Annotated in this window: 52 protein-coding genes and 1 tRNA gene (1 of these 53 running past the window's edge); 38 read left to right on the forward strand and 15 right to left on the reverse strand. The window is 57.7% G+C overall.

The genetic code is table 11. From position 1 onward, the window contains the following. Window position 1: 1 nt before the first annotated feature. Together VMN77_11820 and VMN77_11825 are read right to left on the reverse strand one after the other, a co-directional pair. Window positions 2-77 (reverse strand) — tRNA-Phe (locus VMN77_11820). Window positions 78-144: 67 nt separating this feature from the next. After that, window positions 145-420 carry a hypothetical protein gene (locus VMN77_11825; protein HTN44473.1) on the reverse strand — a complete coding sequence of 92 codons (276 nt, stop codon included), beginning with the start codon at window positions 418-420 and terminating at the stop codon, window positions 145-147. 313 nt (window positions 421-733) lie between these two features. On the opposite strand from VMN77_11825, the gene VMN77_11830 reads away from it, so the two are divergent. From VMN77_11830 to VMN77_11860, 7 genes are all read left to right on the forward strand, one after another. Next, entirely contained in the window at window positions 734-2,239 is a 1,506-nt protein-coding gene (locus tag VMN77_11830) for a DegQ family serine endoprotease (protein HTN44474.1), read from the forward strand. Window positions 2,240-2,323: 84 nt separating this feature from the next. Next, the gene (locus tag VMN77_11835) at window positions 2,324-3,121 is read left to right on the forward strand and encodes a patatin-like phospholipase family protein (GenBank protein HTN44475.1); all 798 of its coding nucleotides are present in this window, start codon (window positions 2,324-2,326) and stop codon (window positions 3,119-3,121) included. Window positions 3,122-3,223: 102 nt separating this feature from the next. Beyond that, window positions 3,224-4,264, forward strand: a complete 1,041-nt coding sequence (locus VMN77_11840; protein HTN44476.1) for a PIN domain-containing protein — start codon at window positions 3,224-3,226, stop codon at window positions 4,262-4,264. 33 nt (window positions 4,265-4,297) lie between these two features. After that, window positions 4,298-5,017, forward strand: coding sequence for a 2-C-methyl-D-erythritol 4-phosphate cytidylyltransferase (ispD, locus tag VMN77_11845; GenBank protein HTN44477.1), 720 nt, complete (start codon window positions 4,298-4,300; stop codon window positions 5,015-5,017). Then, window positions 5,014-5,502, forward strand: coding sequence for a 2-C-methyl-D-erythritol 2,4-cyclodiphosphate synthase (gene ispF, locus VMN77_11850; GenBank protein ID HTN44478.1), 489 nt, complete (start codon window positions 5,014-5,016; stop codon window positions 5,500-5,502). The genes ispD and ispF overlap by 4 nt, the downstream gene beginning before the upstream one ends. 2 nt (window positions 5,503-5,504) lie before the next feature. Continuing rightward, complete coding sequence (gene cysE, locus VMN77_11855) at window positions 5,505-6,176, forward strand: serine O-acetyltransferase (GenBank protein HTN44479.1); 672 nt, start codon at window positions 5,505-5,507, stop codon at window positions 6,174-6,176. Next, window positions 6,173-6,565 (forward strand): response regulator, encoded by a 393-nt coding sequence (locus VMN77_11860; GenBank protein HTN44480.1) that lies wholly within the window; start codon window positions 6,173-6,175, stop codon window positions 6,563-6,565. Before cysE ends, VMN77_11860 begins: the two co-directional genes overlap by 4 nt. Here VMN77_11860 and truA read toward each other — a convergent pair whose 3' ends face one another. Together truA and VMN77_11870 are read right to left on the reverse strand one after the other, a co-directional pair. After that, a complete protein-coding gene (truA, locus tag VMN77_11865; protein HTN44481.1) occupies window positions 6,566-7,324 on the reverse strand; it encodes a tRNA pseudouridine(38-40) synthase TruA in 759 nt (252 codons plus the stop codon). Window positions 7,325-7,327: 3 nt separating this feature from the next. Next, a complete protein-coding gene (locus tag VMN77_11870) occupies window positions 7,328-8,908 on the reverse strand; it encodes an N-acetylmuramoyl-L-alanine amidase (GenBank protein HTN44482.1) in 1,581 nt (526 codons plus the stop codon). Between the two features lie 83 nt (window positions 8,909-8,991). Here VMN77_11870 and VMN77_11875 point away from each other — a divergent pair, with 83 nt between their 5' ends. Beyond that, window positions 8,992-9,501 carry an NYN domain-containing protein gene (locus VMN77_11875; protein ID HTN44483.1) on the forward strand — a complete coding sequence of 170 codons (510 nt, stop codon included), beginning with the start codon at window positions 8,992-8,994 and terminating at the stop codon, window positions 9,499-9,501. Further along, on the forward strand, window positions 9,498-9,851 hold the full coding sequence (locus tag VMN77_11880; protein ID HTN44484.1) for an FHA domain-containing protein: 354 nt from the start codon (window positions 9,498-9,500) through the stop codon (window positions 9,849-9,851). The genes VMN77_11875 and VMN77_11880 overlap by 4 nt, the downstream gene beginning before the upstream one ends. A gap of 3 nt (window positions 9,852-9,854) precedes the next feature. Here the strand turns inward: VMN77_11880 and VMN77_11885 are convergent, their stop codons facing one another. The 5 genes from VMN77_11885 to VMN77_11905 all read right to left on the reverse strand — a co-directional run bounded on the left by VMN77_11885 (window position 9,855) and on the right by VMN77_11905 (window position 15,243). Beyond that, window positions 9,855-10,943 (reverse strand): hypothetical protein, encoded by a 1,089-nt coding sequence (locus tag VMN77_11885; GenBank protein HTN44485.1) that lies wholly within the window; start codon window positions 10,941-10,943, stop codon window positions 9,855-9,857. 1 nt (window position 10,944) lies between these two features. Beyond that, window positions 10,945-11,784 carry an SUMF1/EgtB/PvdO family nonheme iron enzyme gene (locus VMN77_11890; GenBank protein ID HTN44486.1) on the reverse strand — a complete coding sequence of 280 codons (840 nt, stop codon included), beginning with the start codon at window positions 11,782-11,784 and terminating at the stop codon, window positions 10,945-10,947. Between the two features lie 22 nt (window positions 11,785-11,806). Then, a complete protein-coding gene (locus tag VMN77_11895; protein ID HTN44487.1) occupies window positions 11,807-12,376 on the reverse strand; it encodes an FHA domain-containing protein in 570 nt (189 codons plus the stop codon). A gap of 20 nt (window positions 12,377-12,396) precedes the next feature. Further along, on the reverse strand, window positions 12,397-14,340 hold the full coding sequence (locus tag VMN77_11900) for a serine/threonine-protein kinase (protein HTN44488.1): 1,944 nt from the start codon (window positions 14,338-14,340) through the stop codon (window positions 12,397-12,399). A gap of 108 nt (window positions 14,341-14,448) precedes the next feature. Further along, complete coding sequence (locus VMN77_11905) at window positions 14,449-15,243, reverse strand: TatD family hydrolase (GenBank protein HTN44489.1); 795 nt, start codon at window positions 15,241-15,243, stop codon at window positions 14,449-14,451. Window positions 15,244-15,377: 134 nt separating this feature from the next. On the opposite strand from VMN77_11905, the gene VMN77_11910 reads away from it, so the two are divergent. Next, entirely contained in the window at window positions 15,378-15,983 is a 606-nt protein-coding gene (locus VMN77_11910; GenBank protein ID HTN44490.1) for a tetratricopeptide repeat protein, read from the forward strand. A 3-nt stretch (window positions 15,984-15,986) separates the two neighbouring features. Beyond that, the gene (locus VMN77_11915; protein HTN44491.1) at window positions 15,987-16,937 is read left to right on the forward strand and encodes a carboxypeptidase-like regulatory domain-containing protein; all 951 of its coding nucleotides are present in this window, start codon (window positions 15,987-15,989) and stop codon (window positions 16,935-16,937) included. A gap of 125 nt (window positions 16,938-17,062) precedes the next feature. Here VMN77_11915 and msrB read toward each other — a convergent pair whose 3' ends face one another. The 6 genes from msrB to VMN77_11945 form a co-directional block, all read right to left on the reverse strand. Next, entirely contained in the window at window positions 17,063-17,521 is a 459-nt protein-coding gene (msrB, locus tag VMN77_11920) for a peptide-methionine (R)-S-oxide reductase MsrB (protein HTN44492.1), read from the reverse strand. 121 nt (window positions 17,522-17,642) lie between these two features. Beyond that, the gene (locus tag VMN77_11925; protein ID HTN44493.1) at window positions 17,643-17,819 is read right to left on the reverse strand and encodes a hypothetical protein; all 177 of its coding nucleotides are present in this window, start codon (window positions 17,817-17,819) and stop codon (window positions 17,643-17,645) included. Window positions 17,820-17,949: 130 nt separating this feature from the next. Beyond that, window positions 17,950-19,932, reverse strand: a complete 1,983-nt coding sequence (metG, locus tag VMN77_11930; GenBank protein HTN44494.1) for a methionine--tRNA ligase — start codon at window positions 19,930-19,932, stop codon at window positions 17,950-17,952. Continuing rightward, window positions 19,929-21,011, reverse strand: coding sequence for a DNA polymerase III subunit delta' (holB, locus tag VMN77_11935; GenBank protein HTN44495.1), 1,083 nt, complete (start codon window positions 21,009-21,011; stop codon window positions 19,929-19,931). Before holB ends, metG begins: the two co-directional genes overlap by 4 nt. Then, window positions 21,008-21,649 (reverse strand): dTMP kinase, encoded by a 642-nt coding sequence (gene tmk / locus VMN77_11940; GenBank protein ID HTN44496.1) that lies wholly within the window; start codon window positions 21,647-21,649, stop codon window positions 21,008-21,010. Before tmk ends, holB begins: the two co-directional genes overlap by 4 nt. A gap of 88 nt (window positions 21,650-21,737) precedes the next feature. Continuing rightward, window positions 21,738-23,678, reverse strand: a complete 1,941-nt coding sequence (locus VMN77_11945; protein ID HTN44497.1) for a hypothetical protein — start codon at window positions 23,676-23,678, stop codon at window positions 21,738-21,740. A 200-nt stretch (window positions 23,679-23,878) separates the two neighbouring features. Between VMN77_11945 and glmU the strand changes: the two genes are divergently transcribed. The 27 genes from glmU to VMN77_12080 all read left to right on the forward strand — a co-directional run. Further along, window positions 23,879-25,294, forward strand: coding sequence for a bifunctional UDP-N-acetylglucosamine diphosphorylase/glucosamine-1-phosphate N-acetyltransferase GlmU (glmU, locus tag VMN77_11950; protein ID HTN44498.1), 1,416 nt, complete (start codon window positions 23,879-23,881; stop codon window positions 25,292-25,294). Between the two features lie 9 nt (window positions 25,295-25,303). Continuing rightward, the gene (glmS, locus tag VMN77_11955) at window positions 25,304-27,133 is read left to right on the forward strand and encodes a glutamine--fructose-6-phosphate transaminase (isomerizing) (protein ID HTN44499.1); all 1,830 of its coding nucleotides are present in this window, start codon (window positions 25,304-25,306) and stop codon (window positions 27,131-27,133) included. A 19-nt stretch (window positions 27,134-27,152) separates the two neighbouring features. Next, on the forward strand, window positions 27,153-27,449 hold the full coding sequence (gene gatC / locus VMN77_11960) for an Asp-tRNA(Asn)/Glu-tRNA(Gln) amidotransferase subunit GatC (protein ID HTN44500.1): 297 nt from the start codon (window positions 27,153-27,155) through the stop codon (window positions 27,447-27,449). A gap of 2 nt (window positions 27,450-27,451) precedes the next feature. After that, window positions 27,452-27,808 carry an aspartate 1-decarboxylase gene (panD, locus tag VMN77_11965; protein ID HTN44501.1) on the forward strand — a complete coding sequence of 119 codons (357 nt, stop codon included), beginning with the start codon at window positions 27,452-27,454 and terminating at the stop codon, window positions 27,806-27,808. Between the two features lie 8 nt (window positions 27,809-27,816). Further along, window positions 27,817-29,277, forward strand: a complete 1,461-nt coding sequence (gatA, locus tag VMN77_11970) for an Asp-tRNA(Asn)/Glu-tRNA(Gln) amidotransferase subunit GatA (GenBank protein HTN44502.1) — start codon at window positions 27,817-27,819, stop codon at window positions 29,275-29,277. A 54-nt stretch (window positions 29,278-29,331) separates the two neighbouring features. Next, entirely contained in the window at window positions 29,332-30,765 is a 1,434-nt protein-coding gene (gatB, locus tag VMN77_11975; protein ID HTN44503.1) for an Asp-tRNA(Asn)/Glu-tRNA(Gln) amidotransferase subunit GatB, read from the forward strand. A 68-nt stretch (window positions 30,766-30,833) separates the two neighbouring features. Continuing rightward, the gene (gene eno, locus VMN77_11980) at window positions 30,834-32,129 is read left to right on the forward strand and encodes a phosphopyruvate hydratase (GenBank protein HTN44504.1); all 1,296 of its coding nucleotides are present in this window, start codon (window positions 30,834-30,836) and stop codon (window positions 32,127-32,129) included. A 201-nt stretch (window positions 32,130-32,330) separates the two neighbouring features. Next, complete coding sequence (locus tag VMN77_11985; protein HTN44505.1) at window positions 32,331-32,693, forward strand: septum formation initiator family protein; 363 nt, start codon at window positions 32,331-32,333, stop codon at window positions 32,691-32,693. 7 nt (window positions 32,694-32,700) lie between these two features. After that, the gene (gene era / locus VMN77_11990) at window positions 32,701-33,618 is read left to right on the forward strand and encodes a GTPase Era (GenBank protein HTN44506.1); all 918 of its coding nucleotides are present in this window, start codon (window positions 32,701-32,703) and stop codon (window positions 33,616-33,618) included. A gap of 29 nt (window positions 33,619-33,647) precedes the next feature. After that, window positions 33,648-34,373, forward strand: a complete 726-nt coding sequence (recO, locus tag VMN77_11995; GenBank protein ID HTN44507.1) for a DNA repair protein RecO — start codon at window positions 33,648-33,650, stop codon at window positions 34,371-34,373. Window positions 34,374-34,668: 295 nt separating this feature from the next. Continuing rightward, window positions 34,669-36,465, forward strand: coding sequence for a translation elongation factor 4 (gene lepA / locus VMN77_12000; protein ID HTN44508.1), 1,797 nt, complete (start codon window positions 34,669-34,671; stop codon window positions 36,463-36,465). 2 nt (window positions 36,466-36,467) lie between these two features. Beyond that, a complete protein-coding gene (gene lepB / locus VMN77_12005) occupies window positions 36,468-37,097 on the forward strand; it encodes a signal peptidase I (protein HTN44509.1) in 630 nt (209 codons plus the stop codon). Next, window positions 37,094-38,113 carry a D-glycero-beta-D-manno-heptose-7-phosphate kinase gene (gene rfaE1 / locus VMN77_12010; GenBank protein HTN44510.1) on the forward strand — a complete coding sequence of 340 codons (1,020 nt, stop codon included), beginning with the start codon at window positions 37,094-37,096 and terminating at the stop codon, window positions 38,111-38,113. The genes lepB and rfaE1 overlap by 4 nt, the downstream gene beginning before the upstream one ends. Then, window positions 38,110-38,895, forward strand: coding sequence for a 3-deoxy-manno-octulosonate cytidylyltransferase (kdsB, locus tag VMN77_12015; protein HTN44511.1), 786 nt, complete (start codon window positions 38,110-38,112; stop codon window positions 38,893-38,895). Before rfaE1 ends, kdsB begins: the two co-directional genes overlap by 4 nt. After that, window positions 38,892-40,517 (forward strand): CTP synthase, encoded by a 1,626-nt coding sequence (locus tag VMN77_12020; GenBank protein HTN44512.1) that lies wholly within the window; start codon window positions 38,892-38,894, stop codon window positions 40,515-40,517. Before kdsB ends, VMN77_12020 begins: the two co-directional genes overlap by 4 nt. Then, a complete protein-coding gene (gene kdsA / locus VMN77_12025) occupies window positions 40,514-41,338 on the forward strand; it encodes a 3-deoxy-8-phosphooctulonate synthase (protein ID HTN44513.1) in 825 nt (274 codons plus the stop codon). The genes VMN77_12020 and kdsA overlap by 4 nt, the downstream gene beginning before the upstream one ends. A gap of 28 nt (window positions 41,339-41,366) precedes the next feature. After that, complete coding sequence (locus VMN77_12030; protein ID HTN44514.1) at window positions 41,367-42,326, forward strand: KpsF/GutQ family sugar-phosphate isomerase; 960 nt, start codon at window positions 41,367-41,369, stop codon at window positions 42,324-42,326. Between the two features lie 24 nt (window positions 42,327-42,350). Continuing rightward, complete coding sequence (locus VMN77_12035) at window positions 42,351-42,866, forward strand: HAD-IIIA family hydrolase (GenBank protein ID HTN44515.1); 516 nt, start codon at window positions 42,351-42,353, stop codon at window positions 42,864-42,866. Window positions 42,867-42,917: 51 nt separating this feature from the next. After that, window positions 42,918-43,862, forward strand: a complete 945-nt coding sequence (locus VMN77_12040; GenBank protein HTN44516.1) for a lysophospholipid acyltransferase family protein — start codon at window positions 42,918-42,920, stop codon at window positions 43,860-43,862. 4 nt (window positions 43,863-43,866) lie between these two features. Then, window positions 43,867-44,415, forward strand: a complete 549-nt coding sequence (gene pgsA, locus VMN77_12045) for a CDP-diacylglycerol--glycerol-3-phosphate 3-phosphatidyltransferase (protein HTN44517.1) — start codon at window positions 43,867-43,869, stop codon at window positions 44,413-44,415. After that, window positions 44,412-45,011, forward strand: a complete 600-nt coding sequence (gene plsY, locus VMN77_12050; GenBank protein ID HTN44518.1) for a glycerol-3-phosphate 1-O-acyltransferase PlsY — start codon at window positions 44,412-44,414, stop codon at window positions 45,009-45,011. The genes pgsA and plsY overlap by 4 nt, the downstream gene beginning before the upstream one ends. Then, the gene (locus VMN77_12055) at window positions 45,008-46,882 is read left to right on the forward strand and encodes a tetratricopeptide repeat protein (GenBank protein ID HTN44519.1); all 1,875 of its coding nucleotides are present in this window, start codon (window positions 45,008-45,010) and stop codon (window positions 46,880-46,882) included. Before plsY ends, VMN77_12055 begins: the two co-directional genes overlap by 4 nt. 15 nt (window positions 46,883-46,897) lie before the next feature. After that, window positions 46,898-48,070 carry a DUF4388 domain-containing protein gene (locus VMN77_12060; GenBank protein HTN44520.1) on the forward strand — a complete coding sequence of 391 codons (1,173 nt, stop codon included), beginning with the start codon at window positions 46,898-46,900 and terminating at the stop codon, window positions 48,068-48,070. 60 nt (window positions 48,071-48,130) lie between these two features. Beyond that, entirely contained in the window at window positions 48,131-48,703 is a 573-nt protein-coding gene (locus VMN77_12065) for a hypothetical protein (GenBank protein ID HTN44521.1), read from the forward strand. Continuing rightward, window positions 48,703-49,278, forward strand: a complete 576-nt coding sequence (locus tag VMN77_12070) for a TrkA C-terminal domain-containing protein (protein ID HTN44522.1) — start codon at window positions 48,703-48,705, stop codon at window positions 49,276-49,278. Before VMN77_12065 ends, VMN77_12070 begins: the two co-directional genes overlap by 1 nt. 289 nt (window positions 49,279-49,567) lie before the next feature. Then, window positions 49,568-50,968 (forward strand): DegQ family serine endoprotease, encoded by a 1,401-nt coding sequence (locus tag VMN77_12075; protein HTN44523.1) that lies wholly within the window; start codon window positions 49,568-49,570, stop codon window positions 50,966-50,968. Between the two features lie 170 nt (window positions 50,969-51,138). Continuing rightward, window positions 51,139-57,671: the 5' portion of an acyl-CoA dehydrogenase family protein gene (locus VMN77_12080; GenBank protein ID HTN44524.1), read on the forward strand. The gene runs 1,537 nt beyond the window's last position; only the first 6,533 of its 8,070 coding nucleotides appear in the window; its start codon is at window positions 51,139-51,141; its stop codon lies beyond the right edge, outside the window.

Consider the following 57,671-nt stretch of genomic DNA (forward strand, 5'->3'; position numbering starts at 1 on the left):
TTGGTGCCGAGGGGCAGAATCGAACTGCCGACACAAGGCTTTTCAGGCCTCTGCTCTACCGACTGAGCTACCTCGGCACGGGGGCTTAAAATAACAGAGGGGGCGAGAAGTTGTCAATGGCTTTTTCGATGGGCCGGAGGGATATCAGGAATTGGACAGGCTGTCCCAGCAAATTCGATGGGCCTTGAGGAACTTTTTATCGGATTCCGTCGGTTCGAATGCGATCTTTTCAGGGGTATTCTCGTCGTTCTTCTTGAGGATGCGGGTCATGGAGGCTAGGATTAGATCCACCCGGTATCCCTTTTCCTCGATGCCTTGAATGGCCGAACGCAGTTCAGGGCTCTGGACCAGCACGGCATTGATGAGCTGAGCCAATTCCTGAATCAACAACCTGAGCTTTTCTTTTTCGTGGGTGTCCATGTTTAAAAGGGGCTTGCGTCGCCCCCTCCACCGGCAAAGCCGGATGGCGCGACTCGACTGAACTCGTCGAAGTCCTCCCCCCTCTCGCTTGCGTTGCTCGCTGGATAAATTCCGTTTTGGGGGCCTACGTTTTTAATAGGGGCTTGCGTCGCCCGCGATCAATCGTTCACAGTTTCAGTATAAGAGATGGTTTCTTCGCTTGTCAACAGAACTTTACTTTGGAGTTTGGGATTTATTATAATTGATTTATAAACCGAGACACGAAATCATACGGTTCAAACGAAAAGGGAGAGGGATCATAATGATGAAGTGGATGGATCGAAAATATTTTTTAATTGGATTGAGCGCCGGTATTTTTTTAAGTCTGGGCATTATCGTCGGATTGATCCTCGCGGCCAACGAAGGTCGCCTCACCTTGGGACCGTCCGGCTCTTCTGCCCCGCCCCGCATGGCGGAGACCCTCGCCGCACCCCCGCTGGATCAGGGTTTTGTCCCCGTGGCCAAAGCCACGACGCCGGCCATCGTCAACATATCGACCACGCGCGTGATCAAGGGGCCTTCGGGGGCACCGATGACCCCTTTCTTCCAGGATCCTTTTTTTCGACAGTTTTTCGGGGACGAATTCTACCGCCAGTTCGAGGTTCCACGGGAACGGCGGGAGCAGAGCCTGGGATCGGGCGTGATCGTCGATCCCAACGGCCTGATCGTGACGAATAATCATGTTGTGGCCAAGGCGGATGAGATCAAAGTCCTGTTGGGCGACAATCGGGAATTCAAGGGAAAGGTGGTCGGAACCGATCCCAAGACCGACGTGGCCGTGGTCAAGATCAATGCCAAGGACCTCCCCACCATTCCTTGGGGTGATTCCGACAAGTTGCAGGTAGGCGAGTACGTTCTGGCCATAGGAAATCCCTTCGGCCTGAACCAAACGGTGACCATGGGGATCGTCAGCGCCGTCGGACGCGCGAACGTCGGCATTGCCGAGTACGAGGATTTTATCCAGACCGATGCCGCCATCAATCCCGGGAATTCGGGCGGAGCCCTGGTCAATATCCGGGGTGAATTGATCGGGATCAACACGGCCATCTTCAGTCAAAGCGGCGGGTACATGGGCGTCGGGTTCGCGGTTCCAAGCAACATGGCCAAGTCGGTCATGGACAGCCTGGTGAAGAGCGGCAAGGTGATCCGTGGATGGCTGGGAGTCTCCATCCAGGACGTGACACCGGAATTGGCCAAGCAGTTCGCCTTGCCGGAAACCAAGGGGGCGTTGGTGACCGACGTCCTTGAAGACAGCCCCGCGGCGAAGGCCGGCCTTCAGCAGGGAGACGTCATCATCTCGTTCGACGGCAAGCCGGTTGAGAATACCGGCATCCTCCGGAATCATGTCGCACAGACTCCCGTCGGAAAGAAAGTGCAGGTCGGCGTCATCCGGGACAAAAAGGAAAAGGATTTTGAACTCCTGATCGCCGAGCAGCCGAAAGAGCTCGCGAGCGGAGAGGAGGAATCCTCCGGAGCCCCGGAGGGAGAGGTCAGCACGGCCCTATCCGGAATCGAGGTGCGCGACCTCAGTCCCAGCCTGGCCCAGCAATATGGATTGTCCAAGTCCGACAGGGGCGTTGTCATTACGCAGGTTGAGCAAGGCAGCGCCGCGGCGGACTCGGGCCTTCGGGAGGGGGATCTGATCGTGGAAATAAACCGACAGGCGGTTAAATCGGTCAAGGATTATGACCGTCTGGCGGCGAAGGTGGGAAAAGAGGATACGGTACTGCTTCTGGTAAACCGGCAGGGAAGAAATTCTTACTTTGCGCTCAAGCCTTGATGACGTCGTCAAACCATCCTCAGTGTTTTATCCACGAAAAAGTCCTCTCCGGAGGACTTTTTCGTGGATAGGAGAATCTTTCCTGTGGCCAAACTCGGTATCGCGTTGAGCGGGGGGGCGGCCCGCTGTATTGCCCATCTCAGTGTCCTCGACGTTTTGGAAAAGGCGGGGATACCGATCCGTCTTGTGTCCGGAACGAGCGGAGGAAGCATGGTGGGAGCGCTGTTCGCCTCCGGTCGGTTTTCTGTCGAAGAATTGATCCGCCAGGTGGGCCGCTTGAATTGGTGGCAGGTAACTCAACCGGTGATGTCCCATCAGGGCCTGTTCAGCAGCGATCGGATCGGCCGTTTTCTACATAAGTTCCTTGGGGACCTGACCTTCGATCAATTGGCCCTCCCGCTGGCGGTCGTCGCGACCGATATGAATACGGGAAACAAGGTCGTCCTTCGGGAAGGCTCCGTTGTAAAAGCGGTGCAGGCGAGCTGCAGCCTTCCTGTTTTTTTTAAACCCACGGCCCACGGAGGCCGCCTGTTGATGGACGGGGGTTTCGTCAGCCAGATCCCGGTCCTGGCCGCACGGAAGGAATTGGCAGCGGATTTTGTGATCGCAGTGGATGTGAACTACGGCGGCATGGATGGGAAAAAGCCCCCCCGCAACATGATTCAGATTGCGACCCACATGGCCTCCCTGTGGTCCCGTAAAAACGCGGAAGAGGAGGGACGGCAGGCCGACTATTTATTGCCGGTGAACGTTTCGGGCATCAGTCTGACCGATCTCAGACGGGGCCGCGAACTGCTTCACCGGGGCCGCCAGGCAGCCGAAGCATCGCTCCCGGAAATCCAAAGGCGCTTGGAGGAGGGCGGTCTCATTCCCCGTGGCTAGGGGGCTGGGCCGTTTGACGGACCCAAAGCGAGATGCTATGATTATTAAGGGAAATCGACTGCCATGTTTCATTTTTGAGCCAGGATTAAAACGGAGGCCATCATGGTCATACGTATTATCTTTTTATTCTTGTGCGGATTGGCCGGCATATATCTATTCTCCCATGGGTTGGAAGCGAACGAATTTTATTTCATCGGCATCGGGGGAGGACTTTTGACCGCCGCCGTGGGGATCCTGATCGAGCGGGAGATCCATCGCGTCCCGGCGGGCGTTGTCCTGGGCGCAACAACGGGAACGATCACCGGGATCGTCGCGGCAGGGGTGATCGGTTTTTCCGCCGCCTCCATTCTTCCGGATCTTCCGACGATTCGCATTCCGGTTCAGCTGTTTCTCCTGCTGCTCCTCAGCTACCTGGGCATCGTCATCGGGAGGAAAATCGGAGGGGAGCTGCAGACCCGGAAGGCCAGCCCGTGGGTCCGCATGGGGTCGAACGAACCCAGCAACAAAATCCTCGATACCAGCGTGATTATCGAAGGGCGGATTGCGGATTTGTGCGAGACCGGTTTCCTGGAGGGAACTTTCATCATCCCGCAATTCATTCTTCACGAGCTTCAGCACATAGCCGATTCTTCGGACTCCATGAAGCGGGCCCGGGGGCGGCGGGGTTTGGATGTTCTTCACCGAATCCAGAAAATGGTGGATATCGACGTCCGCATCGTGGAAAACGATTTCCCCCATATTCGAAACGTGGACGCAAAACTGGTGGCGCTGGGCAAGGAGATCGATGCCAAGATCATCACCAATGATCTGAACCTCAACAAGGTGGCGGAGCTTCAGGGGGTCCGCGTCCTCAACATCAACGAGTTGTCCAACTCGCTGAAACCGGTGGTCCTCCCCGGTGAAGTCCTCCGCGTCTTCATCCTAAAGGAGGGCAAGGAGGCGGGCCAGGGCGTGGCCTATCTCGATGATGGAACGATGATCGTGGTGGACAACGCCAAGCGGTTGATCGGCAAGAATGTCGACGTGGTGGTGACCAGCGTCTTACAAACCACCGCCGGGCGCATGATCTTCACCCGGCTGAGGGAGGGGACCGAGAAGGAAAAAGAAAAGGAAGAGGCTCATGTCACGCGCGAACACGCCTAGGATCCCGCCGCTCGCCTCCGGGGATCCCTCCGCATGACCTCCCGAGTCGCGGCGGTCATTCCGGCGGCCGGCAGCGGCCGAAGAATGGGGCGATCCACGCCGAAACAGTTCCTGCGGCTCGACGGGATACCGATTCTTGTCCATACCCTGAAGGTCTTCGAAACCTCGCCGTTCGTTCACGAAGTCTGCCTGGTCGTCCCCCAAGGCCGCGAGAAACAGTGTCGGGAAGAATTGCTGGAGCCCTACGGACTGCAGAAAGTGACCCGGACCGTTGAAGGCGGAGCGACCCGACAGGATTCGGTCTATCGGGGTCTAACGAACCTGTCCCCCGAAACGGTCCGTGTCGTGGTGCACGACGGCGTCCGTCCCTTTCTTTCCCCGGCTTTGCTCAAAAAAGTGATTAAAGCCTCGGAGAAAGCCGACGGGGCGGTCGCGGCCGTACCGCTTAAAGATACCCCGAAATATGTCCGCGAGGACGGAACGGTCGATCGCACCCCGGAACGCGCCCGTCTCTATCTGGCCCAAACGCCCCAGGTATTTTTAAAGAATATCTTGATTGAAGCCTACTCAAAAGCGTATGTTGATGGGGTCAACAGCACGGACGATTCGGCCCTTGTGGAACGCTTGGGCTACCGGGTACGGGCGGTCGAGGGGAGCTGGGAAAACATCAAGATCACCACGAAGGACGACTTGGACCTCGCGGAACAAATCATCCGGATGCGTCGGGCCCAAAGAAAACGAGCGAAGCGATGACGTATCCACAGATCCGCACAGGCATCGGATATGATATCCATCCCTTGCAGGCGAATCGGCCGCTCATGATCGGCGGGGTGGAGATTCCGTATTCCAAGGGGCTGGCGGGCCACTCGGACGCCGACGTGCTCTGCCATGCCATCGCCGATGCGCTGCTGGGCGCCGCGGGAGAAGGGGATCTGGGCCGCCACTTTCCGGACACCGATCCGAAATACAAGGGCATCTCGAGCCTCCGCCTGCTTGAAAAAGTTTGCGATCGATTGAAAGCGGGACGGTTTGTCATTCTCCATATCGACACGGTCATCATCGCCCAGGCGCCCCGCCTTATGCCGTATCTGGATGCGATGCGGGTGCAGATCGCCAAGACGATCGGCGTGGAGGAAGGGGCGGTGAATCTTAAAGCGAAGACGGCCGAAGGACTGGACTCCATCGGACGCGGCGAAAGCATCGCGGCCCAGGCCGTCTGCACCCTGTATCGAGCCTGATCATGTTGGATACCCTACGGCGCGATTTTCAGGTTGTCTTTGAACGCGATCCGGCGGCCACCAATCGGTTGGAGGTCGTGTTGACCTACGCCGGATTTCAGGCCATCGTGAGCCATCGGATCGCCCATCGGCTCCGGGAATGGAACGTTCCGGTGTTCCCCAGGCTGATCGCGACCCTGGCGCGCTGGTTTACGGGAATCGAGATCCATCCTGCCGCGCGGATCGGGTCCGGGTTTTTCATCGATCACGGAATGGGCGTGGTGATCGGTGAAACGACCGAAATCGGCGACGACGTCACCCTGTTTCAGGGCGTCACCCTCGGCGGCACCGGAAAAGAACGGGGCAAGCGTCATCCCACCCTGGGAAACCATGTGGTGGTGGGCGCGGGGGCCAAGGTTCTTGGTGCCATCACGATCGGGGATCATGTCAAGATCGGCGCCAACTCGGTCGTGCTCCGATCCGTCCCGCCACATGCCACGGTGGTGGGTGTTCCCGGGAGAATCATCAAGACCGCGACGGAGGAGGCGCCGGAGGTTCAAATGGACCATACGAATATTCCGGATCCCATTGCGGAACGCCTGGAGGCTCAGGAACGGATGATCCTGGATTTAAAAAAGCGGTTGGACGAGGCGCTGGGGGAACGCCTCCAGAAACCGAAAGAAGGAGAGGGATGAATGGGAAAGTTTTATTGGTGGACGACACCGAGTTCTACCTAAAATTGTACAAGACAAAGCTGTTGACCGAGGGTTACGTCGTGACGACGGCGAACAACGGCTTAGAAGCCATCAAGGCGATCACCGCCGAGAAACCGGACATCATTTTGTTGGATCTGGTGATGCCGGTGATGGACGGTTTCAAGTTTTTAGTGACCATCAAGGCCGACCCGCAGTTGAAGGATATTCCCGTGGTCGTCTTCTCGGGCAAGGGAAATTCGGATGAGGTCGGCCAGGCGATCACGGCCGGGGCCGCGGATTTTTTGGTCAAAGCGACCACGACACCGAACAAGGTGGTCGAGAAAATCCAGAAGATCATGGCCAAATCCGCGGAGCCCGCAGGCGGATAGCTACTTGTAAAAGACCTTGACCAGGCACAGGCCCTGGGGAGGGGCCGTCGGACCGCCGAACCGGCGGTCTTTTTTTTGGAGCAGAAGCGGGATATCCCGCGGGCTGAATCGGCCCCTTCCGACCTCCACCAATGTTCCCACGATCGTTCGGACCATTTGCTGTAAAAATCGATCGGCCTCGATGGTGATGACAAGGTGATCGCGTCGTCTTGCAAGCTCCAGACGGCGGATACGACAGACCGCAGACCGTTTTTTTCCCCTCACGCGAACCTCGGATGAATCGGACCCCCGAAAGGAACTGAAATCATGCTTTCCCAGAAGAGCCTTGGCGGCCGACCTCATGCGTCGCAGGTCCAATGCGCTGTAAACGGTCCAAACGTACTGGCGGCCGATGGCCGGAGGATATCGACGGTTTAAAATTCGGTAGTGGTAGATCTTGCCGACCGCCGAAAACCGCGCGTGGAAACGACTTGAAACTTTTTGGGCGCCTACAACGACGATATCCTCTGGAAGGAGGCTGTTCAGAGCGCGCATCCAGGCGGCGGAAGTGAGACGGGCGTTCACTTTGAAGTTCGCCACCTGGCCCTGAGCGTGAACGCCGGCATCGGTCCGGCCGGCCCCGATCACCGTCGGTCGTTGTTGCGAGATGGCGTCGACCGCCGCTTCCAGCGCTCCCTGCACCGTCGGGAGGTTCGGTTGACGCTGCCAGCCGTGATAGCGCGAGCCGTCATATTCAATGACGAGTTTGATGTTCGGCATGTATCACGAAATCGGCTTGAGGGCCGTCAAGTAGGCGAGGATCCCCTGGAACAGGGATTCGGCGATGGCCTGGCGGTATTGGTTCCTTCGAAGAAGCTGTTCTTCCGTCGGATTGCTAATGAAAGAAACTTCGGCCAGGATGCTTGGCATATTCGAATTCAAAAGGACATAGAACGGCGCCCGTTTCACGCCGTGGTCCACGACGGTATAATCGTATCGCTTCTCGAGCGTGGTTTGGAAGGACTGGCGCGTGAAATAAGCCAGGTCCTGGGACTGTTCCATGTTGTAGTCCCGGCCCAGATCGAAAAGGATTTGTTTCACCGTCCTGTCCAGGTTGTCCAAGGATCGCATCGAGACATTGTTTTCCCGCGCGGCCACGGCCAGCGCGTGGCGGTCGGAGGATTGTCCGAGGTGATAGATCTCCACGCCGCGGGTCCTTCTTTGCGGATGGGAATTGACATGAATGGAAACGAACAGATCGGCCTTCTTCGAATTGGCGATCAGAGTCCGATCGTCCAGCGAAATAAACGTATCGTCATCCCGGGTCATGATCACCTTGATGCCCAAGCGTTGCTGGATCAGGCTTCGCAATCGCAGGCCGATATCTAGGACCACATCCTTCTCGGTCACGCCGGTCCTTCCGATCGCACCGGGATCTTTTCCGCCGTGCCCGGGATCGATCACGATCGTCTTAAAGTCCAGCGGCTGCGCCTGGGCGACCACCGTTCCCCCGCCCGCTGTCTTCGGCAAGGACGGGTCAGGAGCATCGGGGAGTGCGGGGCCGTCCGCGTGGGTCGGTCCAAAGAGATCGATCACCAGTCGGTCCGGGTTGCTCAAGGGGATGATCTTGGGTGGTTCCCTTAGATTTTTGACGTTGATATATACTCGGATCCCGTCCGTTTCGGTCGGCCGCAGCGTGATTCGCCGGAGCAGCCCGTCGGTCAGGTCGGCCACCCCTCTTTGCGCTTCGGGGGATAAACGGGTCCGGTTGAGCGTGATCCGCATAAGCTCCCCGTTGGAACTGCCTGGTGAAGGAATCCTGGAATCTTCCAGTCGAAATTCGATGCCGCGGTCCATGTCCAGAACCAGACGGGTATAATCCGGATAGATCCAGTGCCGGATGCTCTGAACGGTGGTGATCGAAACGGGAGGGACCGGATTTTTGTGGGGATCGAGCCGTCGCTGAGCCTCCCGTGTGTAGGATCCGTCGGGATAGCTTGCAATCAGCGTCCGGTAGTATTCCCGGGATTTCTCCTTGTCCCGAGGTTTATTGGAATAGCGATACAGTCCGGCGTACAGGTCGCCCAGGACGAAGACCGATTTTTCGGCCAACCGATGATTGGGGTATTGGGCGAGAAAAGCGGTGAAATTACCGATGCAGTTTTCCCAGTTCCGGCGGAGCTTCCGGAGTTTCGGCGAGTGCGCCAGGCGTTCCTGACATTGCATCCCGGCGTTGAAAAGCGTCTCCGGGCCGCGCCCGTCGGCTTGGGAAGGGGAAGCGGGCGACAACAAGTTCCACCCGATGGCCAGGATGAGTATCCAGTGGCCCGCGCCGCATTTTTGGTAGGGCTGGTCCGGTCTCATCGTCCCCAATTTAGCCGACTCCGTCGGCGTTGTCAATATGCATGGATTGACTTTCTTCGAAAGCTGGATTATCTTTAGAGCCCATGGCCATCCGGATTATTGTGGACGGATATAATTTCATCGGAAGGGAGAAAGGTCTGCAGGGCAATATCGAAGCCCGCCGTGAGGAGTTAATCGACCGGCTGGCCCGCTATCAAGGGCTCAAGGGCCATCCGGTCACGGTAGTTTTCGACGGCTGGAGGTCCGGCTGGCCGGATGAACACGGCGAGCTCCGCCGCGGGATCGAGGTCGTTTTCTCACGCCACGGCGAGCGGGCGGATCAGGTGATCGCACGAATGGCCGATGAATTGGGAAGCGCTTGCCTGGTGGTGTCCTCCGACCGGGAGGTGGCCCGCCATGTCCAAGCGGCCGGCGGGGTGGCGGTTTCGGCGGGAGAATTCGAGACGCGCTTGTCTCGGGCCGTGAGCGGCCACCCGGACAAGGAAATCGTACTCGAAGACGACACCGCGGCCCCCGGGACGGAAAAGAAGGGAAACCCGAGGCGCCTATCCAAACAGGAACGCAAAAGACGTCTTCGGTTGAATAAGCTATGAATCGCGTCGATCGAGCCATCCAGGGAAAGAACATGGTTCTTCCCGCCGACCGTAAGATCGGCCTTCATATCCTCGAAGGCGTGAATGCCGGCCATGCCTTCATCCTCTCCAAGAAGAGCCGCGTCACCTTTGGCCGCGACGACGCGGATGTGGACGTTCAAGATCCGGGCGTCTCCAAGCTCCATTGCGTGATCGAGGTCTACGACGACGTGGTCGTGCTACGGGATCTGAACAGCGCCTCCGGAACCTTCCTGAACGATTTTCAAATCAAAGATGACCTGCTGAAGGATAAGGACAAGATCCGCCTCGGCGCCACGGTTCTGCAGGTTCACATCCGGAAGATCGAGTGAAGATCATTCGGTCGGGGTGGGAACGACGGCGATGACCAGGGGGGCGTTCGGCCGGCCTTCCAGCGCGAGATTACCCTCCGAATCTCTCGCCTCGATGTAGTATTCCATGCTGGTGCTCTCGGCCTTTATCATCGAGCCCGGAATCGGGGCCGTGAAGGCATGGTTCGACCCTTCGGTCATCCGGATCGATTCATAATTTTTCTCACCTTGAGCCCGGAAATGGAGCATCGCCACATCCACCTTGACGTTGTCCGTGATCGTGGCGGTAACCTCGCTCGGTTCTCCGGGCCTAGCGGTGTAGGCGGGCAGGGAATGGACTATAACGGGCGCGATCAAATCCAGCGGCCCCCTTTGCGAGCTTTGAAAATCATCCGCGTCCAGTGTGACCTTGCTCACTTGGCTCTCCGAGACCGCGATCCGCAAAGATTGCCTCCCCCAGCTCGAAGCAGGGATCACGACATTGCCCCTTTCATTTTCCAATGCGGTGATCAAAATAGCGCTCGTTAACTGGTCCTGCACAATTTTCACCGCCTCGACATCGGACTGAACGGTCTTGTATGAATTAAAGATCTTTTTCAAGAAACTTTCTTGTTCCGTTGACAGCGCAACTTCTTTTTTTATAGAAAGTATATCCTTTTCCGCGTAGGCGGTTTTCAAACGATTCAGCAGCGTATGGACCTCCTGAAGGTCCGATGGGCTGAACGATCGGGAAGGCGCCGCGGGAACGACGGTGTCCGGAGCGGGATTTTTTTCGGGTTCGGTTGGCTTCGAGGCCCCGCGGTCTTTTTCGGCCGCCGGTCGGGATTCCGGTTTAGGAACCTTCGTCGGCCCCGCTTCCTTTGACCGGGGCCCCTCGATCCCCCCCCCGGCCGATTCGGGTTCGGGCGGAGGCGGGAGGGGGATGGCGGATTGGGGAGGCTCCGTCGTTATCGCGGGGGGGGCTGGCACCGGCGGGTTAGGCGGAGGAACAACGGTTACGGTCTCATTGGAAAGGGGCCACAGGACCAAGAGAGTCAAAACAGCCGCCGAAATGACCATGCCGCTGACGATCCCGATCACCCTTGATCTTACCGAAGAGGTTTTAATCGCCATCCTATTTAACCGAACGGGCGCACCGGAAACCGACATCGGTCAGACGGGATGTCGGGTAATCATAGGAGCGAAACGAGGCACGGGCGATAATGGAGGCGACCTTCTTATAGACCTCCGGAGGATAATGCCCGATTCCCATGAAGGACAGTCCCCGGGTTACGCGAAAGACCTGGCCGAAGTTTTCATTCTGCGCCTCGTTGCCCGGGTAGGGCCTGTACCAGCTGGCCGTCCATTCCCAGACATTGCCGATCATATCGTAGGCTCCGTAAGGGCTTCTGCCGCCCGCATACTGTCCGACCGCGACGGCCGATGCGGCCATCACCGGCCCCTTTGAGATGTTCCCCAGGTCCGGGTTATAGAGGTTTCCCCATGGGTATTTGAAACTGTCCGGTCCTCGTGCGGTCTTTTCCCATTCCTCTTCGGTGGGGAGACGCTTTCCCGCCCAGCGGCAGTATTCATCGGCATCAAACCAACTCACATAGGCAACCGGGAATTTGGCCCGTCCTTCCGGGTAGGTCCCGTTTTTCCAGTCATCGGGCCATGCGTGCTTCCCGGCCCCGAGGAATCGTTTATATTTTTCGTTGGTCACTTCATATTCATCGATATAAAAGGCCGGCAGGTTCACCCGGTGAAGCGGATGTTCATCCTCATACCAGGGATGCGGCAAACCGTAGTCCAATGCTTCATTGGCGGCGTCAACCTCGTCCGTTCCCATTAAGAATTCGCCGGCCGGAACCCATACCATATCATCGTCGGATTTCTTTATGCATGCCGACGGTCCGACCTGGAGCAGGACGAGCAGGGCCAAGGCTCCGAGCGCCAAGACGGAACGTTTCGACAAACGCATCCTTTGCATTTTGTCTTCAGTGACCGGGGGAATGGGCGGTCTTCGACGACAACATGAATTGAAATACGGTGGAACCGATCTGAAGCGTGTCTCCGGACTTCATCAGGCCTTCCTTCACGATGCGATGGTTTACTTTCGTACCATTGGCACTGCCCAGATCCCTCACCACGGCAAAGTCCCCGTAAAGCACCAGGGCGCAATGCTGGCGGGAGGCCTCCGGATCGGATAGCGCCACATCGGCCTGTTTCCGGCCGAAAGTGATCCGATGCTTGTTGAGGGCGATCCGCTTTCCCTTTCCTTCCCCCTCCAGGACGACCAGGACAGCCTCCAGGTCGGCCGCCAAACCGATCCTTTTCCCTGCGATGGCCCGACGAACGGAGGTGCCGTCATCCGCCAACTCCCCTTCCATCGACCCCAGCATCGTCTTGCTGCGGTCCAATACCTGGCTATCGGAAGGGGGCACGGTCTCGCGGGGACGTCCCTGTTTCGGGCGATTCACGTGTTCGCAGAACGGACAACCCAGGATACCCTCCTGACCTTTTGGAAGTTCATAGATCGTATGACAGTCATCGCAGCTGACGTTCATCGGAGGGTCTCGTTTGATTCTTATTGGGGTGGTGCGGCGCCGGTCGAAGAATCCGATTCCTGATCGACCGCCGGCGGCTTGACTTCCTGCGGATCGGAAGGCCGTTTGAAATCCTGAAGAACGGTCCGCGCGCGATCGGCCATCGGCGCCCTGGGGTTTAAGGCCAAGGCCTTTTGCAATTCGTCCTGGGCCTGTGAAATCACGCCCCGTTTAAGATACAAGAAACCCAGATCGTAATGCAAGACGGGATAATCCGGAAATTTCCGCGAAGCCTCTTCGAAAATACGGTTCGCCCCGTCCGGATCTTTTCGTTCCAATGTGATCATTCCCAGGAAGTGGTAGGCGACCGGAACCTTGGGATTCAATTCGATAATCCGCCGAAACATACGCTCGGCATCGTCCAAGCGGCGTTCATCGTATGCCGCCTTGGCGTCTTTGAGGAGCCTGCGGGTCTCTTCTTTTTCCAACGGGGTCAATCTCCGATCCGGTTCTTCGGTAATCTCGGCTGGCAGAGTTACGGGCTCCTGAGATCCGGGTTCGACGACAGGGCCGGGTGGGGGCGAATCAACTGCCGCCGGGGGTTCAGGCTGAACGGCGGGAGGAGGGACCCGTTCCGAGACGGGCTGCGGCGATACCGCGACCTCGGACGCCGGGCTTGACGATCCGGACGCGGCCGTAAGAAGATGACGGGCCCATTCGACCGTCAGGGCGGGCCATGTTGACAGGCGGAGCACGGCCACCCGGACCTCCGGGGAGTTCTGGGCGATGGATTGAAGAAACGGCGGATTGATCGTCGAGATCCCCATGGCCGCGCCCATGATCGACAGAAAAGTCAGGAGGGCCGTCCGGAAAGCGGACGCACGACGAGACGGCCGAAGAGGGGTCGGCATCGGCCGGCGGCCGCTGGACCGGGAGGGTGTCGTCTCATGAGCCCCGTCCCCCGCATGACGCGGACGAATGACCGTGCTCTGATCGGGGAGGCCCGCGCCGACCGACGTGCCGCTGGCGGTCTGGAATCGATGACTGTCCTGCTCAATGTCGTGCTGAAACAGGGTCTGGAGATATTGCGCCAACCGGACCGCGCTGAAATCATATCCCTTTTTGGACATGTGATCTTCCAGCGCGGTCTGCAATTCGGACGCGGACTGGAAGCGTTGGTCCGGCTCCTTGGCCAAGGCCTTGAGGATGATCGCCTCGAGTTCCGGCGCCACCTGTTGGTTGAGCGAAGTCGGGGGGGGCTCCACTTGGGCCTCGCGAACCTTCTCCAGCGTGTTGAAGTCGTTGTCGCCCTTGAACAGTTTGTGGCCGGTGAGGAGCTCATACAGCAGGATTCCAACGGCAAAAATATCCGCCCGTCGGTCGACCGGACGTCCCCAAGCCTGCTCCGGCGCCATGTAGGACAATTTTCCCTTCAGGATTCCGGTACGCGTCTCGGAACTCTGACTGGCGGCCTTTGCGATTCCGAAGTCGACCAATTTGATTTCCCCCTCGTAGGAAACCAAGATGTTCTGCGGGCTGACGTCGCGATGAACAATGTTCAAGTCCCGGCCGGTCAGATCCTTCTTCCGGTGGGCATAATCCAGACCGGCGCAGACTTTGGTGATGATCAGCAGGGCGTGACCGATCGACATGGGAAGATGGAGGGCCTTCGCACGCTGAAGGATCGTCCGCAGGTCCTTTCCCATCACGTACTCCATGGCGATGAAATAGGAATTTTCGACATGGCCCAGATCGAAGATCTGAACGATGTTCTGGTGGGTCAGGAGCGCGGCGAGCTTCGCCTCGTTGATGAACATCGAAATAAATTCGGCATCCTCGGTCAGGTGGGGGAGGATGCGCTTGATCGCCATCATCTTTTCAAAACCCTTGAGCCCGGTCTGTTTGGCCATGAACAGTTCGGCCATTCCGCCCGTGCCGACTTTGTCGATCAAGAGATATTTTCCGTAATGAACCGGCGTATTCATCTCGCTAATACCATAGCACGAAAATCGCAAACGGTCAATATTGGCGGGCAGTTAGAACGAATTGACCAGGCGGTCGGACTCAACCCCACGGGGGGATATTAGGAACGATTAGAAATCCGGAACGGATATCCGAAACAGCTTGGCGGCGTTGTCCGCCGTGATCTTCATCACCGAATCCGGGGGCAGCGAGGGATGCAACCGGGAAAGGACCTGCGCCGTGAGCCGGACATAGGCCGGCTCGTTCCGCCGGCCCCGGTTGGGAACGGGCGAAAGATAGGGACAGTCGGTCTCGACCAGTACCTTCTCGAGAGGCAGGGCCCGGGCCACTTCACGGAGCGCTCCGGCATTGGTAAAAGTCAGCACTCCCGAGAACGATATGTAAAAATTCATCTCGATCGCCGCACGGGCCATCTCCAGATCGCCCGTGAAACAATGCATTACGCCCCCGACCGTCTCGGCCCCTTCCTCCTTCAAGATGGCCAGCGTGTCGGACTTCGCATCCCGGGAATGAACCACGATGGGCAGGCCCAGCGTCTTGGCCAGGCCGATCTGGGAGCGAAACTGCCGCTGCTGAATCTCCTTGGGGGAGTGCCGATAGTAGTAATCCAACCCGATCTCCCCATAACCGACCACTTTTTTATGAGCGGCCAATCGCCGGAGCTTGGTCAGGGCGGCGTCATCCAGGTGCTTGACCTCGTGGGGATGGACGCCGACCGAGGCGTAAATGATCTCGTGCCGCTCCGCCAGTTCCACCGCACGGCGGCTGGTCTCAAGATCGCAGCCGATCGAAACGACCGCCCGGATCCCGGCCTCGCGGGCCCGGCGGATCACTTCATCGCGGTCGGCGTCATAGACGGGATCATAGAGGTGAGTGTGGCTGTCGATCAACATCGGATGTCTCATGCCAGATCCGGGATTCATCCTGAATTGTACCGGAGCCCTGGGTTATTTTCAAGGAAACAGTCCTTGAAATTTCCGGATAAAACTGCTACCTTCGATCAGCCCGGATCTAATATAATATATACGAGGAGATCGAAATGAATAAGATCGTCAAGGCTCCGGCCCTCCCGTCCCTCTTCATCCTGGCGGCATTTTTTGCCGGCTGCAATCAAAACAGTTCTTCTCCTTCATCCGGACCGTCCTACACACCGCCCGCCGCCCAACAGGCCGTTCCTCCTCCGGCGCAGCAGCCCCAGTCCCTTTCGCTCTACATCGTTCCCTTTGACCAAGGCAAGTTTTCCATGGAACAGATTCAGGCCGACAAGAAAAAAATCGAACAGGACCCGAACGATGTCCGGGCCCTCATCAGTCTCGCCGATGCCAATTTTATGATTCAGCGCTTCGAGAAGTCGCAGGATTATTACGAACGGGCCCTCAAATCAGACCCCAAAAACATCAACGCCCGGCTGAGTCTCTCGAACTGCTACATCTTCATGCAAAAACCGGATGAGGCCCTTCATCAGTTGGACGAAATCCTGTCCATGCAGAAAGACAATCCGGAGGCTCTTTACAACAAGGGGTTGATCCTGCTCCAATCGAAACGAGACCCGGGCGGCGCGAAACAAGTCTGGACGCAACTGGTCAGTGCCCACGCGGACCACGAACTGGCGAAGCAGGTAAAAGGGGAATTGGGACGACTGTAAATCATGAATACACTTTTCCGACGGTGCAAACCCTCCCTCCTCGCGGTGATGATCTTTCTGGCATGGCGTTCCTTTGCATCGGCCTACGAGGCGGTCGATGTGCAGTCCGGCGGAACGATCACGGGAAAGGTTACGCTTCGAGGCCCGGTCCCGGAGCCCCGTGTGTTTCCGATGGTCCTGTACCCCTTCGGCGATTATTGCAAAAAGATTTCCAACGGGGAGGGCCTCGTTCTGCTGCGGGAATTCAACGTGGACGACGCCGGAGGCCTGCAGGATGCGGTCGTCGCGATCCAGGATGTCCAGCGGGGAAAGGCTTTTCGTTCCCGCGACACCGAGTTGGTAACCGTGAACTGCATGTTTCATCCGGCCGATGTCCCGGAGAGCGAGCAGTTCGAATTCCACCATGGTCAACTGGTCCACGTCCACCCGCTGCTCACCATCATCAGAAACCATACCCTGCTGTCCGTTGTCAACCGCGATCCGATCAGCCATGCCACCCAAGTCTACCAGCCGGAAAAGGGGAATCGCGTTCTGAGTTTTCCAGTCCCGGTCTCCTATCAGGCCAGCAGCGGATACATCGATCTGGAAAATGGAATGCAAATCGCCCAGATCATCTGCGAGATGCATGAATACATGCAGACCTGGGCGTGGGTCGTCGATAACCCCTACTTCGCGAAGACGGGAAAAGGCGGGGAGTTCACGATCGAGAATATTCCCCCGGGAACCTATAAGGTCATCGCCTGGCATCCCCACATGAAGCCGGTTCAGAAGCTGATTACGATTTCACCCCATGGAGCGGCGATGCTCAACTTTGAATTCGACGCTCGCAAGGTTGTCCGGCCGCTTTATGAGACCCAAACCCGTTTCCGGATTCCTCCGGAAATGGATCCCACCGTGGATCTTAAGGGCTGCGAGGGACCTTATTGCGTCCGTCGGGAGCACGACCATCATTGAGCCGATAATTTAATGAAGCTGTCCGGGCTGGGGTTTCGCTTGTGGCTGAAACTGGTCTTCCTGTTGGCTCTGTTTTTATTCCCCAGACGGCACGGGATGTTTTAGGAGCGGCCGACCGTTATCGCTCAGCCCTTGTCCGGAATAAATTCCAGGGCGACACCGTTGTTGCACCAGCGCTGTCCGGTGGGCGGCGGGCCATCGTCAAAGACATGCCCCTGGTGGCCTCCGCACCGGGCGCAGTGGTATTCCGTACGGGGGAAAATCAGCATATAATCGCGCTTCGTCTCCACCCGTCCTTCAAGGGTCGTGAAGAAACTCGGCCAGCCTGTGCCGCTGTCGAATTTCATCTCGGAGGCGAATAAGGGCAGTTCGCAGCCCGCACAAACATATTGGCCCTTGCGTTTTTCCTCAAGGAGGAAGCTTGTGAAGGGCCGCTCCGTTCCTTCCTCGCGCAGGACATAAAACTGCTCCGGCGTAAGCATCTTTCGCCATTCGTCTTCGGTTTTATGAATCTTTTGGATTTTTCCGGGCATATCGTCACCCTTCCCAAACCCTCTTCGAGCCACGAAGACGGTCAGGATCATACCGATGAACCCTTTAAGAAACCGACGCCGCTGCATGTGTTTATTATAATAGACCCCGCGTTTCAATGCCAGTTTTGAAGGGGGTCGTTGGCCGAGTGATCCGGCCACGGGACCGGACGAGTCAAGGCAGGAGCTGCCACTCGTCCTTCTCGATGGTTACCTTTTGACCCGTTTGAAGTTGTTTGACATCCTCGCGTTCAAACATCCCCAGGTACCGCTCGATCCGGTCCGGATCCGTAATCCGATCCTCTTTGGTCTGGCCTGTGGCCAATTTATAACGCCTGATCAATACCGCCATTGGGTTTCCTCCTGATGGTTGCCCGTCACCTCCATGCCGGCCGGGGTAATTCATAGACAGCGACACAAAAAGAGGCTGATTTTACCGGCTGTCGCGGGAGGAAGTCAAGTCAATAAATTGGGGGGCGAACTCATTTGACGCGCGTTCCGGGCTCTACCGGTTCGGCAAAGGTCGCCAGGGCCTCGACCGTTTTATCGCCCGCCGCCAGGATCATTCCCTGGGACTCGATTCCGCGGATGACAGCCGGCTTTAGATTCGCCACCAGAACGACCGATCGGCCGATCAGTTGCTCGGGCGCGTACTTCGTCGCGATTCCGGCAACCACCTGTCTGGTTTCGGCGCCGATTTGGATCGAAAGTTTTAGCAGTTTGTCGGCCCCCGCTATTTTTTCAGCCGTGAGGATTCGGCCGACCCGGAGATCCAGCTTCCGGAATTCGTCGATCGAGATGTAGGACGCTTCGCTGCGTGTCAATTCCATGGTTCTCTCCTTCGAAGGCTTCGTGGCTGCGGCGGTTTCCGGTTCCATAACGGCCCGCGGTGATTCAATGCGCGGAAAAAGCGGCTTCCCTTTCTGAACGGCCTGACCCGGCTTGAGCCTTCCCCACGGATAGTCCTGCGGCTTCAACACCCGGTCCAGCAATGACGGACAACCCAGCTCCGCCGTCATGCGTCGGGCCGTCGCAGGCATGAAGGGAAACAGATAAACCGCGAGGAGGCGCAGCGTTTCGGCCAGATGATACAGCACCACGTCCAACCGGGGCCGTTTTTGGGGCTCTTTCGCCAAATCCCACGGGGCGGTCCGCTCGACATATCCGTTGGCGAAATCCACGAGCGTCCAGATCTCGCGAAGCGCCCGGTGAAATGCGAACCGTTCCGTTTCTCGGCCGACCGTGCGATTCAACGACCTGGCCAGCGCGGCCATCCGACGGTCCTCCGGCTTGAGCGCCTTCGGGTGGGGCTTGGGGAGCACTCCGCCGGTATACCGCTCGATCATCGCGAGCGTGCGGGAATAAAGGTTGCCCAGATCGTTCGCCAGATCACTGTTGTAGCGGGCCGTCATCGCCGACTTTGAAAAGTCGCCGTCCTGCCCGAAGGGAACCTCCCGCAGGAGAAAGTAACGGAAGGCGTCCGTCCCATACTCCGCGGCCATCGCACCCGGATCGATCACGTTGCCGCGGCTTTTCGACATCTTTTCACCATCGACGGTCCACCAGCCGTGCGCGAACAAGGTCTTCGGAAGATCAAGCCCGAGCGCCATAAGCAGCGTCGACCAATATACCGCATGCGTCGTCAGGATATCCTTTCCGACCAGATGCACATCGGCCGGCCACCACTTCGCAAAGCGCCGTTTGTCCGTGCCGTAGCCGGGGACCGAGATATAATTGACGAGGGCATCCACCCAGACGTACGTGACGTAGTCCGGATCATCGGGAAAGGGAATGCCCCAGGCGAGTCGAGTCCGCGGACGGGAAATGCAAAGATTTTCGAGCGGCCGATCCAGAAAGCCCAACACCTCGTTCCGACGGCTTTCGGGCTGAATGAATCCGGGGTGCTTCCGGATATGCCGGATTAAGGAATCCCGGTAGGCGCTCATCTTGAAAAAGTAGTTCGATTCCGAAATCCGTTCAACCGGCCGACCGCACTCGGGACAATTTCCATCCGCCACTTCGTCATCGGCCCAGAACCGTTCATCCGGCAGGCAGTACCAGCCCTCGTAAGGCGCCTTGTAGAGAACCCCCTTCGCCTGCAGCCGCCGGAGGACTTCCTGCACGACCCGCTTGTGGCGGTCCTCGGTCGTGCGGACAAAGTCGTCGTTAGAAATCGCCAGACGCTTCCAAAGCTCTTTGAACGCCACGACCATCCGGTCGGCATGGACCTGAGGATCCAGGCCCTTCTTGGAGGCCGCCTGCTGAACCTTCTGTCCGTGTTCGTCCGTCCCGGTCAGGAAAAAGGTGTCATAGCCCCGGAGCCGTCTATGGCGCGCGAGGACGTCGGCCGCGATCGTCGTGTAGGCATGCCCGATGTGAGGGACGTCGTTGACGTAATAGATAGGTGTCGTGACGTAGAAGGATTTGCGCTTTCGGGAAGCGGTTTTCCTGGACGGGGGTTTCATCTCCGGATTTGACCCGGCTCGCCGGGTCTTGAGCCCCCGGCCGCTTCGCCGATCACCGCATCCCGAATTTTCAGGAGCACCGATTCCAACACCAGCGCGTGGTTGAGATTTCGGGGCGCGGCCCGTTTGAGGAGGTGGATCAGCGTCAGCGTTTCCAACACCGTGTCGGTGGAAAGGGCACGGCCCCAGTCCAAAATTCGTTCCGGGATATCCTGATTAACGAGAAGAGATAAATCGGGATCGTGCCGGGCGATCAGAACGTCCCGGAGCCAGACCTCGACCCTGTCGAGCGATCGGACGAGTTGCTCCGCTGTCGAGGCCAGTTCATCGGATTGGTTAAAAAGCTCTCCCGGATCTTCAAGGCGCTCCTCAGACAGGGCGTCGAGAATCCGGTCCCGTTCGTGCTTTAATACCGCCGGATCGCTCTCCGCCGCAATCCCGATCTTTCCCATGGACAGCGTGGCCAGCAAGCGCGCCTCTTCCGGGCTCAGGCCCCTTCGGCCTTGGAGCCAGGAGGACAAGGCCTCCAGCGGGGGAGGGCTGAAGCGGACGGCCTGGCAGCGCGACAGAATCGTCGGCAGCAGGGCCTGCGGGCGGGCCGAGATCAGGATCAGGATGCTGTGATCCGGCGGCTCTTCCAATGTTTTCAGAAAACAGTTGGCCGCTTCGGGGTTCATCGCATCGGCCTCGTCAATCAGAAACCATTTCCGCGTTCCGATCATCGGCTTAAAGACGATCGAATTCTGAAGTTCACGAATCTGTCCGATCTTGATCTGGACGCCGTCCGGCCGGACCAAGTGGAGATCCGGGTGGCTTCCCGTATTAATGGCAAGACAGGAGGGACATCCGCCGCAGGACGCAAGCGTCGGGCGGCCGAAGGCTCGCCCGATATTCGGATGGGGACACAGGCCCGTCTTGGCAAAGGCCATGGCCGTTAGGAATTTCCCGATATGGGCCTGGCCGTGGAACAAATAGGCATGGGCGACGCGCTCGGCCGCCAGCGCGGTCGTCAGAACGGCTTTGGCATGGGCATGCCCCACGATCCGGTCAAAGGCCGTTTCATTATCGATGCGTCTCATTTTCCCGCTCTTCGACCGAACGAATACCGGTCAACGATCATTTCAATATCCTTCGCCACGTCCCGCGGAGTTCGAGAGGCCTCGATGACCTTGATCCGCCGGGGCTCCATCCGGGCCAAACGAAGATACCCCGCACGCACGCGTTCATGGAACTCCCGTTGTTCACGGTCCAGGCGGTTGCTTCTCCCGCGTTCCATGACGCGGGCCAATCCCACCCGGACATCCAGGTCCAGGAGCAACGTCAGATGGGGCCTCAGCCCTTTGGCGGCGTAGCCCGCTGCCATTCGGACAAGTTTCATGTCGAGCCCCCGACCGAAACCCTGATAGGCCAAGGTCGCGTCGGAGAAGCGGTCGCACAGGACGATTTTTCCATTTTTCAAAGCCGGGAGAATGTTTTCTTCGAGATGTTGGGCCCGGCTGGCCAGGTAGAGAAAGAGTTCGGCCCGAGGATCCAGCCGGCGATTCTTGACGCTCAACAGCACCTCGCGGATCTGTTCGCCGAACGCGGTCCCGCCGGGTTCACGGGTGGAAACGACCGTGTGCCCGCGACGGATCAAATGACGGGCCAGAAATTCGATCTGGGTGCTTTTCCCGCTGCCCTCGGTGCCCTCGAACGTAATGAAAAAGCCGCGCGTCATAAAATTGTGACAAGGTTCCATCGTGGCCGAATGCATCCGGCCGTAGAGAAACGGAAAGTTCGGGGCCGCCCGATAGGACGCCCCTGATTTACTTTAGTACAATCAGATGATCGCTCGTTCGGTTGGGATACGCCACCGAAGAGAGCAAAAGAATTTGTGTATTTTGCGCGATTTCTCGCAAAATGTCCAGCACCATTAATTGATGCGGGGGGTCCAGAAAGGGCAGGGGGTTATCGAGAATGAGGGGAAACGGGTAGAATTGGGATAGGGCCTGATCGACGGCAAGCTGGTGGATCATATGGCAAAGATCCTGTTGGCCTGAGCTTAAAATGTGCCACGGCAGGGGCTCATTTGTACGGGACGTCAACACCGGCAACAGATCCTGGCCCAAGATCAATACGGCCTCGTTCAACCCCCCCGTCCGCTCGATCAGCCGGGTCATCCGGTTGCTCAGCTCCAGACGGCGATCAAGGAGCAGGGATTGAACCGGAGGCGTTTGAAGGCCGCCCCGGAATGAAGCCGAGACAAAATCGGGCCCTTCGCCGGAGGAGGCGGATCGCCGCGGCTCCGTGGGTACCGCCGACGCGGGTGGCGGATCGATCTTAGTTTTTTGGTCGGCCGTAAGCGGAATGGCCAGTTCCTGCTCCAGAATGCGGACCTCCTCCTGGATCAAATAGATGTCCGACGGCAGCGTCGAGGACGCCTTCAGCTTGGTTTCAAGATCGGTGATTTGGCGTGTCAAGGTGTCCACATCGCTCTGCAATTCTTCAAGGGTTTTCTTTCCCAGGAACTGGTCCCGTTGCGATTCCAACTCGCGACGGGCCTGCATGAACTGCTCATAGGTTCTGACCTTCTCTTTCAGACTCGCGACATTTGCACTGCCGGTTTTTTTCAACAGTTCGATGCACGGAGCGTTTTCTTTCTTGAAAACGGCCTCGGCCCGGGCCCGTTGTCGCTCGGCCTCACGTAATTTTTCCTCGAGCCCCTTGCGTTTATTCAGTTTTCCAAAATCGAGATAACCCGCGTATCCCATCAGGCCCGCACCGGCCAGCATCAGGAGCACCAGCAGATGCTGGAACAGGCCGATGAGGTTCAGATCGACCATAAGGATGAGCGAGACCAGGACCAGCACCCCTCCACCGATAAAAAACTTGGTGAGAAAGAACGGTTGATTGGGAATGGCCGCCATGTCCTGTTTAAGGAATTCTTCCTCCTCGGCAATCGTGGCCAGTTGCTCGTTCTTCAGATGTTCCTGCTGGGCCGAGGTTTCAAGAATGAGAGGATAGTCGTCGGGCAGGCCCCGCAACGATTCAAAGCCGCCTCCTTGCTGCTGGAGTCGGGTGAGCTCGGCCGTTTTTTCCGTGGCGACCCGAAGACGGCGTTTACTTTCCGCTGAACGGGCCTGCAAATCGGAGAGCTGGTCTTCCATGGCCGCGAGCCGATCGCCCTGGGTGAGAAACCCCTTGAGTTCCTCCAGCCGTTTTTGCTTTTGTGCGCGGTCCTGGGGAATCGATTTTGTTTCGGCGGTAAGAACGGGTGAGGATTGAGGAATGGGCGAAGAAGAACGGTCCTCGGCCTGGGATACACCCCCGGCCCGTGATGACGGCATCCAAGAGGCCCTCATCGTGAAGAGTCCTTCAAACGCTTTGAGGGGAAGGCCGCCGTTCTCGTCCGTCAGAAATTTTGCGATCGGCTCCTCTCCCTGCATCACGACATGAAACTTATTCGACGAATCCAATTCGGAAAGGCTGCTCTTACGACCGACGAAGTCGCGGATGAGACGGTAGACGCGATCATTTTTCGTCTTGAAGATCAGGCCGGCCTGGCCGATGTCGGTGGATTTTCGAGATTTTAGGCTGTCAACCGTCGCGTCTGAAATCGATGCGAGAACGGAAAGCAGGACATCGCACACGGTGCTTTTCCCGCTTCCGTTTCCACCCTGGATGAGATTCAAGCCCGGCTTGAAGGCCAGCCGGGTGAGCTGGGTAAAGTTCCTTATCCCGTAAAGGGCCAATTCAAGAAAGACCACGCTCCTCCTGCCAGCGGTCTAGGATGACTTAGAAACCTCCCGATAAATGCAAATAAACGCTTGCAACAATTAAGGAAAATGAGTATTATTAGATACGGCGCTTCAACAAACACGATGAATTTTCCGACGAACCGTATCAAGAATAATATTATCACAACTTTTCGGATTGTCATTCCGATCCGGGCCGAAAGGCGGCCAAGATGACAATCGCCACCGTAATTTTGGCCGCCGGCCTGGGCAAGCGGATGAAATCCAAGCGGGCCAAAGTACTTCATCCGATCGCCGGTCGGCCCATGATTCTCTATTCCGTGGAAACGGCCCGACGGCTGCCGTCCGAAAAGATCCTCGTGGTGGTGGCCCACCAAGCCGAGGCCGTGAAGCAGGCCCTGGAAAATCAGCCGACCGAGACCGTTCATCAAGGCCGGCCTCTGGGAACAGGGCATGCGGTTCTTCAGACACAGGCGGCCCTCGCCGATTTCCCGGGACCGGCTCTGATCTTGAACGCGGACGTGCCGCTGATTACGGTCGAAACGATCCGGTCGATGCTCAAAGCCCATCAAGACCGGGGCCATGAGCTGACGCTTTTAACCGCGACGTTTTCCGACCCAAAAGGCTACGGCCGGGTGATTCGGAATCCGGGCGGCGATCCGATCTCCATCACGGAGGAGGCGGACGCTACGCCGGCTCAGCGGGCCATTCGGGAGATCAACACGGGATTTTATGTGGCCAATATTCCGTTTTTGTTTTCGGCGCTTAAAGAGTTGACGTCCGCCAATTCACAGCGGGAATATTATCTTACCGATATCGTGCAACTGGCCGTCCGGCGGGGCCTGAAAATCGGCGCGCTTCAGGCACAGGACCCGGAGGAGGTTACCGGGATCAACACCCGGGCGGACCTGGCGCGAATCGAGCGGGCCGTCCGCCGAAGGATCGCCGAGCGTCATCTCTCGGAGGGCGTGACTCTCTTGGACCCCGCGTCGGTCTGGATCGACGCGGACGTCACGATCGGACGAGACACCCTGATCTACCCGAACGTCCATCTGGAGGGCGCCAGCCAAATCGGAGAGGACTGCGTCATCCATTCCCATACGAGGATCACCAATTGTCGTCTGGGTGCCGCGGTAACGGTCCTGGATTCCTGCGTACTGAACGAAGCGGTTTTGGAGGAGGGCGCGAGGGTCGGACCGTTTGCGCATCTTCGTCCCGGGACGGTGCTCCATAAAGATTCGAAAATCGGGAATTTTGTGGAGGTGAAGAAGACCGAGATGGGAGAGGGATCCAAAGCGAACCATTTGACCTATCTCGGAGACGCCTCAATCGGAAATAAGGTGAACATCGGGGCCGGTACGATCACCTGCAACTATGACGGCGTCAGCAAACACAAGACGATCATCGAGGACGAGGTCTTTGTGGGAAGCGACACCCAGCTCATCGCCCCGGTCCGGATCGGTCGAGGCGCCGTGATCGGAGCGGGGTCCACGATCACCCGGGACGTCCCTCCGGATTCCCTGGCCGTGGGCCGGGCCCGGCAGGAAATCAAGAAGGACTGGGCGAGGCGAGGAAAAAAAACAAAAGGGAAGGCCGAAAGGGAAGCGGTTAAATCCAAGAAGGATTAGATCCTTGTCATGTGCGGAATCATCGGATACATCGGAAAAAATGAAGCGGTTCCCATCCTGATCGAAGGGCTCCGCCGTCTTGAATACCGGGGGTATGATTCGGCCGGCATCGCCTACATTCAACACGGCCGCATCGAGGTCCGTCGGTCGGTCGGAAAATTGGCAAATCTCGAAGCGGCGCTGTCCGGAGAAACGCCGGCGGGCCGCATCGGCATCGGGCATACCCGTTGGGCCACTCACGGACGGCCCTCGGAGGAGAACGCCCATCCCCATCGGGCCGGCTCCCTGGTCTTGGTTCACAACGGCATTATCGAGAACTATCTTCCGCTCAAACACCAACTGCAGACGGAGGGCCGAACCTTCCAGTCGGAAACGGATACCGAGGTGATCGTCCATCTTATCGACCGGCAGATGAGCCATGGAAAGGGGTTCGAGGAAGCCGTCCGTTCGGCCTTGAAGGAAGTTCGCGGCGCTTACGCCATCTGTGTCCTCTCCGAAAAAGAGCCCGATACCCTGATCGCGGCCCGGGAAGGCTGCCCCCTGGTGGCCGGTGTCGGGGACGGACAATATTTCGTGGCCTCGGATATACCGGCCATATTGAATCATACGCGGGATATTATCCTGCTGGATGATGGGGAGATGGCCGTCCTAACGCCCAAGGGGATCTCCGTAAAGGATTCGGCGGGCCATCCCAAAGAAAAACGGATCGAGGCCGTTTCGTGGAATCCGGTCATGGCCGAGCGGAGCGGTTACAAGCATTTTATGCTGAAGGAAATTCATGAACAACCGCAGGCCGTCCTGGATACGTTTCGAGGCCGCGTCTTTCTTGAGGAAAACGCGGTGGCCCTTCCCGAAATCGGCCTGACCCCGGCGGAAGTGGACGGCCTTCAAAAAATCACGCTCGTGGCCTGCGGAACCTCGTGGCATGCGGCCCTCATCGGCAAGTTCCTGATCGAAGAGCTGGCCCGCGTGCCGGTCGATGTGGACATCGGTTCGGAATTCCGTTACCGGGATCCGGTGCTGGACCGCCGGTCGCTGCTGATCGCGATTTCCCAGTCGGGGGAGACCGCCGACACCCTGGCGGCCGTCAAGGAAGCCAAGGCCAAGGGCGCGCGGGTGGTGTCGATCTGCAATGTGGTCGGGAGCACGATGGCCCGGGAATCCCACGGCGTGTTGTACACCCACGCGGGGCCCGAAATCGGCGTGGCGGCGACCAAAACCTTCACGTCCCAGTTGGCGGCCCTTTATCTTCTGGCCTTCTACCTCGGAGCCTCCCGAAAAATGTTGAGCCCCCCGCGCGGGAATACCCTTTTGCAAGACCTGCAGCATCTCCCCCGGTTGATCGAGGAGACATTGAAGCAAGATCAGGCGATCTCCGAAATGGCGAAGCATTTCTTCAAGCACCGGGATTTTCTGTATCTCGGTCGGGGGATCAATTATCCGGTCGCCTTGGAGGGCGCATTGAAGCTGAAAGAGCTGTCCTACATTCACGCGGAAGGGTACCCGGCGGGCGAGATGAAGCACGGCCCGATCGCCTTGATCGATGAGAACATGCCGGTCGTGGTCCTGGCGCCGCAGGACAAAGTGTATGAAAAAGTCCTGAGCAACGTGATGGAGGTCAAGGCCCGCGGGGGCATCATTGTCGCCGTGGCCACGGAGGGGAATCGGGAGATCGAAACAAAAACCGACCATGTGATCAGGGTCCCCCCCGCACCCCTCCTCCTGATGCCGATCGTTCTTTCGGTTCCGATGCAGTTGCTGGCCTATCATATCGCCGTGCTTCGCGGCTGCGACGTGGACCAACCCCGGAACCTCGCCAAGAGCGTGACGGTCGAGTAAGGAAGGACGAGATGGTGTTATGAAACTCTCCAAAGAAGAAGTGGAACACGTGGCGAAGCTGGCGCGGCTGGCTGTCAGCGAGGAGGAGAAGGAGGCATTCAGCCGCCAGCTCTCCGAGATTCTCACGTACATCGGAAAGCTAAACGAGCTGGACACCTCGAAGGTGGAGCCTACGTCCCACGTGCTGGACCTGAGCAACGTGCTGCGGGACGATGTGATTCGGAAAAGCCTGGCTCCGGAGGACGTCCTGGCCAACGCGCCCGACCGTGTCAACAACTTTTTCCGCGTGCCCAAGATCATCGAAGAGAGGGAGTGACCATGCTGCGATTGATGTTGCGTTCAAAGATCCACCGGGCCACCGTGACGGACGCGAACCTGGATTACGAGGGAAGCCTGACGGTGGATGAAAATCTGCTGGAGGCGGCCGGGATCCTGCCCTACGAACAGGTGATGGTTTCCAATATCAACAACGGGGAACGTTTCGAGACCTACGTGATCCCCTCGGGCCAGCGCGGCAGCGGGGTAATTTGCCTCAACGGTCCGACGGCGCGAAAAGGGGTGATCGGGGACCGGGTCGTGATTTTCTGCTATGAGTACTATAACGACCAGGAATTGAAAACCTATAAACCGACCATCATCAAAGTCGACGAAAAAAACCGTCTCATCAAAAGGTAAGAGGGCTTGTGGACCTTTCCCGATCGACGATCCATGAACTGCACGAACAATTGAAAAACCACAAGACCACCTCGCGGGAACTCACCCGCTCGGTTCTCCAGAGGATCGAGGCGGTGGAGTCGCGGATCCATGCCTTTGCCACCGTGACGGCCGAGCCGGCGCTGACCCAGGCCGAGGCCGCCGACCGGTGGCTTCAGTCCGGACGGCCGGCCCATCCGCTGACGGGTATTCCGATCGCCTTGAAAGACAACCTCTGCACAAAAGGCCTGCGGACCACCTGCGCTTCGAAGATCCTTGAAAACTTCGTCCCGCCCTACGACGCGACCGTGGTGGGACGGCTGAAAGAATTCGGCGCGGTGTTCATCGGCAAGACCAACATGGATGAATTCGCGATGGGCTCCTCCACCGAGAACTCGGCCCTGGGCCTGACGGTCAATCCGTGGGACTTGAACCGGATTCCGGGAGGATCCTCCGGCGGATCGGCGGCGGCCGTGGCGGCGGACGCCTGCATTGCGGCGCTGGGATCGGACACGGGCGGATCGATCCGGCAGCCGGCCGCGATGTGCGGCGTCGTCGGATTAAAGCCCACGTACGGACGGGTCTCGCGCTACGGCCTGGTGGCCTTCGCGTCCTCCCTGGACCAGATCGGGCCGCTGACGAAGGACGTGACGGACTGCGCCATCCTGCTGAGCGCCATCGGCGGTCATGACCCGCAGGATTCCACCTCGGCCGACCTTCCCGCGGAAGACTACGCCCGCACCCTGAGCCGGGACCTCTCCGGACTGCGGATCGGGATTCCGAAGGAGTATTTCATCGACGGGATGGAGCCGGAGGTGCTTCACGCAGTCAAGGAAGCCGTCCGGACGATGGAAAGACTCGGCGCGAAAAAGCGGGAGGTTCTCCTGCCGCACACGGACTATGCGATCGCCACCTATTATATTCTGGCGACGGCCGAGGCCAGCTCCAATCTCGCGCGCTACGACGGCGTGAAGTACGGATCCCGGGCCAAACCGACGAAGGACCTTCTCGAAATGTACATGAAGACCCGCCAGGCCGGCTTCGGCCCGGAGGTCAAGAGGCGCATCATGCTGGGAACCTATGCGCTCTCATCGGGCTACTACGACGCCTATTACCGAAAGGCCCAATCGGTCCGGACCTTGATCAAAAGCGATTTCGACGAGGCCTTCAAGCAGGTCGATGTCCTCGTAACGCCGACCGCGCCCTCCGCCGCCTTCAAGATCGGGGAGAAGACCCAGGACCCGCTCCAGATGTATCTGTCGGACATCTTCACGATCTCGGTGAACATCGCCGGGATTCCGGCGGTCTCGCTTCCCTGCGGCTTCACCAAGGCGGGCCTTCCGATCGGTCTGCAGATCATGGGCCGGCCCTTCGCCGAGGAGACGATCCTGAAAGCGGCCTATGCCTATGAACAGGCGACGGAATGGCATAAGAGAAGGGCCAACCTTTAATTTGAATTTTGAGATGGAGTGAATCGAATGCCGCCGGCCGGAACGAAACAAGAGGTGAAATACGAAGTCGTCGTCGGCCTGGAAGTCCACGCGCAGCTCAAGACGGCCTCCAAGATTTTCTGCGGCTGCAGCACCAAATTCGGGGCGGCCCCCAATACGCAGACCTGCCCCATCTGCCTGGGGATGCCCGGAGTGCTGCCTGTTCTCAATCGCCGCGTCCTGGAGATGGCCGTCAAGACCGGCCTGGCCCTGCACGGCCGGATCGCTCCCTACAGCCGCTTCGCCCGGAAAAATTATTTCTACCCCGACCTGCCCAAGGGATATCAAATCTCGCAGTACGAGCTGCCGTTGTGCGAGCACGGCTATCTGGAGGTGGCCGTCAACGACCGGATCAAGCGCATCGGAATTCGCCGGATTCACATGGAGGAAGATGCGGGAAAGAATCTTCACGAGGGCCTGGACGCCGCCAGTCATGTGGATCTCAATCGCGCCGGCGTGCCGCTGCTCGAGATCGTGAGCGAGCCCGACATCCGGTCGATCGATGAAGCCGTGGCCTATCTCCGGGCCCTTCGGGACATCCTGGTGTACCTGGACGTCTGCGATGGAAACATGGAGGAGGGGAGCCTGCGCTGCGAGCCCAACCTGTCGCTGAGACCGGTGGGACAAAAGGAGTTCGGGACCCGCGTCGAGTTGAAAAATATCAACTCATTCCGGTTCGTCCAGAAGGCGATGGAGTACGAACTTCGTCGCCAGGAGAAGGTCCTGCGCGAAGGCGGACGGATCGTTCAGGAGACCCGGCTCTGGAACACCGAGAAAGAGATCACGGTCGTGATGCGCGGCAAGGAAGAAGCCCATGACTACCGTTATTTCCCAGAACCGGATCTCGTCCCGCTGGTGATCCCCGCCGATCTGATCGAGGAGGTCCGCAAGACGCTTCCGGAGCTCCCGGACGCCAAGCGCGAACGGTTCGTCCGAGACTACGGAATCCCGGTTTACGACGCCGAGGTCCTCACGACGTCCAAGGACCTTGCCCATTATTTCGAAGCCTGCGTCGGGGCCTATCCTCAACCCAAAACGGTCAGCAACTGGATCATGACCGAGTTGCTCCGGGAATTGAAAAACAGCGGACGGGAGATCACCGACTGTCCGATCCTCCCGGATCGGCTGGCCGGGCTGCTCAAAATGATCGATGCCGGAACGATCAGCGGGAAGATCGCCAAGACGGTCTTCGAGGAAATGTATCGGACCGGCCGTCCGGCCGAGGCGATCGTCAAGGAAAAGGGGCTGGTACAGATCAGCGACGAGGGGGCCCTCGAGGCCTTGATCGATGAGGTCCTTCAAGCCCACCCGAACGAGCGGGACGCCTACCGCCAGGGCAAGAGCCAGCTCCTCGGTTTCTTTGTCGGGCAGGTGATGAAGCGGTCTCAGGGAAAGGCCAATCCCGGCAAGGTGAATGAACTGCTGAAGAAGAAACTGAGTGAGGACTGAAAAGTCAGGAGTAAAGGATTTTCTCTCCTAACTCCTCACTACTCACTCCTAACCAATATGGAGAGACGATGAGCGAGATTGTCGCGGTTTACGCGAGAGAGATCCTGGATTCGCGCGGTAATCCAACGGTCGAAGCGGATGTGATCCTGGAGAACGGGGTCGCCGGTCGCGCCTCCGTTCCCTCGGGCGCCTCCACGGGAGAGCATGAGGCCGTCGAGCTTCGCGACAAGGACAGGCAACGCTACCTGGGAAAGGGCGTCCTCAGAGCGGTCCAAAACGTGAATGAAGCGATCGGGCCCCACCTTCTTGGAATGGAGGCCCGGGAGCAGGCCATGATCGACCGGATGATGATCGAGCTGGACGGCACGAAGAATAAAAGCCAACTGGGGGCCAATGCGATCCTGGCCGTGTCGCTGGCCGTGGCCAAGGCGGCGGCCGAAGAGACCGGCCTTTCGCTTTACCGGTATCTGGGAGGGGTGGAGGCCAGGGAACTCCCCGTGCCATTGATGAACGTGATCAACGGCGGCGCCCACGCCGATAACAATCTCGACTTTCAGGAGATCATGATCGTGCCGGTAGGCGCGGCCCGTTTTGAAGAGGCAGTCCGAATGGGCGCCGAAATCTACCATCATCTGAAAAGCGTGCTGATGAAAAAGGGGGCCCGCAGCACGGTGGGCGACGAGGGCGGCTTTGCGCCGATGCTGAGCCACAACGAAGAAGCCCTGGAACTCGTCATGAAAGGCATCGACGAGGCGGGCTACCGGCCCGGGAAAGATGTCTTCCTGGCCATCGATGCCGCGGCCAGCCAGTTTTATGAGCGGGGGAAATACGTTCTCCGGACGGAACGCAAACGCACCCGGTCCTCGGAGGAGATGGTCGCGTACTACGAGAACCTGATCGACCGTTTTCCGATCGTTTCGATCGAGGACGGACTGGCCGAGAACGATTGGAAGGGATGGCAGGGAATGACCCGGCAATTGGGCCACCGCCTTCAGCTGGTCGGAGACGATATCTTCGTGACCAATCCGGAGATCCTCCAGAAGGGGATCGACGAACGGGTTGGCAACTCCGTTCTGATCAAGCTGAATCAGATCGGCACGCTTTCCGAGACGATCCAGACGATCGAGCTGGCCAAACGGTCCGGATACGCGACGATCATCTCGCATCGTTCCGGGGAAACGGAAGACACGACAATCGCCGACCTCGCGGTCGGATGCGGCGCGGGTCAGATTAAGACCGGTCCGGTCTGCCGGACGGATCGGGTGGCCAAATTTAATCAATTATTACGAATCGCCGAAGAATTGGGCGAAACGGCCGTGTTCCGCGGAAGCGGATCTTTCCGGCAGACCCTGCCGGGTCGCTGAGGGTGATCAACTCGGCCAGCCAGGCGAGCGAGAGGGGGAGGACTTCGACGAGCTCGGTCGAGTCGCTCCCTCTGGCTTGGCCAGCGGATTAAGCGAGGATCGGGCTTTGCCTGTCCGAGCGCGGGGTCCGGGGGCATCGCAGGACGCGAAGCCCGCATGGGCCCCCGGATAAAATAAGCGGCGAGGTGAGCCCCTACAATTATGGCCCGCTGGAATCGCAGCAAACAAACGGTCGAGCGACATCAGAAACTTCGCCGCCATTTCTTTTGGGGAGTCGGAGTGCTGGTCGGGCTCTACCTGCTGGTCCCGTTGATCGTCGGTGATATGGGCCTGGTAAAATATTTCAAGATGCGCAATACCTATCATCAACTGCAGCAGGAAATCCAACAGCTGTCGGAAGAAAATCAAAAAATCGAAAAGGAAATCCGCGCGCTGCGTTCCGATCCGGTCAAGATCGAACAGTTTGCACGCGAGCGTTTGGGGATGGTGCGACCGGGCGAAGTGGTATATCAATTCGAGCCGGCCGACCGGCCGCGGAAACCGCCGGAATCGTCCCGGCCATGAACGATTCATGAACCCAACGGCGTTTCATTCCGGTTTTGTCTCGATCATCGGCCGTCCCAATGTCGGAAAGTCGACCCTCCTGAATCAAATCCTGCAGGAAAAGATCGCGATCGTTTCGGATAAACCCCAGACGACCCGAAACCGTATCCTGGGGGTCAAGAATCTCCCCCACGCGCAGATCGTCCTTCTGGATACTCCGGGGATCCACAAACCCAAGTACAAACTCAACCATCGAATGGTGAGTGTCGCGCTGGGGACTCTGGAAGAGGTCGATCTGATATTTTTCATGGTCGAAGCCACGGATGCGGCCTCGACCGGCCGGATCGGACCCGCCATCGGGAGCGGCGATCAGTACATTTTGGAGCGATTGAAGGAACTGGAAACCCCCGTCTTCCTCGTGGTGAACAAAATGGACCTGATCAAAAAAGAAAAAACGATCCCGCTGGTGGAGGAATACACCCGACGATTCAAGTTTGCCGAGGTGGTCCCGATCTCGGCCCTGTCCGGCGACAACGTGGATCGCCTGATGGAGATCGCCGCGGACCGCCTGCCTGAAGGCGAGCCGTTTTTTCCTCCCGAGGTCGTGACGGATCAACCGGTCCGTTTCATCGCCATCGAAACGATCCGGGAGAAGATCCTCCATCATACCCGGCAGGAAATTCCATATTCGGTGGCCGTCATGATTGAAACGTTCAGGGAGGAGGCGAAAAAACCGGTTCATATCCGTGCCGTGATCCTGGTGGAGCGGGATTCGCAAAAGGGGATCTTAATCGGAAAAAAGGGGGAAATGTTAAAGACGGTCGGGACCGAAGCCCGGATCGAGCTGGAGGCGTTGTTGGGAACGAAGGTATTCTTGGAGTTATGGGTGAAGGTCCAGAAAGATTGGCGGCAGGATGAAACCGTCCTGAAGGAAATAGGATACTAAAGTTTGACATTAAGAAAATATTATAACGTATGTCATTATTAGAGACTGAGGCCGTTATTCTAAACGGTTTGCGGCTGGGAGAGGCGGACAAGCTCGTGACCCTCTTAACCGCAAGAAAGGGAAAGGTGAAGGCCGTTGCGAAGGGCGCGCGACGACCCCGCAGCCGTTTTGGCGCGGCGCTCGAGCCTTTCATGCATTGCCACGTGATCCTGTTCGAGAAAAAGCCGACGGTGTTGATGCGGATGAACCAGGCCGATATTTTGATGCCCTTTATGAAAATACGCGAAGACCTGGAGCGGATCGAGACGGCGTCGCGAATGGTCCGGATCGTCTCGGCCCTTCTCCCGGAAGGGGAAGCCAATCCCAAGATCTTCTCCTTGCTTCTTGCCGGGCTGGGCGAAGTGGAAAAGAGCGGTCACCTGGAATGGCTGCTTCGCGTGTTCGAGATCCGCTGCTTGAAGCACGCGGGGTACCAGGCCCGCCTGGACCGCTGTCTGATCTGCGACCGCGGGATCGACGCGAAGGCGGTTTATTTTTCGCCGAAGAACGGGGGCACTCTTTGCGGTCCCTGCGCGCGGACCCTCGCCGAACCTTTGGAACCCGTCTCCGCCGGGACGGTCTCGCTCCTGCGTCTCGTGGGCCGGATGAACTGGGCCGGGCTGTCCCGTCTGAAGGCGTCCCCCAAAATGCTGCAGGAAGTCAAGAACGTCAACGATGCCCATCTCCGTTTCATCCTCGGGAAATCGGTCTATTGAGGTCCCAAGCGGAATTATCAGGTTCACCCGACCCGCCGAATTGAGTTCTTTCGGTCGATCAGGCTTGGCGGGCCGCCTGCGATGGCGTCTGAAACGGCGCAGAGTCGGAGGCGACGTCGGTGCCGCCATCGTTCCCGGCAGTCCGTGCAAGGACATAAGGCCCGGGTGGATTCGTGCCCGGTTCCATACGGGTTCTTCCCCCGCATCGAAAATGGCCCCGAATTTTCCTTTGACAACTCCGCCGTTTCTATTTATAATATTTTGATTTAGAGGATTTTAGAGAGGTTAAAACATCTTGCAAACGGCGATCCGAAATTTTTCCATTATCGCCCACATCGATCACGGGAAATCCACCTTAGCCGACCGGATTCTTGAACAGACCGGCGCCATCACCCAACGTGAACAACGCGACCAGATCCTGGATGATATGGATCTGGAACGGGAGCGCGGAATCACCATCAAGGCGCATGCGGTGCGGCTCGAGTACCGGGCCGACGACGGACATCAATACCACCTCCATCTGATCGACACACCGGGCCACGTGGACTTCACCTATGAGGTCTCCCGCAGCCTGGCCGCCTGCGAAGGCGTGTTGCTCGTGGTCGACGCCACTCAGGGGGTGGAGGCCCAGACGATCGCCAACGCCTATCTGGCCATGGAAAATAACCTCGTCATCCTTCCCGTCATCAACAAGATCGACCTCCCGAGTGCCGATGTCGAGCGCGTCTCCAAGCAGATCAAGGACATCCTCGGGCTGGACCATGTCGACGTGCTTCTGGCCAGCGCGAAGGAGGGGATCGGGATCAAGGAAATCCTTGAGGCGATCGTCAAACGCATTCCGCCCCCTCGGGGGGACGCGGACAAACCGCTCAAGGCCCTGATTTTCGATTCCTGGTTCGACAATTACCAGGGCGCGGTCGTCCTGACCCGCGTGATCGACGGCCGCATGGGGATCGGGTCGAAGATTCGTCTGATGTCCACACAAAAGGAATTTGAGGTCATGGAACTCGGCTTTCTGACCCCGAAAAAGAAACCGGTCCGGGAGTTGACCACCGGCGAGGTCGGCTACCTCGTCGCGGGATTCAAAAAGGTGAGCGATACCAAAATCGGGGAGACGATCACGGACGCGACCCGTCCCACGAGCGAGCCTTTTCCGGGCTACAAAGAAATCAAGCCGATGGTCTTCTGCGGACTGTACGCGGTCGACAGCGACCAATTCGAGGATTTGCGGGACGCGCTTGAAAAGTTGCGTTTGAATGATGCATCCTTTACCTACGAGCCCGAGACCTCCCTGGCCCTGGGGTTCGGTTTCCGCTGCGGTTTTCTCGGGCTTCTCCACATGGAGATCATTCAGGAACGCCTGGAGCGCGAGTACGGTCTGAACCTGATCAGCACCGCGCCGACCGTCGTCTACAAAGTCCTGACCCTGCGCGGCGAGTGGCTTTCGATCGACAATCCGGCGAAGCTTCCCGATCCGTCGCATATCGAGCGGTTCGAGGAACCGTTCATCCGGGCCACGATCCTTACGCGGGAGGAATACGTGGGGGCGATGCTGGGCCTCTGCCAGGAAAAGCGCGGCCTTCAGATCGAGATGGACTACCTCGATGTCGACCGCGTGAAGCTGGTCTACGAGCTCCCGCTCAACGAGATCATCATGGATTTCTACGACCGGCTGAAATCCCTGAGCAAGGGATACGCCTCGCTGGACTACGAGCACATCGGCTTCCGCGAATCGGAGCTGGTGAAGGTCGACATCCTGTTAAACGGGGAGAACGTGGACGCCCTGTCCTTCATCGTGCATCGCGACAAGGCCTATCCCCGGGCCCGACTGATCGCCGAAAAGTTAAAAGAGGTCATTCCCCGCCAGATGTTCGAGGTAGCGATCCAGGCCGCGATCGGCAGCAAGATCATCGCCCGCGAAACGATCGGGGCCATGCGGAAAAACGTCACCGCAAAATGTTACGGCGGCGACATCACACGGAAGAGGAAATTATGGGAGAAACAGAAGGAAGGAAAGAAGCGTATGAAGCAGGTGGGACGGGTCGAAGTCCCGCAGGAGGCGTTCCTCGCCCTGCTGAAGGTGAAAGAATAGCCTTGACTACGCCGGAGAAGGTCCGGACCCGATCGCAGTTCCGGGAATACGCCGAAGCGATCATCATCGCGGTTCTCCTGGCTTTATTCATTCGAACCTTCATCGTTCAGGCGTTCAAGATACCCTCCGGATCCATGATCGAGACCCTCCAGATCGGGGATCACATCCTGGTCAATAAGTTCCTGTACGGGGTTAAAATCCCGTTCACGGATGTGGAGCTGTTTCCGATCCGGAAACCCCACCGATTGGATATCATCGTGTTCAAGTACCCGGAAGACGAGTCCAAGGATTTCATCAAGCGGGTCATCGGTGAACCCGGGGACGTGGTCGAAGTCCGGGACAAAACGGTCTACGTCAATCACCAGGCCCTTGTCGAGCCGTACGTGATCCACCGCGACGCGATGATCCTTCCGGCCGGGGCCCAATCTCCCCGGGATAATATGGGGCCGCTGACCGTTCCGCCGGATTCTTACTTTGTAATGGGAGACAACCGGGATCAGAGCCTGGACAGCCGCTTCTGGGGGTTCGTGAAGCGGGAGAAAATCAGAGGCAAGGCCTTCATGATCTACTGGTCCTGGGACGGTCCGCACACCTGGGTCCGCTGGAACCGGATCGGGCGCTTGATTTCATGAACACGTCGCCGCATCCTCACGAACCGGATCGCGTCGAACGCCTGGTTCAATACTGCCAGCGTTTTCCGAAGGTCCGCTTGATGGTCGTCGGGGACGTGATGCTGGATCATTATATCTGGGGGGGCGTCGATCGCATATCCCCGGAGGCCCCCGTTCCGGTCGTCGCGGTCTCGAACGAATCCATCCATTTGGGCGGGGCCGCGAATGTCGCCCATAACGTCGTGTCGCTCGGAGGAAAGGTCGAGCTCTGCGGCGTCATTGGAAAGGATGACTTTGGCGGTCGGATTCTCCGCGAGTTAAAACGGCTGAAGATCGGAACCGAGGGACTCCGGGTGGATCCGGATCGCCCGACCACCAAAAAGACCCGTGTGATCGCGCATAACCAACAGGTCGTTCGCTTTGACCGCGAACAGCGTCTGGCCGTTTCGGAAAAAATCCGTCGCGCCCTCTTCGAATTCATCGGTCGGCGCATCCGGCGCGTCGACGGGGTGGTGGTCTCGGACTACTCCAAAGGCGTGATCACGGGAGAACTGATGAAGGACCTGATCGGCCTCGCGCAGCATCACGGGGTGCCGATCATCGTGGATCCCAAGGTGGGACACATGTCGTATTACAAAGGAGTCCAGGTGATCACCCCCAACACGATCGAAGCCTTTGGAGCGGCGGGTTTGGAAACCCGATCGGAGGAGGATCTGATGCGGGCTGGACAAATCCTGCTGGAGCGGCTGGAATGCCGGGCCGTCCTGATCACACGGGGCGAGCACGGGATGAGCCTTTTTGAAAAGGACGGAAAGGTGACCCATATTCCGACCGTGGCCCGGGAGGTGTACGATGTGACCGGAGCCGGCGACACGGTGATCGCCACCCTGGCCTTGGCTATGGGCGCGGGCGCCGAGATGCGGGATGCGGCGCTTCTGGCCAATTACGCCGCCGGCATCGTCGTCGGTATCGTCGGAACGGCACCGGTTCAGCGGGCGCGGCTGGCGCAGGTACTGCGGGAACGGACTTCTTCGTGAAGACGGTGATTGTCATACCGGTACGTTATGGCTCCAGCCGCTTCCCCGGGAAACCGCTCATGGCGATCGGCGGAATCCCTTTGATTCGGCAAGTCTGGGAGCGGGCCCGAGGGAGCCGCCGGGCCGCGCGGGTGATCGTGGCCACCGATGACGACAGAATCCGAAAGGCGGCGGATTCCTTCGGCGCGGATGTGATGATGACGGAAGGCGAGTTTCGGACCGGAACGGACCGGCTCGCCTGGGTCGCCGAGCGGGTGGCCGCGGACGCCTATCTGAACCTTCAAGGCGACGAATTGATCCTGGGCTCCCAGATCCTGGACGACCTGGTCGAGCAGTTCGAGGCGGCCCAACCCCTGATGATGGGGACACTGAAACGAGCCGCATCGTCGCCGGATGAATGGAATAATCCGAATGTCGTGAAAGTGGTGACGGATCGGGAAGGGTATGCGCTTTATTTTTCAAGATCGCCCATCCCCTTCCGCCGGGATCCGGACACCGTCTCCGGCCGGAGGGAAGCGCCGTTCTACAAACACCTGGGTATTTATATATACCGGCGGGATCTGCTTCAGCAATTCGCACGGTTCCGGTCCGGTATTCTGGAAGAGCGGGAAAAATTAGAACAACTCCGGGCGCTTGAAAACGGGATCCGGATCAAGGTCTGGGAAACTTCAGAGGACTCCCTGCGGATCGATACCCCGGAGGACATCGAAGCTGCGGAGCGTTTTTTGACGGCCGCGGGGCCGGGACGAGCTCAAGGAGGAGTTTCGAGAGGCATGCAATGACGACGGGAAAGAAGGCGGGTCAGACGAAGTACATCTTCGTAACCGGAGGGGTGGTTTCATCGCTTGGAAAGGGTCTGGCCTCGGCCTCGATCGGCAACCTTCTGGAGAGCCGCGGGCTGACCGTGACCTTCCTCAAACTGGACCCCTACATCAATGTCGATCCCGGCACGATGAACCCCTATCAACACGGGGAGGTGTACGTCACGGACGACGGCGCCGAGACGGATCTGGACCTCGGGCACTACGAGCGGTTCACCTCGGTCGTGATGTCGCAGAAGAACAACTCCACCGCCGGAAAGATCTACCACAGCGTCATCACCAAAGAACGCCGCGGCGATTACCTGGGCGGCACGGTTCAGGTGGTGCCCCATGTGACCGACGAGATCAAGGGAGCGATTCAAAATGTCGCGAACGGCGTCGATGTCGTGATCGTCGAGATCGGGGGAACGGTCGGGGACATCGAGAGCCTGCCGTTTTTGGAGGCCATCCGTCAATTTCCCTTCGACGTGGGCCGGGAAAACGTCCTCTACATCCATGTCACCCTCGTCCCGTTCATCAAAACGGCCGACGAGTTGAAGACGAAGCCGACGCAGCACAGCGTGAACAAACTCCGGGAGATCGGTATCCAGCCGAACATCCTGCTCTGCCGGACGGACCGCCAGCTGACGGTCGAAATCAAGAAAAAGATCGCGCTGTTCAGCAACCTGGAGAAGGAGGCGGTGATCACGGCCAAGGACGTGGAGACGATTTATGATGTACCGCTCGTCTTTCACGAGGAAGGGCTCGACGAGCGGATCGTTCAGCAGCTCCATCTCGATTCGAAACCGCCGCAGTTGGCCCAGTGGAAGGAACTGGTGGAGCGGATCCGGCATCCTAAACATAAGACCCGGATCGCCCTGGTCGGAAAATACATCGAGCTTAAAGAATCGTACAAAAGTCTTTGCGAGGCCCTGACTCATGGAGGGCTTCCCCATCATTGCGGCGTGGAAGTGATGTGGGTGGATGCCGAGGAAATCGAGCGGAAGGGAGCCGAGTCTTTTTTAAAGAAGGGGAACGGGGTTCTGATCCCGGGCGGATTCGGGAACCGGGGAATCGAGGGAAAAATCGAGGCGATCCGGTACGCACGGGAATCCAAGACGCCTTTCCTGGGCATCTGCCTGGGAATGCAATGCGCCGTGATTGAATTTGGAAGGAACGTGGCCGGACTCAAGGATGCAAACAGCTCCGAATTCGATCCCAAGACGCCCCAGCCGGTGATCGATCTGATTCCGTCCCAAAAGGATCTCGATGCGAAAGGCGGGACCATGCGTCTGGGGGCTTATCCTTGCGAGCTGAAGAAGGACAGCCTGGCCTATCGGGCCTACCAGAGCGACCTGGTGGCGGAACGCCACCGTCACCGCTATGAATTCAACAACCAATATCTGGAAATATTTAAGAAGGCGGGGATGACCGTCAGCGGGCTTTATCCGAAGGAACAGCTCGTCGAGATCATCGAGTTGCAAGATCATCCCTGGTTTCTGGCCACCCAGTTTCATCCGGAGTTTCGTTCCCGGCCGACGGCCCCGCACCCGATCTTCCGGGAGTTTATCAAGGCGGCCCTTTGGACCTCGCAAGAGCAATGAGGACGATCGAACTTCATCATTTGACCCTCGGAAAGCAGAACCGGCTGTTTTTGATTGCGGGACCCTGCGTGATCGAAGCCGAGAAACTGATGATCGATACGGCCCGACAGCTTAAAAAGATCGCGGCCGAGCTCTCGATGCCGCTGATCTTCAAGTCCTCCTACGACAAGGCGAATCGGAGCTCGATCCAGTCCTTTCGGGGACCCGGTCTGGTCAAGGGGTTGAAGATCCTTCAAAAAATCAAAGACGATTTTGAACTCCCCATTCTTACCGACGTCCATACCGTCGAAGAGGCCAAACGGGCGGCCGAGGTCGCGGATGTCCTTCAAATCCCGGCCTTTCTCTGCCGGCAGACGGACCTGCTCGTGGCCGCCGGAAAAACCGCTCGCGCGGTGAATGTCAAGAAGGGCCAGTTCATGGCCCCTTGGGATATGGGAAACGCGGTGGAGAAGATCGAAGCGACGGGCAACCGGAAAATTTTACTGACCGATCGCGGAGCCAGTTTCGGCTACAATAACCTGGTTTCGGACATGCGGGCCATACCGATCATGCGGCGCTTCGGTTATCCGGTGGTCTTCGACGCGACCCACAGCGTTCAGCTCCCGGGAGCCGCGGGGAAGAGTTCTTCCGGACAACGTGAGTTTGTGCCCCCCCTGGCCCGAGCCGCGGTGGCGGCCGGCTGCGACGGCCTGTTCATGGAGGTTCATCCCGACCCCGACCACGCCCCCTCCGATGGCCCCAATATGGTACCTTTAAAAGAACTGCCGGAACTATTGAGACAGGTTAAACGGATTCACGAAGCGGTTCACGGCCCCCGATAAACGCGCCGGGACGGGGAAGCTTATAACCATGCTCGAAGACACAGCCAGGAAAGTGTTGCGGGTTGAGGCGCAGGCGATCCAGGACCTGATCGGGCGGATCGATCGAACCTTTTCCCAAGCGGTCGGGCTTTTACACGGTTGCAAGGGCCGGGTCGTCATCACCGGAATGGGAAAGTCCGGGCTGATCGGGAAAAAGATCGCAGCCACGCTGGCCAGCACCGGAACGCCGGCCTTCTTCCTGCATCCGGCGGAAGGGGTCCACGGCGACCTGGGAATGGTGTCCAAAGGCGATGTCGTTGTGGTGATTTCGAACAGCGGGGAGACCGAGGAGTTGATCAAGATCCTCCCGGCCTTCAAGCGTCTGGGCGTAGCGATCCTCTGTCTGACGGGCAACACCCGGTCCACACTGGCCATGAACAGCGATACGGTCATCGATGTCGGCGTGAAGGAGGAAGCCGGCCCGCTGGGACTCGTCCCGACCGCCAGCACGACGGCCACCTTGGCGATGGGGGACGCCCTCTCCGTGGCGCTCTTGGAAAAACGGGGATTCAAGGATGAAGATTTCGCCTATTCTCATCCGGGCGGCAGTCTTGGAAAGAAACTCCTCCTGAAAGTGTCGGATGTCTGGCACCACGGCCCCGCCCTTCCTCGGGTGACCGAGAAGACCCCCTTGAAGGATGTCATCGTGGAAATGACCTCGAAAAAAATGGGAATGACCACGGTTGTCAGCCCGCGGGGAACGCTTTCAGGGGTGGTGACCGACGGAGATCTCCGGCGCTTGCTCGAGCGTGAACGGGCCCCCATGCGCCTCAAGGCGGCCGACGTGATGACGCGAAATCCCAAGGTGATCGGGCCCAACGCCTTGGCGGCCAAGGCGGTTCAGGTCATGGAACAATATTCGATCACGTCCCTGGTGGTGGTGGGCGCGCAACGCAAGGTCATCGGAGTGGTCCATCTGCACGATCTTTTAAAGTCGGGCGTGGTTTAATTTCAAAGGTAGAACAGGACGATCGTGAAGCATCCTAAAGCGATTCTTGAGAAAGCCCGTCGGGTTGAATTCCTCCTGCTCGACGTGGACGGCGTCATGACGGACGGAACGATTTACATCGATGCGGATGGACGGGAAACGAAGGCCTTCAACATCTACGACGGCTCCGGCATCCATATGCTCCGGAAAGCCGGGGTGCGGGTCGGAATTATCACGGGCCGGCAATCGACGATCGTGGACTTTCGCGCCCAGGAACTGGGGATTGCGGAAGTCCACCAAAGGGTGTTGGACAAGATCAAGGTCTACGATGAACTCCTCCGCAAATACGACCTGAAGGATTTTCAGATGGCCTATATCGGCGACGACGTGATCGATCTTCCGATCCTGAAACGGGCCGGGCTCTCGGTGGCCGTTCCGAACGCCCATCCGGATGTGAAGGGCCGGGTGGATTGGGTGACCCAGAAGGCGGGCGGAGCCGGCGCCGTCCGTGAAGTGACCGATCTTCTTCTGTTTTCGCGCCAGCCTCGACGTCGATCCTGAACGGCTCAAGGTCGCGGAGGGTGTTGCCGCGGACACAACATTTTGTAAACGATGGCCCGGACACGGTTCGGTAGACAGGCACAAAGGCTCCTACGCTTTTTTCTCTGGGCCGGGCTTTTGGGATTCCGTTTCATCTCGCGGTGGATTCCCCGGAACTTAGGCCTTTCGATGGCCGGGGGACTGGGAACGGCGGCATTTTTTCTCCTCGTTAAAGAGCGCCGAAAGACGCTTTACCATCTTCAGATGGCGTTGGGCGGGGAGCGTTCACCCGAAGACAGACAACGCATCGCTCTCGAATGTTTTCGAAACTTGGGACGGACTTTTTTTGAAGTTTTAACCCTGGACCGGCTGACACGGGATGAGCTGGACCGGCTTGTAACGTTTGAAGGAGAGGAGGGTCTCAAAGCCGCCGCCGACGACGGTCGAGGCGTACTTTTTGTTACGGCTCATATCGGGAACTGGGAACTTTTGGGAGGGGCAGTGGCCATGCGCTATCCCTTGGCGGTGGTGGCCGCGCCGATTTATGATCGCCGTGTGGAGAAGGTCATGATCGGTCTTCGAGCGGCCCACGGAATCGAAACACTGGTTCGGGACAGCCCGAGCGCCCTGAAGCGTATGATCGCGATGCTTCGGCGCGGGGGCGTGGTCGGCCTGCTCATCGATCAGGACACCAAAGCGGACGGTGTATTCGTCCCTTTTTTTCACCGGGAAGCCTTTACCCCGACCGGGCCTGCGAGCCTGGCCTATCGCACCGGCGCTTCCGTGGTGGTCGGATTCATCGTAAGAGAGGGCCGCGAACGTCACCGGATCATCCTCCACGGTCCGCTGCCCCTTCCTCGAACCGGAGACATCGAGCGGGACATTCGGGATCAAACCGCCGGGTTCACAAGGATGATCGAAGAGCAAATCCGCAGGACGCCCGAGCAATGGATCTGGATGCATCGCCGATGGAAAACGGCGGCAAGCCTTTCTGGCGGGTCCTTGCCGGAGGAATGAGCCCATGAACCTCCCCAATTTGATCACGCTGTTGCGAATCTTTCTGATTCCCGTTTTTATCCTGGTTTTTCTCACCCCCACCCAGCCGCGCTCACTGGCCGCCGCCATTATATTTATAATCGCCTCCCTGACGGACCTGATGGACGGCTACTTGGCACGGCGTTGGAAGCAGATCACAAAGCTCGGAAAATTTCTGGACCCGATCGCGGATAAATTCCTGGTTCTGGCCGCGCTGATTATGTTGGTGGATTTCCACCGCGTCTCTTCCTGGATCGCGATCGTGATCATCGGTCGCGAATTGGCCGTGACCGGTCTTCGGGCGATCGCCTCCTCCTCCGGCATCGTGATCGGGGCCGATGAGGCCGGAAAATACAAAATGGCCATTCAGACCGTTTCCATCGGGCTCCTGATTCTCGAATACAAGATCGGTTTTATCAACTTTCATGCATGGGGAACCTTTTTGCTCTGGATTTCAATGATCTTGGCGATTCTCTCCGGGATACAGTATTTCATAAAATTTTTAACCCAGATTGATCCGATAGAGATCAAATGAACCTGAATCCCGCCCTCGCCATCGTGACCGTCATCGGATATCTGGCCGGATCCATCCCGTTCGGAGTGATCTTTTCGCGTTGGATGGCCCGGGTCGATCCGCGTGGCCACGGTAGCCGGAATATCGGTTTTACCAACGTCCTCAGGACGGCCGGTCGGGCGCCGGCCGCACTGACACTGGTGGGAGATCTGGGAAAAGGTTATCTGGCGGTTCGGTTTGCCCAATGGCTATCCGTGGGGGAGACCGGCGATTGGCTGGCCGGCTTGGCGGCGGTGTTGGGTCATAATTATCCGGTCTTCCTGGGATTCAAAGGCGGAAAAGGGGTCGCTACCGGCTTGGGGGTTCTGTACGGAATTCATCCCTTGCTGGGTTGGTTGACGACCGTCATCTGGGGCGCGACGGTCCTGATCTCACGGTACTCTTCTTTGGGAGCGATCGTGGCCTTCGGGTTATTGCCGTTCGTCGCCTTATTTTTTCGTCCCGCTCGCCTTATGCTCCTCTTTTCGTTGTTCTTAACCGGGCTCATCTTAATTCGGCACACGGCCAACATTCAGCGTCTGCGTTCGGGAACTGAACCCAAAATCGGTCGGGCATGAAAAAATTCGGACAGATGATTTTATCCCAAGCGGCCTTGACGGTCCTCACGGGCGTGATTTTATCCTTCCCGGTCCAGCCCGCGGAAGCGACTTCGGTCCTTTCGTTTCCAACCCAACAATTTCCTCCGTGGGCCGAGACGGCTTGGTCGGAATATAGAATGCAGAGGGCATCGGGACAAATAAAGGAAGCCGCCGATACATTAAATCAAATCCGGAAACAGGCCGCCCATCAAGGGATCCGGGGATTTGACCTTCTGGCCGCGGTGATGATCCAAGAAGGGGAGGAGGCGCTTTCAAAAGGGAACGTTGACGAAGCGGTCGAGCTGGGGGAAACGGCAAGAAAATGGTCACCCGATGACCCGAACAGCGCTTTCTTTTTAGCCGAGGCGCTGTTCGATCAACATCCTTTTTCACCTTACTCGGCCCTAAGAAACTACCTAAGGGGACTATCCGCCGCGGCACAGGATTTCTGGTTTTCATTTTATTTCCTCGGCCGTTTGGTCCTGGTCTTGTTGGTTGGGCTCCTCGGCAGCTATATGGTCTTTTTCGCCTTCCTGCTCATCCGCTACCTACCGCTTCTGGTTCACGGTCTTCATGAAGGGATCGGGACCGTTTTAAATCGCCCGGCCATATGGGCCGTGGTGGTGACCCTTCTATTCACACCCTTGCTCATCGGTACGGGCCCGGGGTTTCTCTTCCTGGTCGGTCTCTGTTTGATTTGGAGGTTTATGACGGGTGTCGAGCGTCTCATCTCGCTCGCACTCGGGGTGGCCCTGAGCCTTTCGGTATTTTGGCTGCCTCCAACGCTTTCCTGGTTTACGGCGGATGAGTCTCCCGAATTACGATTACTGTCCCAGGTCATTCGGGGTGATGCGTCCGCAACCGGTTCGGCCGTTCGGATAGGGGAGCGGGGGGGATACGATAAGAATTGGCCGGTCCTTTTCTCACTGGCCTTGCAAAAAAAGCGGGAGGGCAACTATGCCGAGGCGTTGGAAGGGTATCAGCAGTTGCTAAAACTCGAACCGGACCGCTCGATCATCCTGAACAACCTGGGAAACGTCTACTTTCTCATGCAGCGCAACGAGGAAGCGATGGCCTCTTACAAGCTTGCTCTCGGCAAGAACTCGAAGGATGCGGCCAGTCACTATAACCTCGGCCTGGTTTATCGTGAGCTGCTCCGGTTTAACGATGCCGAACAGGAAAATGAGACGGCCCAGCGGATTAATCCTTCCTTGATCAGGTCCTATACAGGTTCGGGTCCGGTGGACGAGCTTATATCGAAAACGATTTTGTGGAAAATTGCATTCACCGGCTCGCCTTCAAAGGACACCGCTTCCAATGCGCTTTTTGACATGATCCTGTGGCCTCTCCCGCTCGGAAAATCGCCCTACTTTGCGCTCTTCCTTGCGGGAGGTGTGATCGTCAGCCACCTGGCCTTGTCGCGTAAATTCACGGCCGCCCCCTGCGCGCTTTGCGGACGTCCCATTTGTTTTCATTGCCAGCGCAGGATTCTGGATCATAAAACCTGTTCGACCTGTTGGAGGAACTTCAAGAACGTCAAAAGAAAATCAGATCTCCGTCAAATCAAGACACGGCGGCGCTGGATTTTCAGGACGGCCCGCTGGATCTCGATTCTGTTCCCGGGGGCCGGGCATTTTTACTTCGGACAAGAGTTGAAGGGTTTTATTTTTTTGACGGTTTTCATCGGCATCCTGTTTGCCTTCTTTTTCAGGAACGGATTTCTCCATGCTCCGTTTGAGCATGGGGAAATCTTTGGCATTGTCGGCTTGTCCCTGATCCTGCTGGTGCTCGTGGTCTTATATGGGTGGGTGCTTCACGACATTTTAAAGGTCTCGTATGACAACGCATAAGCGAAGGAACCCAAGATGGCATTAGAAGGCTCCCTCAAAGATTTTGGCTTGGCCGATATCTTTCAACTGATCTACCACCAGAAGAAAACGGGGACTCTGACGATGAAAAACGCCTCAATGGAGGCGAAGGTCCTGTTTGAAAACGGATGTGTCGTCAAGGCGGAGTCTTCTAACCTGGAAGGTCCGAATAAGATCGGACAAATATTGGCCCGCTCCAACAAGATCACCGAGGATCAACTTAAACAAGCTTTATCTAATCAACAGAATTCTAAAGATAAAATTGGTGAAATCCTCATAGGAATGGGGGCCATACAAAAAGAAGATTTGGTCAAAGCCTTGGGAATTCATGTCAGAGAAGCCGTATTAAGTTTGTTCAAATGGAAAGAAGGACGCTACAGTTTTGAACCTTCGGAGATGATCTCGATTGAACGGGATTACTGGCTTCCTGTCAATACCGAATTTCTCATAATGGAAGGGGTTCGGAGAATTGACGAGTGGCCCTTCATCGAGAAAAAAATTCCCAACCTGGAGATTGTTTTTGAGAAAAGCGGAGAGATCACCGACACCTTAAGGGTTGCAAACTCTGAAGAAGATCCGACCGCTGATATATTCGCCGAAAAGAAAACGGATAAGGAAATTCAAATTACACAAGAAGAGATGAACATTTATAACCTGATCGACGGTCAACAGAATGTCAGGGGTTTGATCGATATCACCAATATGGGAGAATTTGAAACCTGCAAGGCCTTAAGCAATTTGCTGACGGCTGGGCTGATCGTTCAGAAATACAAAACGGACGCCCCCAAAAAAGAAATAGGCACAACCACACCCAGCAAGGTACGGATTTCATGGCTTTCCAGTCGGCAGTTGCTGAGTGGTTTGATAATATTTATCTGTATTCTCATCATGGTCGCTGGAGGATGGCAGATAATGCAAAGGGCGAAGGAGACTGAAGATTTTGTTGGCTTGTACAGAAACATGGGTTTGGAAAACCGCATGCAAGGGATTGCCAACACCATCCTGGTTTACCATTACCGGAACGCTCAGCTTCCCAAATCTCTCGATGTCCTGTCACATGAAGGTTATATTTCCGAGAAATCGCCGCTACGGGGAGTAACAACGGAAATAGGGTATGAAATGCAAAGCGACGCCTCTTCATTTACATTAAAGACTGATGGGAACCCGTAGATTATAGTTTACATAATATACATTATCAGACATTATTAAGATCGAAAGAGCGGAACTGAAATGAAACAGGTTGGTTTTAAAACTTTCGGTCAATGGCTATCAAGTCAGATGGCCGCGGCTAAATTGTCTCCGGACCAGCTTGCAAGCTCTTTACGATATCCGAGCGCCCAATCCATCAAGCGGCTCTGTGACAATCAATCGCGTCTTGAAATGAAGGACTGGCCTACCGTTGCCAAACTTTTACAAATACGGCTCGATGAATTTTTGATCGTACTGGAATACTTCCATCCGGATTGGGTTTCGGAATATGAAGAGTTCATTTCCAACTGTCTACGCTATCTGTTGTGGCGCGTAGAACAGAATCAACAATTCCCTGTCCCCTTGCCCGAGTTATTATTGAGCGTCACGATGAATGAAATCGTCGAACCGGCCTGCGCCGATCGATACGTTTCGATCGAAAACCGCCGCAAGGCCGACCGAAGAATGACGAAGGTGGAACCCGAAAGAGACAATCGCTCCCGACCACGGCGACTCACCGATCTGATCCATTACCTAAAAAATCAAATCGGACTCCTCACGGTAATCAGTCTCTTCACTTCGGGTGCCACTGTGTTGCAGGGCTGGGTTTTCTAATGAAGCTGACCCAGCGTTTCCGTCGAGAAATCGGCCTGGCCTGGACCGCCATCGAAAAGTTGGTCGTGTCGACCGCCGAACAGACCTCCCGCCAGATTGAGACCCTGCGTTTATCTTTCCAGATCCACGAACAGGAACAAGCATTGGACGCGGTCTTCGAACATATGGGACGGTTTTTATATGAGTTCCGTGAAAAAAACACGGAGGCAATCCTCGCCCATGCCGTTTCTCAAACTTGTCTTTCGGATTTCAACCGTCTTCAAGGCCAGCTCAAGTTCATGGAGCGGAGACGATATGACCTACAGGAAGAAAACGTCTCGACAAAATGGGCGGAGTTTGTCGAGTCGGTTTATCGAAACGGCATGACGCTTGATTCCCTCGTTCTTCCATTTAATTTAAATCCGCCCTCCCCGACCCTGCAATCCCTGGCGCTTCCTCAAGGCGTTCTGGTGATCGCGATTCAACGCCATGGGAAATTTATTCAACCGCATGATGGCGTGTTGCTCCAACGAGGCGATCGATTGACATTGCTTGGTCCTCCGCAACAAATCATTCAAGTCCTGGGGCGATTTTAAATGCCGCGAGGATCGACGATCGATTTTGGCTTTCCACAAAATTTGTGGAAAAGTTGTGGTTAACCCTGTTAATATACCCCTTGAGGGCTTGAACAGAGCGGCTTTGCACACATTGCATAAAAAATGTGCAGTGAAATATTCGTGAAATTGAAAGGTTCAGAGGTTCACGGTTAAATTCTTTCGGATCATATCCGACCCCGTAAGCCATCCGGCTTGTATTTTGCTGGACCATTTGTTAAACTGAAAACAGAAGGCGCAAAATTATTATTTCAGGTGAGGAGGATTCATAATGGGTAGTAGTATGAAGGCTTCAGGACGTCGTTTGATTTCCGTGGGTATCATCGCGGGCCTGTCGGCTTTATGGGTTATGACTCAATCCATGCCGGCCCAGGCCAAAGACAGCAACGGAATGAAGATGCTCCAAGAGATGGAAAATGTATTCGTGGATCTTGCGGAGCGCGTCAAACCGGCGGTGGTGAATATTTCTCCGGCCACACATCCCACACCCAAACAGGGCGATTCACCCCGTGGAGACCGTCCTCCGGAGAGTTCCGGATCCGGTTCGGGGGTGATCATCGATAAAAAAGGATACATCGTCACGAACAATCACGTGGTTGGCGATGCTTCTGAAGTGGAGGTTCGTCTTTCGGATAAGAGTCATTTTACCGGAAAAGTGATCGGTAAAGATCCGGACACGGATGTCGCCGTCGTCAAAGTGGAGTCCGACCATGATCTTCCCTTCGTTAAGATGGGGGACTCCAGCACGGTTCGGGTGGGACAGTGGGTTATGGCGGTCGGCAACCCATTCGGCCTGGATCGCACGGTAACGCTTGGGGTGGTAAGCGCCCTCGGACGCGAAAATGTCAACCTTTCCCGATATGAGGATTTTATTCAGACCGACGCCTCGATCAACCCCGGGAACAGCGGCGGTCCATTGTTCAATCTGGATGGTGAAGTCATCGGAATCAATACCGCCATCATTAACTTTGCACAGGGCATCGGATTTGCCATTCCTTCCAGCATGGTCCAGAATGTGATGAATCAGCTGATCTCCAAAGGGCACGTGGTGCGGGGCTGGTTGGGGGTGGGAATCCAACCGGTGACCTCCGATCTCGCGTCCAAGTTCAATGTCAAGGAGGATGAAGGCGTTCTGGTGAACGAGGTATTCGAAGGCGATCCCGCTTCGAAGGCGGGAATGCAGCCGGGCGATATCATTCTCAAGCTGGATGGAAAAACGGTGGACACCCCCCAGACCCTGTCCCGCATAATCGCATCCTTCCCGCCTGGAAAAGATGCGGCGTTTGAAATCATCCGGGACGGCCAACGTAAGAACCTGACCGTCAAACTGGGCGAGCGGAAAGAAGAAGCGGTTACGGCCTCGATTCCGAAGCAACAGCCCGAAATGGTACTGGGCTTGAACGTCCAGGACCTGACGCCGGACCTGGCCGATCGTTTCAAGCTCAAGGACGAAAAAGGCGTATTGGTAACAAAGGTCGAGCCCGGCAGCTCGGCCGACTCGGAAGGCATCAAGGAAGGGGATCTCATCAAAGAGGTGAACCGGAACAAGGTGGAGAATTCGGACGACTTCCGGAATGCCATTGGAAAGGTGAAAAAAGGGGAAAGCGTTTTGATCCGTATCATCCGTGAAGACCGCGCCTTTTACGTGGTTCTCAAAACAGATTCGGAATAAATCGGTCTATTCCCAAAAAGCCCCGTTCAATTTCTATTGAACGGGGCTTTTTTTTTGCAGAAATTTTACAGGTTGAAATAGCCTATGATATGATAAAAGAATGTCTTTATCCATTCGATCATGGAAGAATCCGTCCAGACCCTTTTATTCATTTTTCCTTGAAAGGATCCATGAAACGCTTCCGTTTTGATGTGATCGTCATCGGCTGCGGACCCGCCGGCGCCTCGGCTGCCGTGACACTGGCCCGGGCCGGACTGTCCGTTCTTGTATTGGAAGCCGGGGTTTATGCCGGCGCCGAAAACTGGTCCGGTTGCGTTTATTTCGCGGAAAACCTGGCGGAACCGGATGCATTCGGAGAGGCCGCCGTCACGGCCGCCCCTTACGAACGCCGGTTGGTGCGTAGGGGAATATTCCTGCACAACGGGCTGGATCTGGTCGGTCTTTCCTATCAAAACCAAGATACCTTCCGTCATTGTTACACGGTTCTTCGTCCCGTTTACGATCCTTACTGGGCCGACAAGGTCCAGACCCAGGGAGCGATGCTGCTGCCGCAAACGACCGTCACCTCCCTGATCCGAAGGGGCGGTCGCGTGGTCGGCGTCGAAACCGAACACGGGCCGGTTTATGCCGACGTAACCTTTATCGCCGAAGGCGATGCGTCCCATCTCATCCGGCGTGAACGGTTGGAGCGCGTTAGCGAGCCCCACTTCATGCAAGGAGTTAAGGCGGTTCTCAGCCTTCCGCCGACCGTAATTGACGAGCGCTTCCATCTCTCCCCGGGAGAAGGCTGTGCCCATGAATACCTGATTCGGAACGGGCAGATGGGCGGACAGACGGCTCATCTGAACATCGGCGCCTTTCTCTACACCAATCGGGACAGCCTTTCGTTCGGTTACGTGGTACCGCTTGAAAACTTAAAAGAAGCTTATCGCGGCGACCACAGCCGCCTGCTTGAATGGCTACGCGGCCTCCCCCATTTTAAGCCGCTTCTAAAGGACGCCGCTTTATCGGCCTACGGAACCAAGCTGATTCGCAGCGGCGGCTTAAGAGAACAACCGCTGCTTGTCGAAGACGGCCTTGCCGTCGGCGGCGCCGCAGCCGGCTTGGGGATCGATCTCCCCTATCCGAATTTCACAGGTCCTTCCTCGGCCAGCGGTCTGTTATTCGCCCGTGCCGTTCGCGGACTTCTCCATGACGGTCAATCAATCACGGCAGACCGCCTTCGGCAGAGTTATCTCGAGCCTTTGCAGGCCAGCGTCTACGGTCAAAATGCCGCGTTCTTGTCGTCTTGGCCCGAATATCTCGAAAACAGCCGGACCTTTTTCGGACGATCGGCCGACCTGGCCTGCGGACTGGTCCATTTTCTGACCCAGCCGAATGCCCGCTTATGGCAGGCCGCCCGTTTCCTGCGAGGCCACCTGTCGATCCGGACGCTTCGGGAAGTTTTCGGAGACGCCGCGCATATGATCCGGGCATCGGGACTCAAGTCGGCGCTTTCCGCCAGCCTGAAACCTTATCTGCTGGGTCGATGGACGGCCGCTCTTTTCAGACCGGGATTGAAGGCGCACCCCGGCTTTCAATTCCGGATCGAAATCCTGGACCGGCCGGCGGTGGATATTCAAAAATTTCCCTGGCCGCTCCGTCCTGTGCTGACGAGATTGTTGCCCGGGTTGGCCGAGGGGATGAAGATCGTCTACGCCAACGACGGCAGGCCTTTATCCGAGAAGTTCCGCGAGGCCTCCCGCAGCGTTCTCGAACGATTGAAAATTACCGATGGAATCACCCTCCCGGTCTTCGTTCTGTTCCTCGCGACTCTGGCTTTGGTGTCTGTTTTATTCGACTTCATCCGGTACTACCTGTTCCGACAGCCGGTCGAGAAGGTTTTGGGCGGACCCGTAACGGATTACCTTCATACCCAACAAACGCTGAGGGACCTGGATCAGGCCAAGACGGTCGATTCGTTCGAGGCGAAACTGGCCACCAATTCCTACCGTCTGGGACACCGTTCCCACATCCGCGTCCTCTGGCCGGAGGAGCTCGCGCATCACGGAGACCTGGCCCAATCCTCCCTCTGGTCGGTCTGCCCGGCACGGGTCTACCAGTACGATCCGCCCCTGGTCGGACGCGGCGTGGTAATGGTCAATTATGAAAATTGCATCAAATGCGAATCGTGCTGGCATGCCGCGGGGGATCAAGTGCGCTGGGGACGGCACACCGATCATCGCCTGATCTACAGGCCCGACTCGGAATCCATTCAGATTCTATTGGGTCAAAAACCTCCATCGAGCCCCCCACGCCCCCCGCGCGAAGAATCGGGACCCAGACCCGATCCCAAGCCGGGGGTTTCCATACAAGGCCCGCATCGAGAAATTCTTGCCGCCCTCTCCGATTCGCTCGCATCCGTTTTCCGGGCCGTTTGCGCGTTTGAGACCGCCGTGGAACACATCCCCGCCTCCGCCGATGCGACCCGACGCGAATGGCCCAGAAAAATTGGGGGGATGACGACCCAGCGGATGGGCGCGCTTGCATCCCTGCTCTCATCCGAAAAAATAACCGAGGCGTTTTCGGTCTCCGGATTTTCGGATCGGATCAGGATGGAATGGCATCAGATTCTCCAGGAGGACGGAAAGGATCTCGAACTTCAGTTGTCCGCCGGGCAGGAGTTCCATGCCTTATCGGCGGCCCGCCGAATTCGGGAGGAGGTTGTCCGTCCGATGATCGAAGCGGTGGATGCCATCCTTCCGCCTTCCGATGGAATGATGGGAGACCGGGACCGAAGGCCTCCCGAACCGAATCTTGGCGATCGGATCGCGGCGCTGTTTCCGGACCGCATCGTGAAAGAGTGGGAAAATTCCCCGATCCCATCGGATGCCCGCGAACGGCTTCATTATCTTTTCATGGAATATGCCGATCGACCGACATCTTTGATTCGAGCTCTCTCGTCCACGAGTCCGGCCTTGGGACTGCTGGCCGCCGGCCACACCGAGGCCTTGACGATTCTCAGGCAAACGGGGCAGCCTCTCCGCGGGGATTTGTGCGCCATAGACGCTCAGGTCCTATCGATCCAAAACGCAAAGGAGGGTCCCATCATCGATGGGGTCGTCGAACTTGTCCCGCTCTCCCTATCCAAGGGGCTGTTGATCGTTTGTGATAACGAAGCCTGGCAGGTTCCCCTTGGACAGCCGGGGCTTAAAACGACCCCGACGCCGGCCGTCGGGTTCCGATCGGCCGGACTTCATCGATTGGAATTCAAGGCTGTCAAGGCTCATGGACCGGCGCTTCCCGTCGGCGACGGTCGGCGCTTCGGGACGGATTATGCCGCCGTCGCCCTTGGAACGGCGGATTACCTGGCCCGTCGCGTCAAGGAGCATGCGGATGGCCGCGTGCAGTTCGCCCACCAGATGCGGGACACGCAGGGCAGGGACGGAATCGCCAAGCTGGGCGCGGTCAAGGCCATGATCGCACGCATCGAAGCCTGGCACCTCCTCCTCACCGTGCTTTTGGAGGAGGGCATCGATCCCGGCCCGCCGGAGCATTTCCCGGGATGGCCGGACCTCTGCGCGACGGTCGCGACCCTGGCCTTCGGGCCCCAGGCGGGACAAATGGGATACGACGCCGGCCAGGTCTTCGGAGGGTTTGCCTATTCCGAGGACGATCTTCTGTCCCGCGCCTACCGGGACAGCGCATTGTTTCGGTTTCTGCCCGCGGGCTTCGGCGCCGCGGAACGCCTGATGCGCCGCCTTCAGGAAAATCGCGACGCCCTTGAATCCGCGGTCGCCTCAAGGAACCGTCTGTGGAATGAAGTTCGAAAGGGCCCCTTGGCCGACACGGCGACACGATGGGATGAAACGACTAAGCGCTGGATGGGGCTCTCCTCCGAATGCGATCCGGCCCTCTCCGGCGAGGCGGGCGCATTGCTGTTGGGGGCGCACCGGGTTCTGTGCCAGGTGCAGCAGAAACTCGAGCAGGCGCTTCCGGTCGAAGGAGAGGCGGCCTCGAGCGCGGTCGTGATCCATCTGGCCGAACAGGCCGTGGACGCGATGGAGTTCCGGCGGCGAGACTCTCCCCTCCTGCCCATCGCGGTTTTTCCGGAAAGGCCCGCGGCCGAGCGGGTGGAACTGCCAATGTCATACGAGGCGATCTGCAATCCTTCGTCCGCCGGATCATCCCAGCCTTATCAATCCGGTCAGTATTTGCTCGCGCCCCTTGATCCCTCGGTCCGCTTCGTTCCCGAAGTCCAATTGCACGATCCCTCGCTTCGCGATCGATGGCAGGGCTGCACCGACTGGTTCCTCGAGCATATCTGGACGAAGAGTTTCGATGGAATGCATATCGAAAGATATGTGGAGAAAATCCACGGAATACCGGACGGCACGCTCGAAGGGTTCAAGAAGAACGGATATTTTTCAACGGTCATTCCCTCGGAGCTGGACGGCGGCGGCTGGTGGAAGGCGGAATATTATATCCTGACGACGGCGGCCGGCCGTTTCGGCGACGCCGGTTTGTTGCTTGTGATCATGGCCAGCACCAGCATCGGAACGACGCCGATGCTCCTCGGACTGGAAAAGGAGCTGCCGCTTGCGGTCCAGGAGCTGGAACCGCTGGCCCGCGATCCGCAACAGCTCGGAGAGATCGGGGATCGCTTGGACCGGCTGATCGCCGGAATGAAACGGCCGGACCCCGCCCGTCTGAAAAAGGGGTTCACGGAATTGATGTCCCTCGTCGATTCGCGGATCCGCCACACCCGCGTGGTGAAATACCTGGCGGCGAATTTTCTTAAGACTTTTTACGCCGCCGCCATCGCGGGTCAACGCCGGGACCTGGAAGGATTCCGCCGGGGTCTGGCGGAGGCCAAACCCCTGTTTGACATCCTGGCGCCGACCATCCGGCTGGCGGTGGACGAATTGCCGCGACGCGAACGGGCCCATCAATTTTTCTTAAAGAAACTCGGGCACGGAGGAATCAGCGCCTTTGCCTTGACCGAGCCGACGGCCGGCTCCGACACCGGCGGGGTGAAGACCACGGCCCGTCCGATGAGCCGCCCCCTGACCTCTCTCGAGGATGGGCGCTATCGTTTCAGCTTGACGAATGATGAAACCCCAAATCATCCTTCGCTGCGTTACATCATCGACGCCGACCGGGTCCGCTTCGACGACCGGTCCGGTCCGTCGGGAATGGTTTACGAGCTTCCCACGGGAGAGGGCGTTCCGATCCGATGCGACGAGTACAACTATGACACGGATGAGGGCCTGCGCTATTATGTTTTTCGTGGCCAAAAAATATATTTTCATGACATCGCCCAGATCCGGGTCCGAGACGGAAAACCGGTCTACGATTTCTACGAATTAAACGGCGCCAAGATGTGGATCACCAACGGTCGCGTGGCCACGCAGTACTGTCTCTACGCCCAGTCACCGGAAGGGGTGACGGGCTTCATGGTGGACCGCCATGCCGAGGGATTGAAGGTCGGGGCCGATGAGCGGAAGATGGGCCAACGAGGCTCGCCCACGAACGAGATCGCGATCGACCAGGTCCGAGTTCCCAAGGAATGTATCATCGGCTATGAAGGCCACGGTCAGGTCAACGCGCTCGAGACGCTCAATGTCGGCCGCTGCGGACTGGCCGTCGCCTCGATCACGCTGATGCGAAAGCTTCTCCTCGACGCCATCGAGCAGGTTCCCTCGACCCCGCGGCGCGATCGGCTCCTGGGAGAAGCCGCGGCCATCCTGTTCGGATCGGATTCGATGACCTTTCACCTGGTCGGCCTCTTTGATCGTCATACGACCGAATCGGTCCGGATGGAATCGGCGATCGCCAAGTATGTCTGCTCGGAGGATCTGCACGAAGTGATGACGTTGATCGAGGAGGCCTACGGCCCCGTCGGCGTCACCGAACGATACCGCGTAGAAAAGCTCCGGCGCGACTCCCGGATCCTGAATATCTATGAAGGCACGAACGAGGTTCAGCGCTTCCTCATCCTGAAAGATCTCGTCGCCCTGTCGAAGGAATGGAAGCCGATCCCGTTTCCGGAGAATTCGGAGCCTCCGTCCCGCCTGGCCTTCTGGAAAGAACTGCTTCGCGGACATGTCGCGGCCGCCGCGGAACCTTTGGGCGACACCGTCTGGATGGACGCGGTGCTTCAGCCCACCTTTTTCCTGTTGGCCGATATGGCCGGCGAGATCTTTCGTCTGGACTGTCTGACTTATCGCATCGGTTGGCTGAAAGACAATCGCGATAAGCTGGGAGAGGCCTATACCGACCCTCTTCTGATGCTGGGCGAACGGGCCGTATGGCGAACCGAACGACGGCTGGAACGGCTCGATCGACGTTATCGTCGGGAGGCGGAGCGACCGGCGAAGGGCCTCTACGCCCCGGAGGCGATCGCGGCCGATGTCGCTCTGGAGCGGATGGGGAAGAAACCGACGGCCGAACCAAGGCCGGAGGGCCGACTGGAACGACCGCTTCGGATTCTCTGTCTGCTCCGACGGGTGGCCGATATCGCTCCCACCCCGCGGCTCAGAGAAGGACACCTGTCCGAAATCGTTTGGCGTTTAAACCCCTCCGACGAAGCCGCGGTCCGCATGGCGACCGGCTTAAAAAAGACCGGCGGCTCATCCAAGACGGTTCATATCGCATTGTCCGGGGGACCCGAAGCCGAACCCCAGCTCCGCTGGGCCCTGGGGTACGGGGCCGACGCGGCCTA

It is taken from the genome of Nitrospiria bacterium, assembly GCA_035498035.1.
Taxonomy (GTDB): domain Bacteria; phylum Nitrospirota; class Nitrospiria; order JACQBZ01; family JACQBZ01; genus JACQBZ01.

Bases quoted from the DNA above. Each gene is read 5' to 3' on its own strand.
- VMN77_11825 (HTN44473.1), bottom strand. From the start codon at position 420: ATGGACACCCACGAAAAAGAAAAGCTCAGGTTGTTGATTCAGGAATTG.
- VMN77_11830 (HTN44474.1), top strand. From the start codon at position 734: ATGGATCGAAAATATTTTTTAATTGGATTGAGCGCCGGTATTTTTTTA.
- VMN77_11840 (HTN44476.1), top strand. From the start codon at position 3,224: ATGGTCATACGTATTATCTTTTTATTCTTGTGCGGATTGGCCGGCATA.
- ispD (HTN44477.1), top strand. From the start codon at position 4,298: ATGACCTCCCGAGTCGCGGCGGTCATTCCGGCGGCCGGCAGCGGCCGA.
- ispF (HTN44478.1), top strand. From the start codon at position 5,014: ATGACGTATCCACAGATCCGCACAGGCATCGGATATGATATCCATCCC.
- cysE (HTN44479.1), top strand. From the start codon at position 5,505: ATGTTGGATACCCTACGGCGCGATTTTCAGGTTGTCTTTGAACGCGAT.
- VMN77_11860 (HTN44480.1), top strand. From the start codon at position 6,173: ATGAATGGGAAAGTTTTATTGGTGGACGACACCGAGTTCTACCTAAAA.
- truA (HTN44481.1), bottom strand. From the start codon at position 7,324: ATGCCGAACATCAAACTCGTCATTGAATATGACGGCTCGCGCTATCAC.
- VMN77_11870 (HTN44482.1), bottom strand. From the start codon at position 8,908: ATGAGACCGGACCAGCCCTACCAAAAATGCGGCGCGGGCCACTGGATA.
- VMN77_11875 (HTN44483.1), top strand. From the start codon at position 8,992: ATGGCCATCCGGATTATTGTGGACGGATATAATTTCATCGGAAGGGAG.
- VMN77_11880 (HTN44484.1), top strand. From the start codon at position 9,498: ATGAATCGCGTCGATCGAGCCATCCAGGGAAAGAACATGGTTCTTCCC.
- VMN77_11885 (HTN44485.1), bottom strand. From the start codon at position 10,943: ATGGCGATTAAAACCTCTTCGGTAAGATCAAGGGTGATCGGGATCGTC.
- VMN77_11895 (HTN44487.1), bottom strand. From the start codon at position 12,376: ATGAACGTCAGCTGCGATGACTGTCATACGATCTATGAACTTCCAAAA.
- VMN77_11900 (HTN44488.1), bottom strand. From the start codon at position 14,340: ATGAATACGCCGGTTCATTACGGAAAATATCTCTTGATCGACAAAGTC.
- VMN77_11905 (HTN44489.1), bottom strand. From the start codon at position 15,243: ATGAGACATCCGATGTTGATCGACAGCCACACTCACCTCTATGATCCC.
- VMN77_11910 (HTN44490.1), top strand. From the start codon at position 15,378: ATGAATAAGATCGTCAAGGCTCCGGCCCTCCCGTCCCTCTTCATCCTG.
- VMN77_11915 (HTN44491.1), top strand. From the start codon at position 15,987: ATGAATACACTTTTCCGACGGTGCAAACCCTCCCTCCTCGCGGTGATG.
- msrB (HTN44492.1), bottom strand. From the start codon at position 17,521: ATGATCCTGACCGTCTTCGTGGCTCGAAGAGGGTTTGGGAAGGGTGAC.
- VMN77_11925 (HTN44493.1), bottom strand. From the start codon at position 17,819: ATGGCGGTATTGATCAGGCGTTATAAATTGGCCACAGGCCAGACCAAA.
- metG (HTN44494.1), bottom strand. From the start codon at position 19,932: ATGAAACCCCCGTCCAGGAAAACCGCTTCCCGAAAGCGCAAATCCTTC.
- holB (HTN44495.1), bottom strand. From the start codon at position 21,011: ATGAGACGCATCGATAATGAAACGGCCTTTGACCGGATCGTGGGGCAT.
- tmk (HTN44496.1), bottom strand. From the start codon at position 21,649: ATGACGCGCGGCTTTTTCATTACGTTCGAGGGCACCGAGGGCAGCGGG.
- glmU (HTN44498.1), top strand. From the start codon at position 23,879: ATGACAATCGCCACCGTAATTTTGGCCGCCGGCCTGGGCAAGCGGATG.
- glmS (HTN44499.1), top strand. From the start codon at position 25,304: ATGTGCGGAATCATCGGATACATCGGAAAAAATGAAGCGGTTCCCATC.
- gatC (HTN44500.1), top strand. From the start codon at position 27,153: ATGAAACTCTCCAAAGAAGAAGTGGAACACGTGGCGAAGCTGGCGCGG.
- panD (HTN44501.1), top strand. From the start codon at position 27,452: ATGCTGCGATTGATGTTGCGTTCAAAGATCCACCGGGCCACCGTGACG.
- eno (HTN44504.1), top strand. From the start codon at position 30,834: ATGAGCGAGATTGTCGCGGTTTACGCGAGAGAGATCCTGGATTCGCGC.
- VMN77_11985 (HTN44505.1), top strand. From the start codon at position 32,331: ATGGCCCGCTGGAATCGCAGCAAACAAACGGTCGAGCGACATCAGAAA.
- era (HTN44506.1), top strand. From the start codon at position 32,701: ATGAACCCAACGGCGTTTCATTCCGGTTTTGTCTCGATCATCGGCCGT.
- recO (HTN44507.1), top strand. From the start codon at position 33,648: ATGTCATTATTAGAGACTGAGGCCGTTATTCTAAACGGTTTGCGGCTG.
- rfaE1 (HTN44510.1), top strand. From the start codon at position 37,094: ATGAACACGTCGCCGCATCCTCACGAACCGGATCGCGTCGAACGCCTG.
- VMN77_12020 (HTN44512.1), top strand. From the start codon at position 38,892: ATGACGACGGGAAAGAAGGCGGGTCAGACGAAGTACATCTTCGTAACC.
- kdsA (HTN44513.1), top strand. From the start codon at position 40,514: ATGAGGACGATCGAACTTCATCATTTGACCCTCGGAAAGCAGAACCGG.
- VMN77_12030 (HTN44514.1), top strand. From the start codon at position 41,367: ATGCTCGAAGACACAGCCAGGAAAGTGTTGCGGGTTGAGGCGCAGGCG.
- VMN77_12040 (HTN44516.1), top strand. From the start codon at position 42,918: ATGGCCCGGACACGGTTCGGTAGACAGGCACAAAGGCTCCTACGCTTT.
- pgsA (HTN44517.1), top strand. From the start codon at position 43,867: ATGAACCTCCCCAATTTGATCACGCTGTTGCGAATCTTTCTGATTCCC.
- plsY (HTN44518.1), top strand. From the start codon at position 44,412: ATGAACCTGAATCCCGCCCTCGCCATCGTGACCGTCATCGGATATCTG.
- VMN77_12055 (HTN44519.1), top strand. From the start codon at position 45,008: ATGAAAAAATTCGGACAGATGATTTTATCCCAAGCGGCCTTGACGGTC.
- VMN77_12060 (HTN44520.1), top strand. From the start codon at position 46,898: ATGGCATTAGAAGGCTCCCTCAAAGATTTTGGCTTGGCCGATATCTTT.
- VMN77_12065 (HTN44521.1), top strand. From the start codon at position 48,131: ATGAAACAGGTTGGTTTTAAAACTTTCGGTCAATGGCTATCAAGTCAG.
- VMN77_12070 (HTN44522.1), top strand. From the start codon at position 48,703: ATGAAGCTGACCCAGCGTTTCCGTCGAGAAATCGGCCTGGCCTGGACC.
- VMN77_12075 (HTN44523.1), top strand. From the start codon at position 49,568: ATGGGTAGTAGTATGAAGGCTTCAGGACGTCGTTTGATTTCCGTGGGT.